At 42.9% G+C, this 56,698-nt stretch carries 62 protein-coding genes, 2 tRNA genes and 2 pseudogenes (2 of these 66 running past the window's edge); 45 read left to right on the top strand and 21 right to left on the bottom strand.

Annotated elements, in window-relative coordinates; genetic code table 11:
- The 3 genes in view from pgaC to pgaA are tightly spaced (at most 10 nt apart) and all read right to left on the bottom strand, a layout consistent with a single transcriptional unit that may run on beyond the window.
- A protein-coding gene (gene pgaC, locus BDE27_RS10215; protein WP_099133624.1) for a poly-beta-1,6-N-acetyl-D-glucosamine synthase crosses the window boundary here: on the bottom strand, window positions 1-1,107 show its 5' portion. It extends 225 nt beyond the left edge of the window; the window shows 1,107 of its 1,332 coding nt (coding positions 1-1,107); the start codon lies at window positions 1,105-1,107; the stop codon falls past the left edge of the window.
- Window positions 1,100-3,136, bottom strand: a complete 2,037-nt coding sequence (gene pgaB / locus BDE27_RS10210; RefSeq protein ID WP_099133626.1) for a poly-beta-1,6-N-acetyl-D-glucosamine N-deacetylase PgaB — start codon at window positions 3,134-3,136, stop codon at window positions 1,100-1,102. The genes pgaC and pgaB overlap by 8 nt, the downstream gene beginning before the upstream one ends.
- Before the next feature lie 10 nt (window positions 3,137-3,146).
- Window positions 3,147-5,660, bottom strand: coding sequence for a poly-beta-1,6 N-acetyl-D-glucosamine export porin PgaA (gene pgaA, locus BDE27_RS10205; RefSeq protein ID WP_208638581.1), 2,514 nt, complete (start codon window positions 5,658-5,660; stop codon window positions 3,147-3,149).
- 877 nt (window positions 5,661-6,537) lie between these two features.
- On the opposite strand from pgaA, the gene menD reads away from it, so the two are divergent.
- The 6 genes from menD to BDE27_RS10175 all read left to right on the top strand — a co-directional run bounded on the left by menD (window position 6,538) and on the right by BDE27_RS10175 (window position 12,921).
- Complete coding sequence (gene menD, locus BDE27_RS10200) at window positions 6,538-8,211, top strand: 2-succinyl-5-enolpyruvyl-6-hydroxy-3-cyclohexene-1-carboxylic-acid synthase (protein WP_099133630.1); 1,674 nt, start codon at window positions 6,538-6,540, stop codon at window positions 8,209-8,211.
- On the top strand, window positions 8,172-8,978 hold the full coding sequence (gene menH / locus BDE27_RS10195; RefSeq protein ID WP_099133632.1) for a 2-succinyl-6-hydroxy-2,4-cyclohexadiene-1-carboxylate synthase: 807 nt from the start codon (window positions 8,172-8,174) through the stop codon (window positions 8,976-8,978). Before menD ends, menH begins: the two co-directional genes overlap by 40 nt.
- Before the next feature lie 12 nt (window positions 8,979-8,990).
- A complete protein-coding gene (menB, locus tag BDE27_RS10190) occupies window positions 8,991-9,848 on the top strand; it encodes a 1,4-dihydroxy-2-naphthoyl-CoA synthase (protein ID WP_099133634.1) in 858 nt (285 codons plus the stop codon).
- A gap of 13 nt (window positions 9,849-9,861) precedes the next feature.
- On the top strand, window positions 9,862-10,842 hold the full coding sequence (menC, locus tag BDE27_RS10185) for an o-succinylbenzoate synthase (RefSeq protein ID WP_099133692.1): 981 nt from the start codon (window positions 9,862-9,864) through the stop codon (window positions 10,840-10,842).
- Window positions 10,833-12,254: an o-succinylbenzoate--CoA ligase gene (gene menE, locus BDE27_RS10180; protein WP_099133636.1), complete on the top strand. Its 1,422-nt coding sequence runs from the start codon at window positions 10,833-10,835 to the stop codon at window positions 12,252-12,254. Before menC ends, menE begins: the two co-directional genes overlap by 10 nt.
- Before the next feature lie 124 nt (window positions 12,255-12,378).
- Window positions 12,379-12,921 carry a YfaZ family outer membrane protein gene (locus tag BDE27_RS10175; RefSeq protein ID WP_099133638.1) on the top strand — a complete coding sequence of 181 codons (543 nt, stop codon included), beginning with the start codon at window positions 12,379-12,381 and terminating at the stop codon, window positions 12,919-12,921.
- 66 nt (window positions 12,922-12,987) lie between these two features.
- On the opposite strand, the gene tyrP is transcribed toward BDE27_RS10175, so the two are convergent.
- The 3 genes from tyrP to BDE27_RS10160 all read right to left on the bottom strand — a co-directional run bounded on the left by tyrP (window position 12,988) and on the right by BDE27_RS10160 (window position 14,761).
- Complete coding sequence (gene tyrP / locus BDE27_RS10170; RefSeq protein WP_099133640.1) at window positions 12,988-14,193, bottom strand: tyrosine transporter TyrP; 1,206 nt, start codon at window positions 14,191-14,193, stop codon at window positions 12,988-12,990.
- A 398-nt stretch (window positions 14,194-14,591) separates the two neighbouring features.
- Window positions 14,592-14,667: transfer RNA gene (locus tag BDE27_RS10165), tRNA-Thr, on the bottom strand.
- A 6-nt stretch (window positions 14,668-14,673) separates the two neighbouring features.
- Window positions 14,674-14,761: transfer RNA gene (locus BDE27_RS10160), tRNA-Ser, on the bottom strand.
- 211 nt (window positions 14,762-14,972) lie between these two features.
- On the opposite strand from BDE27_RS10160, the gene rcsD reads away from it, so the two are divergent.
- Window positions 14,973-17,714: a phosphotransferase RcsD gene (gene rcsD / locus BDE27_RS10155; RefSeq protein WP_099133642.1), complete on the top strand. Its 2,742-nt coding sequence runs from the start codon at window positions 14,973-14,975 to the stop codon at window positions 17,712-17,714.
- A 1-nt stretch (window position 17,715) separates the two neighbouring features.
- Entirely contained in the window at window positions 17,716-18,366 is a 651-nt protein-coding gene (gene rcsB, locus BDE27_RS10150) for a response regulator transcription factor RcsB (protein WP_099133644.1), read from the top strand.
- A gap of 81 nt (window positions 18,367-18,447) precedes the next feature.
- Here the strand turns inward: rcsB and rcsC are convergent, their stop codons facing one another.
- Complete coding sequence (rcsC, locus tag BDE27_RS10145; RefSeq protein WP_099133646.1) at window positions 18,448-21,285, bottom strand: two-component system sensor histidine kinase RcsC; 2,838 nt, start codon at window positions 21,283-21,285, stop codon at window positions 18,448-18,450.
- Window positions 21,286-21,464: 179 nt separating this feature from the next.
- Window positions 21,465-24,089, bottom strand: coding sequence for a DNA topoisomerase (ATP-hydrolyzing) subunit A (gene gyrA, locus BDE27_RS10140; RefSeq protein WP_099133648.1), 2,625 nt, complete (start codon window positions 24,087-24,089; stop codon window positions 21,465-21,467).
- 209 nt (window positions 24,090-24,298) lie between these two features.
- Here gyrA and ubiG point away from each other — a divergent pair, with 209 nt between their 5' ends.
- The 5 genes from ubiG (at window position 24,299) to BDE27_RS10115 (ending at window position 30,193) form a co-directional block, all read left to right on the top strand.
- Window positions 24,299-25,033: a bifunctional 2-polyprenyl-6-hydroxyphenol methylase/3-demethylubiquinol 3-O-methyltransferase UbiG gene (gene ubiG, locus BDE27_RS10135; protein ID WP_099133650.1), complete on the top strand. Its 735-nt coding sequence runs from the start codon at window positions 24,299-24,301 to the stop codon at window positions 25,031-25,033.
- 429 nt (window positions 25,034-25,462) lie between these two features.
- A complete protein-coding gene (gene nrdA, locus BDE27_RS10130; protein WP_099133651.1) occupies window positions 25,463-27,754 on the top strand; it encodes a class 1a ribonucleoside-diphosphate reductase subunit alpha in 2,292 nt (763 codons plus the stop codon).
- A gap of 12 nt (window positions 27,755-27,766) precedes the next feature.
- Window positions 27,767-28,897, top strand: a complete 1,131-nt coding sequence (gene nrdB / locus BDE27_RS10125; RefSeq protein ID WP_099133653.1) for a class Ia ribonucleoside-diphosphate reductase subunit beta — start codon at window positions 27,767-27,769, stop codon at window positions 28,895-28,897.
- Window position 28,898: 1 nt separating this feature from the next.
- Window positions 28,899-29,165: a class I ribonucleotide reductase maintenance protein YfaE gene (gene yfaE, locus BDE27_RS10120; protein WP_099133655.1), complete on the top strand. Its 267-nt coding sequence runs from the start codon at window positions 28,899-28,901 to the stop codon at window positions 29,163-29,165.
- A 254-nt stretch (window positions 29,166-29,419) separates the two neighbouring features.
- Window positions 29,420-30,193, top strand: coding sequence for an N-acetylmuramoyl-L-alanine amidase (locus BDE27_RS10115; RefSeq protein WP_099133657.1), 774 nt, complete (start codon window positions 29,420-29,422; stop codon window positions 30,191-30,193).
- Between the two features lie 192 nt (window positions 30,194-30,385).
- On the opposite strand, the gene BDE27_RS20430 is transcribed toward BDE27_RS10115, so the two are convergent.
- Complete coding sequence (locus BDE27_RS20430) at window positions 30,386-30,727, bottom strand: DUF6693 family protein (RefSeq protein ID WP_099133693.1); 342 nt, start codon at window positions 30,725-30,727, stop codon at window positions 30,386-30,388.
- A 673-nt stretch (window positions 30,728-31,400) separates the two neighbouring features.
- Here BDE27_RS20430 and BDE27_RS10105 point away from each other — a divergent pair.
- A complete protein-coding gene (locus BDE27_RS10105) occupies window positions 31,401-31,835 on the top strand; it encodes a lysozyme (protein WP_099133658.1) in 435 nt (144 codons plus the stop codon).
- 152 nt (window positions 31,836-31,987) lie between these two features.
- On the opposite strand, the gene BDE27_RS10100 is transcribed toward BDE27_RS10105, so the two are convergent.
- Together BDE27_RS10100 and BDE27_RS10095 are read right to left on the bottom strand one after the other, a co-directional pair.
- Window positions 31,988-32,383 (bottom strand): VOC family protein, encoded by a 396-nt coding sequence (locus BDE27_RS10100; protein ID WP_099133660.1) that lies wholly within the window; start codon window positions 32,381-32,383, stop codon window positions 31,988-31,990.
- A gap of 145 nt (window positions 32,384-32,528) precedes the next feature.
- Window positions 32,529-33,122: a lytic polysaccharide monooxygenase gene (locus tag BDE27_RS10095; protein WP_099133662.1), complete on the bottom strand. Its 594-nt coding sequence runs from the start codon at window positions 33,120-33,122 to the stop codon at window positions 32,529-32,531.
- A 437-nt stretch (window positions 33,123-33,559) separates the two neighbouring features.
- On the opposite strand from BDE27_RS10095, the gene aac(3) reads away from it, so the two are divergent.
- A complete protein-coding gene (gene aac(3) / locus BDE27_RS10090) occupies window positions 33,560-34,381 on the top strand; it encodes an aminoglycoside 3-N-acetyltransferase (protein ID WP_099133664.1) in 822 nt (273 codons plus the stop codon).
- A 749-nt stretch (window positions 34,382-35,130) separates the two neighbouring features.
- Here the strand turns inward: aac(3) and BDE27_RS10085 are convergent.
- The 10 genes from BDE27_RS10085 to BDE27_RS10035 all read right to left on the bottom strand — a co-directional run bounded on the left by BDE27_RS10085 (window position 35,131) and on the right by BDE27_RS10035 (window position 41,947).
- On the bottom strand, window positions 35,131-36,309 hold the full coding sequence (locus BDE27_RS10085; protein WP_099133666.1) for a tyrosine-type recombinase/integrase: 1,179 nt from the start codon (window positions 36,307-36,309) through the stop codon (window positions 35,131-35,133).
- Window position 36,310: 1 nt separating this feature from the next.
- Entirely contained in the window at window positions 36,311-36,547 is a 237-nt protein-coding gene (locus tag BDE27_RS10080; RefSeq protein WP_099121334.1) for a hypothetical protein, read from the bottom strand.
- Between the two features lie 132 nt (window positions 36,548-36,679).
- Complete coding sequence (locus BDE27_RS10070) at window positions 36,680-37,336, bottom strand: HNH endonuclease signature motif containing protein (protein ID WP_099133670.1); 657 nt, start codon at window positions 37,334-37,336, stop codon at window positions 36,680-36,682.
- On the bottom strand, window positions 37,336-37,563 hold the full coding sequence (locus BDE27_RS10065; protein WP_074018636.1) for a hypothetical protein: 228 nt from the start codon (window positions 37,561-37,563) through the stop codon (window positions 37,336-37,338). The genes BDE27_RS10070 and BDE27_RS10065 overlap by 1 nt, the downstream gene beginning before the upstream one ends.
- 13 nt (window positions 37,564-37,576) lie before the next feature.
- Entirely contained in the window at window positions 37,577-37,756 is a 180-nt protein-coding gene (locus tag BDE27_RS10060) for a hypothetical protein (protein WP_143707537.1), read from the bottom strand.
- Between the two features lie 43 nt (window positions 37,757-37,799).
- A complete protein-coding gene (locus BDE27_RS10055; RefSeq protein WP_099133673.1) occupies window positions 37,800-38,294 on the bottom strand; it encodes a siphovirus Gp157 family protein in 495 nt (164 codons plus the stop codon).
- Window positions 38,291-40,099: a hypothetical protein gene (locus BDE27_RS10050; RefSeq protein WP_099133674.1), complete on the bottom strand. Its 1,809-nt coding sequence runs from the start codon at window positions 40,097-40,099 to the stop codon at window positions 38,291-38,293. The genes BDE27_RS10055 and BDE27_RS10050 overlap by 4 nt, the downstream gene beginning before the upstream one ends.
- Before the next feature lie 15 nt (window positions 40,100-40,114).
- The gene (locus BDE27_RS10045; RefSeq protein ID WP_099133676.1) at window positions 40,115-40,363 is read right to left on the bottom strand and encodes a hypothetical protein; all 249 of its coding nucleotides are present in this window, start codon (window positions 40,361-40,363) and stop codon (window positions 40,115-40,117) included.
- A gap of 13 nt (window positions 40,364-40,376) precedes the next feature.
- Window positions 40,377-40,709 carry a hypothetical protein gene (locus BDE27_RS10040; protein WP_099133678.1) on the bottom strand — a complete coding sequence of 111 codons (333 nt, stop codon included), beginning with the start codon at window positions 40,707-40,709 and terminating at the stop codon, window positions 40,377-40,379.
- Window positions 40,710-41,575: 866 nt separating this feature from the next.
- Window positions 41,576-41,947, bottom strand: a complete 372-nt coding sequence (locus BDE27_RS10035) for a hypothetical protein (RefSeq protein ID WP_099133680.1) — start codon at window positions 41,945-41,947, stop codon at window positions 41,576-41,578.
- 144 nt (window positions 41,948-42,091) lie between these two features.
- Here BDE27_RS10035 and BDE27_RS10030 point away from each other — a divergent pair, with 144 nt between their 5' ends.
- The 30 genes and pseudogenes from BDE27_RS10030 to BDE27_RS09890 all read left to right on the top strand — a co-directional run.
- Window positions 42,092-42,337, top strand: coding sequence for a transcriptional regulator (locus BDE27_RS10030; RefSeq protein WP_099133682.1), 246 nt, complete (start codon window positions 42,092-42,094; stop codon window positions 42,335-42,337).
- Between the two features lie 42 nt (window positions 42,338-42,379).
- Entirely contained in the window at window positions 42,380-42,841 is a 462-nt protein-coding gene (locus BDE27_RS10025) for a toxin YdaT family protein (RefSeq protein WP_420882900.1), read from the top strand.
- Window positions 42,842-42,856: 15 nt separating this feature from the next.
- Entirely contained in the window at window positions 42,857-43,027 is a 171-nt protein-coding gene (locus BDE27_RS19445; RefSeq protein ID WP_167450573.1) for a hypothetical protein, read from the top strand.
- A gap of 9 nt (window positions 43,028-43,036) precedes the next feature.
- Complete coding sequence (locus BDE27_RS10020; protein WP_099133684.1) at window positions 43,037-44,107, top strand: conserved phage C-terminal domain-containing protein; 1,071 nt, start codon at window positions 43,037-43,039, stop codon at window positions 44,105-44,107.
- A 51-nt stretch (window positions 44,108-44,158) separates the two neighbouring features.
- Entirely contained in the window at window positions 44,159-44,590 is a 432-nt protein-coding gene (locus BDE27_RS10015; RefSeq protein WP_099133686.1) for a hypothetical protein, read from the top strand.
- 2 nt (window positions 44,591-44,592) lie between these two features.
- Entirely contained in the window at window positions 44,593-44,841 is a 249-nt protein-coding gene (locus BDE27_RS10010; RefSeq protein WP_099133687.1) for a hypothetical protein, read from the top strand.
- A 2-nt stretch (window positions 44,842-44,843) separates the two neighbouring features.
- A complete protein-coding gene (locus BDE27_RS10005; RefSeq protein WP_099133688.1) occupies window positions 44,844-45,611 on the top strand; it encodes a phage antirepressor KilAC domain-containing protein in 768 nt (255 codons plus the stop codon).
- A 14-nt stretch (window positions 45,612-45,625) separates the two neighbouring features.
- Window positions 45,626-45,805: a hypothetical protein gene (locus tag BDE27_RS10000; protein WP_099133689.1), complete on the top strand. Its 180-nt coding sequence runs from the start codon at window positions 45,626-45,628 to the stop codon at window positions 45,803-45,805.
- A gap of 2 nt (window positions 45,806-45,807) precedes the next feature.
- A complete protein-coding gene (locus BDE27_RS09995; protein ID WP_099133690.1) occupies window positions 45,808-46,050 on the top strand; it encodes a hypothetical protein in 243 nt (80 codons plus the stop codon).
- On the top strand, window positions 46,043-46,381 hold the full coding sequence (locus BDE27_RS09990; RefSeq protein ID WP_120211343.1) for a hypothetical protein: 339 nt from the start codon (window positions 46,043-46,045) through the stop codon (window positions 46,379-46,381). The genes BDE27_RS09995 and BDE27_RS09990 overlap by 8 nt, the downstream gene beginning before the upstream one ends.
- Before the next feature lie 70 nt (window positions 46,382-46,451).
- Window positions 46,452-46,730 carry a type II toxin-antitoxin system RelE/ParE family toxin gene (locus BDE27_RS09985; RefSeq protein ID WP_099134133.1) on the top strand — a complete coding sequence of 93 codons (279 nt, stop codon included), beginning with the start codon at window positions 46,452-46,454 and terminating at the stop codon, window positions 46,728-46,730.
- Entirely contained in the window at window positions 46,730-47,017 is a 288-nt protein-coding gene (locus BDE27_RS09980; protein ID WP_099134134.1) for a HigA family addiction module antitoxin, read from the top strand. The genes BDE27_RS09985 and BDE27_RS09980 overlap by 1 nt, the downstream gene beginning before the upstream one ends.
- A gap of 89 nt (window positions 47,018-47,106) precedes the next feature.
- On the top strand, window positions 47,107-47,700 hold the full coding sequence (locus tag BDE27_RS09975) for a DUF1367 family protein (protein WP_099134135.1): 594 nt from the start codon (window positions 47,107-47,109) through the stop codon (window positions 47,698-47,700).
- Between the two features lie 16 nt (window positions 47,701-47,716).
- Window positions 47,717-48,016: a Ref family recombination enhancement nuclease gene (locus BDE27_RS09970; protein ID WP_099134100.1), complete on the top strand. Its 300-nt coding sequence runs from the start codon at window positions 47,717-47,719 to the stop codon at window positions 48,014-48,016.
- 34 nt (window positions 48,017-48,050) lie between these two features.
- The gene (locus BDE27_RS09965; protein WP_099134099.1) at window positions 48,051-48,611 is read left to right on the top strand and encodes a DUF1133 family protein; all 561 of its coding nucleotides are present in this window, start codon (window positions 48,051-48,053) and stop codon (window positions 48,609-48,611) included.
- Between the two features lie 197 nt (window positions 48,612-48,808).
- Window positions 48,809-49,009, top strand: coding sequence for a hypothetical protein (locus tag BDE27_RS09960; protein ID WP_099134098.1), 201 nt, complete (start codon window positions 48,809-48,811; stop codon window positions 49,007-49,009).
- Between the two features lie 107 nt (window positions 49,010-49,116).
- Window positions 49,117-49,665 (top strand): annotated as a pseudogene (locus BDE27_RS09955) (DNA-methyltransferase); the annotation flags it as partial.
- A gap of 294 nt (window positions 49,666-49,959) precedes the next feature.
- A complete protein-coding gene (locus tag BDE27_RS09950) occupies window positions 49,960-50,463 on the top strand; it encodes a DUF7823 domain-containing protein (protein ID WP_099134097.1) in 504 nt (167 codons plus the stop codon).
- 377 nt (window positions 50,464-50,840) lie between these two features.
- On the top strand, window positions 50,841-51,164 hold the full coding sequence (locus BDE27_RS09945; protein WP_244208746.1) for a phage holin, lambda family: 324 nt from the start codon (window positions 50,841-50,843) through the stop codon (window positions 51,162-51,164).
- The gene (locus BDE27_RS09940) at window positions 51,161-51,562 is read left to right on the top strand and encodes a structural protein (protein WP_099134122.1); all 402 of its coding nucleotides are present in this window, start codon (window positions 51,161-51,163) and stop codon (window positions 51,560-51,562) included. The genes BDE27_RS09945 and BDE27_RS09940 overlap by 4 nt, the downstream gene beginning before the upstream one ends.
- Window positions 51,559-51,951: a hypothetical protein gene (locus tag BDE27_RS09935; protein WP_099134121.1), complete on the top strand. Its 393-nt coding sequence runs from the start codon at window positions 51,559-51,561 to the stop codon at window positions 51,949-51,951. Before BDE27_RS09940 ends, BDE27_RS09935 begins: the two co-directional genes overlap by 4 nt.
- Window positions 51,839-52,102: an Rz1-like lysis system protein LysC gene (gene lysC / locus BDE27_RS20425; RefSeq protein WP_099134120.1), complete on the top strand. Its 264-nt coding sequence runs from the start codon at window positions 51,839-51,841 to the stop codon at window positions 52,100-52,102. The genes BDE27_RS09935 and lysC overlap by 113 nt, the downstream gene beginning before the upstream one ends.
- 63 nt (window positions 52,103-52,165) lie before the next feature.
- Window positions 52,166-52,870: an Rz1 family lipoprotein gene (locus tag BDE27_RS09925; RefSeq protein ID WP_099134119.1), complete on the top strand. Its 705-nt coding sequence runs from the start codon at window positions 52,166-52,168 to the stop codon at window positions 52,868-52,870.
- Between the two features lie 83 nt (window positions 52,871-52,953).
- Window positions 52,954-53,040 (top strand): hypothetical protein, encoded by an 87-nt coding sequence (locus BDE27_RS20420; RefSeq protein WP_099131464.1) that lies wholly within the window; start codon window positions 52,954-52,956, stop codon window positions 53,038-53,040.
- Window positions 53,041-53,085: 45 nt separating this feature from the next.
- Complete coding sequence (locus BDE27_RS20415) at window positions 53,086-53,274, top strand: Lar family restriction alleviation protein (protein WP_099131463.1); 189 nt, start codon at window positions 53,086-53,088, stop codon at window positions 53,272-53,274.
- A 154-nt stretch (window positions 53,275-53,428) separates the two neighbouring features.
- Complete coding sequence (locus BDE27_RS09910; RefSeq protein WP_244208745.1) at window positions 53,429-53,695, top strand: DUF4752 family protein; 267 nt, start codon at window positions 53,429-53,431, stop codon at window positions 53,693-53,695.
- Window positions 53,696-53,846: 151 nt separating this feature from the next.
- A complete protein-coding gene (locus tag BDE27_RS09905) occupies window positions 53,847-54,071 on the top strand; it encodes a DUF2560 family protein (RefSeq protein WP_099131462.1) in 225 nt (74 codons plus the stop codon).
- 58 nt (window positions 54,072-54,129) lie between these two features.
- Window positions 54,130-54,555, top strand: a complete 426-nt coding sequence (locus BDE27_RS09900) for a terminase small subunit-like protein (RefSeq protein ID WP_099131461.1) — start codon at window positions 54,130-54,132, stop codon at window positions 54,553-54,555.
- A gap of 4 nt (window positions 54,556-54,559) precedes the next feature.
- A complete protein-coding gene (locus tag BDE27_RS09895; protein ID WP_099131460.1) occupies window positions 54,560-55,975 on the top strand; it encodes a PBSX family phage terminase large subunit in 1,416 nt (471 codons plus the stop codon).
- Between the two features lies 1 nt (window position 55,976).
- Window positions 55,977-56,698 (top strand): annotated as a pseudogene (locus BDE27_RS09890) (portal protein) (its annotated part continues 1,378 nt past the right edge of the window); the annotation flags it as partial.

Genomic DNA, 56,698 nt, shown 5'->3' with positions numbered 1-56,698 from the left:
CAGAACTAATCCCGTATACCCAGGTGGAAATAGTGTATAGACGCGAATGTTTTCCGGTAATGTGATGAACATGCCGAGTAAAAATAAAATGATGGAAAGGGCAAATGTAAATGACCAGATAACGGAACAGCAGAATTCAGCAAATAACCCCCACATGCGGCGATATTGCCATGACCACAATTGACGCAGGTTTTTCAGGAAAACTTCGGCTCCACCCTGTGCCCAGCGTAACCGCTGCTTCCATAATCCTCGTAGGGTTTCAGGCATTAAGATCCAGCAGATAGCACGGGGTTCGAAAAAGATGGACCAATGGCGTAACTGGAGTTTCCAACTCACATCAATATCTTCTGTGATCATGTCATTACTCCAATACCCCACGTCGGCCAGTGCCCTGCGATTAAAGGCTGCAACAACACCTGAAACGGTAAAGACTTGACCATAAACCCGTTGGGTACGTTTGATTAGACCAATGATGGAAGAAAATTCCCCAACCTGAATGCGCCCAACTAAGGTGGATCGTGTGCGAACGCGGGGATTGCCTGTAACAGCACCAACACGGGGATGATCAATCATGGGCTTGACCAGCCAAACAGCTGCATCGCGATCTAATAGGGCATCGCCATCAATACAGACCAGATAATCACTTTTCGCGGCAGCAGCACCTGCTTGAAGTGCAGTGGCTTTGCCTTGATTCTGTTTCAGGTGTATCACTCTCAAGGCTTGATGTTGTTTCGCCATCGCATTGAGTTCATCCGCGGTGCTGTCGGTTGAACCATCATTGATAGCGATCACTTCAATATTGGGATAGCGCTGGTTTAAGGCCGCCAGCAGTGTCTCGCGAACATTTGGCCCCTCGTTGTAGCAAGGGATCAAAATTGAAATTAGAGGTTTTCCTTCAAGATGCGGGACTTCTTCATCAACGATTTTCCAATGCCTTTCCCGATAGATCCAGAAATAGATCCCTCCTGAGATCCAGATAGCCGACATGAACAAAGGCCAGAAAAAGACAAAGTTCAGCATGACTTCCCCGGTAAAGGTGATAGCGATACCGAGAGGGATGCTTAATACCAGGCAGAGCACTGCAAAAGCAATAATACGATCAATCATTAAGTGGATACCATTCAGGAGAAAGAACAGGGCGAATCTCATTCATTTCTGGTTGATTATTGAGAAAGTCATCAGGATAGTAACCGAAGCTCTGCGCACCATTGAGCTGCAATTGACGCATCCACTCTGCTAATTGGTGCCCTGGGATCGCTCTTTTATCCAGTGGCTTGCGCCAATCTACGGATTGCAATTCAAAAACAGTTTTGTCCAGTGCTTGTGGGCGTTGTGCAATGATTTTCACCAATCGGGATAACCACTGGTTGCTTTTTGCTAGAGGCACATTTTCCATCAATGGCATAGCCATTGGAGCAATCCAATCGTAGTGAGCGAGGAAATCATCCAGATTTTGGGCAAACCACTCTTCGCTATCCGGTTCCAGAATGGGCAGGGCAAAAATATTGCGAGCAGTTTTGATCTGATAACTCCGTATTGACTTAAGTTCTTTGGTTAACTCATGAGTAAAATCAATCAGGTATTGGCTTTTAAAGCGTGTCCAACGGGTGAATTGTTCTGGATCTTGCCGAATTTCTGCAATGGAAGCAGATAAACCTGCGGCCTGATAAGCTTTGATGGCATCTGCACTAGCATCTTCAAAATCGGACATGACTGCGTCATCGTGATACAGGATGCCCTGAAAAATAGCGTGAGAGGCCAAATCTTGATAAATCTCTTTGATCCTTCGGCGGTTTTCTGGGTTATAAGGCGATAAACGACGATATTGTGTCGGATTTACAAATAGCTTGTTATGACTGGCGTCATAGCTCATCACCCGCGGGAGTGAAGACTCCAGTTCAAAGGCCAGAATGGGCATCCACGCATAAACTTCAATGTTCAGGCGGCTGTGCAATTGCCAGGCAACACGGTTAAAGAGATCAGCCCGCATTGGGAGCCAGCGATTAGGAAAGTAGAGCTCACGTACATTGCCATCACCTTTGGGATCAGCAAAGGCTTGCAGGAAAACGGTGTTGACGCGTAGATCGGCAATGCGTTGAACCAGCTTGTCGAGATTATGGGCTTGTTGAACGGGATCAGGATCATAAACATAATCCAGATCAATATGGGCAATTCGTAAGATTGGTTTATTCTGTACCTGAATTACCTGCTCGGCGAATTCTTTCAGGGAAGGGTTATGTGTGAGCAAGATACGTGGAACATTATCAAGATTGTTGACGTTTGCCAGCCCGTTGTCCAGAGTCAATGCCATTTTGTAGCCGTAACGTTTAGCTATTTCCAGTGTAACACCGCTATCGATGCCATAAGGCCAAATCCAGACCCGTGGCTGCTTGCCTGTGGCAGCGATAATTCTTTGGGTAATAGTAGCAATATCCTTTTCCATCCGCAGGCGAAACGCTTGCTCACTTTCATAGTTACCTGTTTTCGGATCGTAAATGCGAATGGCCGCGGCCGGCTCGGTATTGCCTTGTGGGTTAGCGATGGCGCCATAATGATGCTGATAAGTATGGGAACCTATTTCCACTAAACCAGAACGAGACATTTCAGCCACCTGTTCCCAGGTAGTGAAGCGCTCCCGCGCTACCATCAATCCACCAAAATCAACGGGTTTTTTGGCTGGTGCATCAACCCAGATGCCAACGGGGGCCAGAATAGCAGGCCAGTTATAAGCTTTCAGCAGCGGAAATACGCGATGGTAGAAACTGCTATAGCCATCATCGAAAGTCAGCAATACGGCCTTGGGAGGCAGTGGCGTACCTCCCTGATTGGCGATAAGAATTTGATCGACAGTAACAGGCTGGTAGCCATTTTCCCGCAGCCAGGCAAACTGATCGTTCAATGCGCTGGTACGGACTGACATAAAACGCTGATCTGCACCATCATCTTCAACATCATGGTAAGCGAGAACCACAAAACCATTTTTAGGCCAAGGGCGTTCATTCAGGGGAAGCGGCCGTTGTGCTGGTGGAACGAAATCAGGTTTTTCTGCATATGCCAGCATGCCAAACTGGGGGACCAACAGGCTAACCAGTAGTGCCGATATCATCAACCAATGACGAAAAACATTGTGTGTCATAGAAAATCCTTTAGAACCGATAGATTAAATCAAAAGCAGCTTGCAGATTACTTTCTCGTTTACCGTCATAAGGACGTTTATCCAGCGTGAGTCTTACCCCTACGTCAATAACATCATTCCATTTAATACGTTGGCCATATCCCACCATTGTGATTAGGCCACTGCCGTACCCTTGCTGCCAATATTGCCCAATCCCAGCCACAACTTGCTGGCTCCAGACGGTTTGATAGTGCCGATACATGATGTGATCCGCTTCCAGTTCAGGCAGGAAGGTAAAGTCGCTTTTGGGATTGAAATAGGGTGTATTTTGCCGGGTATTGTGAGTTGTACTCAGTTCCAACTGCGCATCGAGCTTCAGGTAAGAGGCGGTATATAGGCGTTGAAGGCCGTCAATGCCATATTCAAAACGATGGTTGCCATCTGAAAAGAATGCCGGGGCAAAGCGAGCACTCCACTGGCTGCGTTCGCTGTATCTCCAGCGAGTGTAAATTTGCCCACCATGAGCATGGATATTATTGCTTAACGCACGCAGGGGGGTATTACGGGCGAAGCGTTCTGCGGAGCCACCCAGTCGCCATTGATCATTGAAGTCATACCAGGTTGCGATTCGCAATCCCACCTTGCTGCCATGACGATAATTACGTGCAGAAGCTTCACTTTCCAGCCAAAAATCCCGCGAACGCCACTCTACACCGCCACGTAAATCACGGTTCAAGCCTCGGCCTTCTGAAAATTGGCCGCGATTGTAAGCACCACCAGCAAATAAGCGCCAGTTATCCTCAAAAGGAGGGCTATAAAGTACAGTGTCAATATCTGAACTGTGTCTGCCACTTTCTGGGTTATCTGAATTAATGCCTTGATTAACCTTAAGTTGCAGTTCTGACATATGATGCACATTGCGCAGACGGTTAAAGCGTTTAGCAAGCATATCTTCTGGTGCGCGGGTAATCACATCATCGGCCAGCAAATCCATCTGATGCCATTCTTGCAGAGTCAGGGCGGTATAACCTTGCTGGATTTCCAATGCCAGATTACGGTGATCGAGTCCTTCAATTTGCTTTAATTCACTCTCAGCACGACGTGGCCAACCACGATCCAGCCAGATAGCCGCCAGGTCAATCCGTAATTTCTGATTGCCGGGAGCGGTGCGGGCTAAATGGGTAAAGCGTTTTTCTGCTTCGGCAAGATCTTCGCGTAATTGTGCAGATTCCGCTAAAAATTGCTGCCCTTGTAGCCAGTCATCATTCGGAACACGAATGGGAGAGCCAAAGACATTAAGCATATAAGGATTGCGTTGCTTGATATCGGTGGCAAGTTGTTGAGCTGCATCCAGATACTCACTTTCCACATTCGCATAAAAAAGGACGATATCATCTTCAAGGGGAATATTGGGCGATGATATTTTCCCTGACGACGAGATATTTTCATCAGGATGATTCAAAAAAGAATAGTTCAAGGAGTGCAGAATATTTCGTGCTTTTTCTGGCTGGCGCAGATTCAGGTAGGCTGCCGCTGCCCATTTCTGCGCATATCCTGGGATATGTATGCTTTGTTTCTGCTCAGCTTGTTTTTGCAAAGCCAGATATTCATCAATAACTTCTTGCAGCCGATGGCGGGAAAGAAGGGCACCAAGCCGATCAATGCGCGCCCGTTGGTAATCTTGTTGTGCATCGGGTAGGTTGTGCCATTGGTTAAGCATATGTTCGTAGCGTGCAAGTGCCCTGTCAGCAATGTCAAAGCGCTCTTTTTCACTACGATTAGGGATCATTGACAAACGAACCAGTTCTGCTACAGCGTCAGCTTCCAGCCTGCGCAGTTGCGCCGTGGTTAATTGTGTAGCGTGCTGTTGTCCCAGGCGCCATGCCGGATCACTGACTCGATTGTTTTTTAGGCTGAACAGATAGTCTTGAGTAACGTCTTGATTGTCGGGAAACCGTTTATGCGCGATAGAAAGCACTTGCATGGCATTCCATATCCGGCCAGCTGACTGGTCAACGTAGGCCAGCAAACGGTAATTAGCAGCGTCGGGTTGATGAGCCAATAAATCTTTTGCCAAACGTCGGGCTTCTGCGTCTTGTTTGGCATCGGCGAGTGTCATGATAAGGCCAGCTTTGATGTCTCTGTTCTGCTTGTCCAGGGCCAGGGCTGTGCGCCATAGCTGTATTGCTTGTGACCATTGACGTTGGTTGCGATAAGCGCGGGCAACGGCCGCTATCCCTCTGGCGGGTATAGCCATTGAGCGATAGCGCTGCCAGAGAGAAATGACTTCATCATCATGTCCAGCCCAGCTTGCAATTTGCAACCAATCGGCAACTTGCGAGGAAGAAAGACGATGTCGTTTCTCCTCCTGACGAATATATTCGAGCATGGGATTGGTATTGCCATTTCTGGCTTGTTGAATTAACGCATCGTAATCTGCCTGAGCGGATTCCGTTGTTATTAAACAACTTAGTGATATAAATAACGATAACAGCTTATACCGATATCTATGAAAGCCCATCGGACGGAAATAAAGATATGACACGCTATCCCCTTTTTATACTGCTTGTTGGTTTTACAAATAGCAGGACCAGACGGAGTTTAATTTAATTTAGATTAAGATGAATTTTTACATTCTTCATTTTTGAAGAGGCAGAATAATACGTACTGCGTGAATTTATATCAATGGAAAAATTTTGTGAAATAATTACGATCATTTGATTTTTTATTGGTATCATATCTATATGAAATAATATATAAGAATGACACTTATGTTTTTAATTAAATTTTATTTGTTTTAAATCAATTGGTTGTGACTTTGTTTCTCTGTCGTAAAAATTTTTTGAAAAATAAGGATTAATATTGGGGTTGATTTCAATGAAAAAAACTTAGACTGAGTGTAAATATTTTTTATTACCGAAGAGTGAATATTATTGGTTGTTGAGGTTTTCATTTGAAATAACTTGGTTAAAGTGAGATTGATTTATTTTTCAGTATAAAAATGTGGTTTATTGATCGTATAATGACTATATTTCAAAATTAAATACTATTTTTAATCCACATACCGAAAATGTTAGCGAAATTGATATTCGGTTATTCTCTTTTGTGTGTGAATTCCAAACAATATTGTATTGGTGATTTACATTAGTAATTATATGGGTATTGTTATCACTTGCAGATAACGTTAGATGATCGTATTCAGATTTATCTGAGAAGGTATTAGCTCAATCACTAATTAATTTTCAGTTTTGTTATCAATGGATTTTATATTTCTCATTTATAGCTGAAATATCGCCAATTAAATGACAATTCCTTGAACTAAGATAAGGAAATCGTTTTTATCCGCATTAAGATCAAGAACGTCTTATATAATTATCTCTTATTCTTTGGCATCATTTTTGAAAGAATTTTTTGGGCATTATATGTCAAACAGCGCACTCAACCGCCGCTGGGCGGAACTTTTATTGGAAGCATTAACCCGCCACGGATTGCGTCATGTCTGCATTGCTCCCGGCTCTCGTTCAACATCATTGACATTGGCTGCCGCAGAAAACCATAAGTTGATCTGTCATACTCATTTTGATGAGCGTGGGTTGGGCTATTTGGCCTTAGGATTGGCAAAAGCGGGCAAAGAGCCGATTGCGGTTATTGTGACGTCTGGAACGGCAGTTGCCAATTTGTACCCTTCTTTAATTGAAGCGGGCTTGACGGGAGAACGATTGGTATTTCTCACCGCGGATAGGCCGTCTGAATTAATCGATTGTGGTGCCAATCAAGCTATTCGTCAGGTAGGCATTTTTGCTTCTCATCCCGCGCAAACTTTAGCACTGCCACGACCAACCACAGAGATTCCTGCCAGTTGGTTGGTTTCTTCCATCGATAATGCAATGTCAAATCTGAAACAAGGTGCTCTACATATTAATTGCCCGTTTGCGGAGCCTTTGTATGGTAATGAGATGACAGCGCATCAAGATTGGTTGCAAACATTGGGGGATTGGTGGCAAGGGAATGAACCGTGGTTGACTCAGCCAGAAATGCATACCACCATCAAGGCCGTTGATTGGGATATTTGGCAGAAAAAACAGGGGATTGTACTGGCAGGGAGAATGAGTGCAGAAGAGGGGAAATATGTTGCCCAGTGGGCAAAAGAGATGGGATGGCCGCTTATTGGTGATGTGTTGTCCCAAACGGGGCAGCCTTTGCCATATGCAGATTTATGGCTCACTCACTCCCGCACTCAGGAGATTCTGGCGCAAGGGCAATTGGTGATCCAATTTGGCGCCAGCCTGACTGGCAAGCGACTGTTGCAGTGGCGGGCTAAATGCCAACCTGAGCAGTATTGGATTGTCGATCCCATTGTCGGCAGGCTTGATCCTGCAAACCATAGAGGGCGCAAATTCACTTGCAGTGTGACTGATTGGTTACGGGAACATCCCGCATATTCACAAGCACCTTGGGCACATGAATTGCATTCATGGTCAAAAAGCGCGTTTAAATGTGTTGAAACAAAGTTGACGGGAGAATTCAGCGAGGCAGCGGTTGCGCATCAATTGCATCAATTGTTGCCAGAGCAGGGCCAATTGTTTGTCGGCAATAGCTTGATTGTGCGTTTGGTTGATGCTTTAGGGCAGCTTCCCGTGGGTTATCCGGTTTACAGTAACCGAGGTGCCAGTGGTATAGATGGCTTGATCGCGACCGCAGCAGGTGTACAACGGACAACCAATAAACCGACACTCACGATTATAGGTGATATCTCTGCCCTCTATGATCTGAATAGCCTGGCTTTATTACGCAATCTTTCTGCTCCTATGTTATTGATCATAATGAATAATAATGGCGGGCAGATTTTTTCTCTATTACCAACACCGCAGGAAGAACGCCAGCGTTTTTACTGTATGCCGCAAGATGTCAATTTTGATCATGTTGCTGCTATGTTCGGCCTGAATTATGCGGCACCACAAAATTGGTCGGAATTAAAACGGTGTGCCCAACAAGTATGGGATCGTAAAGAGACAACATTGGTTGAGTTAAAGGTTCCAGGCAATGCAGGAGCGGTATGCCTGCAAGAACTGCTAAAACAGGTGGCGGCTTTGTGAAACTAAACTGTCGGACATTTCATACACATAATCAAGGGACATGGTTAGTTTGGTTGCATGGATTATTGGGAAGCGGCGACGATTGGTCTCCTGTCGTGAGTGCTTGTGATCGATATCCTTCATTGGTTGTTGATTTACCGGGGCACGGTAATTCCGTCGATGCGAATTTGACCGGCGGTTTTGCCGAGATGAGTGAATTGCTGATAGCCACTCTGGCCGAGTATCCAATCAATGATTACTGTTTGATTGGCTATTCACTGGGAGGACGAATTGCCATGTACCATGCGCTCTATGGCAAACAAAATGGCTTGCGCGGGTTGCTGGTGGAAGGAGGAAATCCGGGGCTGTTTTCCCGGCAGGAGCGTGATATGCGGTTACGCAATGATCAGCATTGGGCACAGCGTTTTCGTCAAGAGCCAATGATGTCAGTTTTGCCTGATTGGTATCAACAACCGATATTTGCTGATTTAACGACGGCACAACGTGAGCAACTTATTCATCTGCGCAGTCAAAACAGGGGAGATCGTATCGCAGATATGCTGGAAAATACCTCTTTAGGATACCAACCTTGGCTAGTTCCTGCTTTACAACACATATCGATTCCTTTCTCTTACTCATGTGGGGAAAATGATCGTAAATTCCAGAGCATAGCGCAGCAATATACACTGCCATTAACAACGATTCCTCAAGTTGGACATAATGCTCATTATGGCAATCCTGTGGCTTTTGCCAGCGCAGTGAACTGTTTTTTATCACTTTTTGGTTAAGGAAACACAATAATGCGTTACCCAAGCGAAGAAAAATTGTATGCCCCTATTGAATGGCAAGATTGTTCCCAAGGGTTTGAAGATATTCTCTACCATAAATCCACAGACGGCATTGCCAGGATTACGATTAATCGCCCACAGGTACGTAATGCGTTCCGTCCCCTGACCGTCAAAGAGATGATTCAGGCGTTGGCAGATGCTCGTTATGACGAGGAGATTGGTGCGATTATTCTGACGGGAATGGGGGAAAAAGCGTTTTGTGCTGGAGGCGACCAAAAGATCCGTGGCGATTATGGTGGTTATCAAGATGACAACGGAGTACACCATCTGAATGTATTAGATTTTCAGCGGCAGATCCGTACTTGCCCAAAACCTGTCGTTGCTATGGTTGCGGGTTATGCCATTGGCGGTGGGCACGTGCTGCATTTGATGTGTGATTTGACTATCGCGGCGGATAACGCCATTTTCGGTCAAACAGGCCCTAAAGTCGGTTCCTTCGATGGCGGCTGGGGAGCATCGTATATGGCGCGGATCGTAGGACAGAAAAAGGCGCGCGAAATCTGGTTCCTGTGCCGCCAATACAATGCTAAGGAAGCATTGGATATGGGATTGGTAAACACTGTTGTACCTTATGCCGAATTGGAAAAAGAGACTGTGCGCTGGTGTCGTGAAATGTTGGAAAACAGCCCAATGGCGTTGCGTTGCCTGAAAGCGGCATTGAACGCAGATTGTGATGGTCAGGCTGGTTTACAGGAATTGGCGGGCAATGCCACCATGCTGTTCTACATGACCGAAGAAGGGCAGGAAGGGCGCAATGCGTTCAACGAAAAACGCCATCCTGATTTCAGTAAGTTCAAGCGTAATCCGTAAGTTGTCATCCATTATGCGTAAAGCGACTTTATACCAATTCAGCCTGCCCATGGAGGCAGGCATTATTTTGCGTTATCAGCGCCTGAAAACCCGTGACGGTTTTTTGGTGCACTTACAGGAAAATGGACGAGATGGTTGGGGAGAAATTTCCCCATTACCTGAATTTAGCCATGAAACGCTTGAACAAGCTAAAACATTGGCGGTGAAATGGCTGCAACAATGGTGTTTGGACACGCAACCGGAAGAAAGCGATCGTCCTTCCGTTGCGTTTGGCGTGAGCTGTGCACTGGCTGAATTACAGGGAGAGTTGCCTGAAACAGCCAATTATTGCAAGGCGCCTTTATGTACGGGCGATCCCGATGATGTGATCCTGCGTTTGGGAAGTATGACAGGCCATAAGATTGCTAAAGTGAAAGTTGGGCTGTATGAAGCCGTACGGGATGGCATGGTAGTGAATGTGATGCTTGAGGCAGTGCCTGATCTCCGGTTGCGATTAGATGCTAACCGCAGTTGGACACGCACAAAAGCAGAGGGCTTCGCTAAATATGTCAATCCAGATTATCGGCACCGAATTGCTTTTATTGAAGAACCCTGCAAAACCCGGGAAGAATCTCTGGCGTTTGCTCGTGAAACGGGTATCGCCATTGCATGGGATGAAAGTGTCCGTGAAGCCGGTTTTACCGTAGAAGCTCAGGAGGGCGTCTCTGCCATTATCATCAAACCAACATTGGTGGGCAGTATTGGCCGTTGCCGTCAATTAATTATCGAAGCTCATCAGTTAGGGTTAGAGGCAGTGATTAGCTCCAGCATTGAAAGTAGCTTTGGTTTGACACAATTGGCTCGTCTTACTCAATGGCTCACACCTAATTCACTTCCGGGCTTGGATACTTTGGATCTTATCCAGTCACAACTTATCCGTTGTTGGCCTGATAGTAATATTCCGTGTGTCATGCTGGATAAACTGGCTATGGTGTGGAGTAGTGAATGTCAGTAATAGAGTGGATTCAATGGCCGTGGCAGCATTGGGCTACGGCCTTGCCTGAAAAACAGGCTATTCAGTTATATGATGAGCAACTAACCTGGCATCAATTAACGCAAAGCATCAATGCTATTGCTGTCCATTTCCACCAACAGGGTGTTGTGGAAGGTAGAGGTGTGATCCTGAGAGGCAAGAACAGCGCGGAACTTCTGTTGTGTTACCTGGCTGTCCTGCGATGTGGCGCCAGAGCGTTACCTCTTAATCCTCAGTTACCTGATCGGTTGTTGGTGGAGCTATTGCCTCATCTCAATATGGATTATGGAGTGGATTTCACGGACTCACCTTCGCCTGTTATGCCAGTTAAGATACTTGACTGGCAACAAAAGTTTCCGGCGAAACATGATCGGCGGGCAAAAAACAACCTATTGGTGTTGTGGGAAAGTCAACGTCCTGCCAGCATGATCCTGACCTCCGGCTCTTCTGGATTGCCTAAAGCTGCGGTACATTCCATTGGCGCTCATCTTGCCAGCGCACAAGGCATTCTTTCCCGCATGGATTTTCAGCCAGATGATAGTTGGTTACTGTCATTGCCTCTGTTTCATGTTTCAGGCCAAGGGATCCTTTGGCGTTGGTTACAAACAGGAGCAACATTAGTGCTGCGGGATTTACATCCGTTGGATCGTGCGCTGTCAGGTTGTACCCATGCATCACTTGTACCTACCCAACTGTGGCGTTTGCTGGAACAACCCCATAACTATTCATTGACATTAAAAGAAGTGTTATTGGGAGGTGCTATGATACCGACGTCGCTGACCCAGCGGGCTGAAGAATTAGGTATTCGTTGCTGGTGTGGCTATGGGCTGACAGAAATAGCATCAACTGTTTGCGCAAAACGGGCTGATGAGCTGCCCGGGGTAGGTAATCCACTCCCTGGAAAGTCCATTCGCTTAGTCGATGAAGAAATTCAGATCCGTGCTGATAGTATTGCGAGTGGTTATTGGTTTAATGGGGAATTGCAGCCATTGGCAGATAACGAAGGATGGTTTTCGACCCGGGATCGAGGCGTATTTGAACAGGGGGAGTTACGGATTGTAGGGCGCCTCGATAACCAATTTTTCAGTGGTGGGGAGGGTATCCAGCCAGAAGATATTGAGCGGATCATTAACCAACATCCTCAAATTGAACAGAGTTTTGTTGTTCCCATTCCTGATATTGAATTCGGTCATCGGCCAGTAGCGGTAATTGAAACTCAATATCCTGCGCTAACAGAAACACTTATTGATTGGCTTACGGATAAAACCGCAGCTTTTCAGCGGCCTATTGCCTGCTATGTGTTACCTGCACAACTGAAAAATGGAGGAATAAAGGTTTCGCGCCAACAAGTTAAGCAATGGGTAACAGAGATAAATAGTAAACATAATAAATGATAACGTTAATTACATATCTTTATGAATCTAAACATTTCCTTGCTTTTTATCATCTATAACGTCACGTCGGTTTAAGTACAATATCTTAGCTCATATAGGCATTGAATAATTAAAGGACAAGATTATGAAAGGTTTTTTTGCTATTGGTGCCGCTAGTTTGTTTTTTATAGCTGGCTCAGCAAATGCTCTCTCTATAGATGCTCAGGTGGGAAAACACAGCACAAGCACCTCAGTGGGGATTGGTGATAAATATGCTGGCCTGTCTCTGACGGGTAACTGGACTCGCAGTGATCACAATGGCCAGCTTGGTAGTTTAGGTTTAGGCTTCGGTCTGCCATTTGGTCCATTAGCTGCAAACGTCGGCGCAAAAGGACTTTATTTGTCCCCCAAAGATGGGAAAGATGGCGCTGCATTGGCTGTAGGTGCTGGCCTTAGTTGGGCCGTGACTTCTTCTTTATCCCTGTATGGTGAGGCTTACGGTTCGCCATCAGGCTTAACGTCAGGAATGGATTCTTATACTGAGGCTACAGGAGGAGCACGTTATACATTTTTCAAACCCCTGAGTGTAGATGTTGGCTACCGTGTCATTGACATACGGGGTAGTCATGGTAATCGTAATAACAAGGTTTCCGATGGTTTTTATGTTGGCGTTGGTTTGAGTTTTTAATTAGACGAAAATGCTGCAAGGTTATCTGCATTAACACTTATGCGGATAACCTTAGACAAGATAAACTTACCCTATGTTTGGCAGTATACCTGTAACAATACCAATTTGAATGGTAATAACTGCAAGCCCACACAGGAACACAAAGACTAATGCTGGTTTACCTCCTTTGACACGATAACCTTCTTTGTTTTCATCACGGCTACGCCAAACCAGCAGGCAAGGTAATAACAATGCGAGAATGGAGAGGGCAACAGCCGCAAATGTCAGTGCCATAACAAAATTAGGGTAATACAATGCACAGAGCAATGGTGGAGCAAAAGTCATTAACCCTGTTTGTAAACGCCCTTTGGCGTGATTGCGGCGCTTAAAAAGGTCAGCAAGGTAATCAAATAACCCTAAGGCAACACCGAGAAATGAGGTGGCTAGCGCAAGATCGGCAAACAGATGAACGGCAAACTCCACTTTGGGTGAAGCGACAATTTCTCTCACCGCTTTCAATAACCCATTTAGGCCAGATTCTTGTGCAAGAATACCTACAAATGTATTTGAAGAAATAGCGCCGAGTGTTACCAATTGCCACAGAATATAGGCTAACAGTGGTATGGCACTACCGATGATAAAGATTTTCCGTAGCTTGTTGGTATCTCCTCCCATATAGGCAACGATACTTGGCACACTACCGTGAAATCCGAATGAAGTAAAAATAACCGGGATGGCAGAGAGTGCTAATCCTTGCTCAATAGGCATGGAAATGAGGTTGATTTTATCAACATGAGGCATCATTACGCCGAGTACGATCACCAGAAAAACAATTTTAGCGGTAAACAACAGGCGGTTAATAAAATCGACAGATTGGGTACCAATACAGACTATCCCACCACCAATAATGGTAAAAATGCTGATCCCGGCAGAGACAGAAATAGGTTTATCCAACCAAGAAGAGAGGGAAGTCGCCAGTAATTCACCCGCACCACTAATATAAGCCGTTGTCAGGGCATACATAAGGAAAAGCATACTGAAGCCAGTCAACACCTGCCCACCTAACCCAAGGTAGCGTTTCGCGATAGTCCCTAATCCAGTGTTAAATTTATTATGTTGATACACTTCTACGAGCAAGAGTGCTGTATAACTCATTAAAGCCCACAGAACGACTAACATAGCAAATGTAGTTCCAAACCCCACACCCGCCGTTGCCAATGGCATTGCTAACATCCCTGCGCCAATCGTCGTTCCAGCAACGATAAAAATACTGCCAATAGTGCGATTTTTCACGCGATCCTCATTTCTGAATATGTTGAGAAATAGTTATAAGACCCGCAGGTTAAATGATTGATTTATGTCTGTCAAATCTATAGTACACAAGGTGTAAACAAATAATTACACATTGGGTGGTGCTTATAATCCGTTATCGATATGTATAATTTATGTAAAAAGGAGAAAACAGAAGCATATTAAGTTAAAAAGCAATCAGAAACTTCTTTGTTGAGTAACATAATTTATTAGTATGTCAAAGGACTTTGTCGTTTGGATATGAGAGGTCAGATAACCAGGCCAATAAAGTAGTAAATTGAGAAGATAGACAGGGAATATATGCGGGAGATTTTGTTGGGTGTATAAAGTAAAAACCCGCTATTTCACCGATTGGTTACGGGAAATAACGGGTTCTTGTATGGTGCCGGCTACCGGAGTCGAACTGGTGACCTACTGATTACAAGTCAGTTGCTCTACCAACTGAGCTAAGCCGGCGAAATTTGGCGGAAGGATAGAGATTCGAACTCTAGGATGGTTTCCCATCGGCGGTTTTCAAGACCGCTGCCTTCGACCGCTCGGCCATCCTTCCATGGCGCGAGATTATGCCTATATCATTTTGATGTGTCTAGCCCCTAAAGAAAAAAAATTATGTTTTTTCACTGTTTGCTCAATCTTCGATCTGTAATGGCCTTTTTATTCGCTAACCTGCTAATATTAAGCACAGTACACCGGCTTATTTATCGACGGGTTGATATCGAATTGACCAAAATATATTCATACTAAAGGCAACTATCCAAAGAATGTATAAACAACCACCTATCAAGCCATCCGCTATTCCTCGTTTTTACGCGTTATTTGTTACTTTGCTTTTTACGTCTCTATTTTTATTCGGGTATAACTATTTTGATATTTGGTTGATGGAGAAAAAATATGCTATCAGTAGTGTAACCGCTAAGATGAGATTGCAGATTAAAGATTATCGTTACCATGCAAGTCATATTTTTGAGCAGTCAAATACTCTGCCAATCTCCTCTCAGGAGAATACGCCATTGTTTAAATTGCGTCCCGATGTCTATTGGCTAGAAAATCGTTATCAGTCTGTTGATGCCATTATTTTTGGTCAATATAACGACTCGAGTGTCCAGCTTGCTCAGTACTTATCTAGCTATTTGGATATTCTCTGGGGGCCTCATAATGAATACTTGTCTATGTACTACCTCAATGGGCAAGATAATAATTTGTTATTGATAACCACCTATCCGATTTTAAAACCAGAAATCAGATTCAAAGAGAGCTATCTGACTCTGAACCCTGAAACCAAACGCACCGAGATGTTGGATCAGTCTTCCACTTTGGAGGAAAAAGAGAGCATTTCCTCCATTAATGTATTGCGTAGTGAAAATATTTATTTCTACACCTATAAAGCTGCATTTAATGCAACAGGGCAATTAACCACTATTATTGCTTTTGATTTACCCATTAATAACCTTTTGCCGGTTGATATGTCGCCAGCAAATTTCCGTTTGAATACGCTCAACTTACATGAACCTGAGACTTCCGATAAAGTTGAGGTTTCATTGAGCGGTTTTTGGCTAGAATTTTCTCAGCCTCTTGATGTCGTGCCATATAAATTGATTTACCAAGTCCCACTGAAGGCGCTGATTGTAGATTTGTTGCTCAGGAATGTCTGGCTTTTGCTTTCTATATTGCTTTTCTTTCTGTTTTCTTTGAGTGGGTTATTTTATATCCGTAGGCGATATATTGCACCGAATGCTTCCATGGATCATGAACTGAAAATTAAAGATGCCCTAAATAGGGATATTATCTCTAATATTCCTATTGGAGTCGTTGTTTATGATTTTGAATCAAATCAGATAATGATAATTAATAAAGTTGCAGAGCAGTTGATGCCTCATCTGGATTTGAATAAAGTTATGGCAATGGCACAACAACATCATGGTGTAATTCAGGCATCCATTGATGAAGCAGTTTATGAAGTAAAAATATATAACAATGGCTTATTACCAGAAACTTACTTATTTTTACTACAAGACAAAGATCAGGAATTCATGGCAAGTAAGCGATTGCAATTTGCCCATCGGGAATATGATAAAAGTATTCAGAGCAGGCGTTCTATGCTTTCAAATATTAATAATGAAATAAAAAATCCCATTAATAATATTAATGATATTGCCAACCAATTGCAGCTATTATCACAAGATGAAAATGAGCAAAAGTTATTGGACAAGTTATTAGATAAATCAAAATATATCACTGAATGGCTTGAAAACATTTCGTTACTCAATGAATTAGAACTGGGGGATTGGCAGCCAGATAATGAAATATTTTCCCTATCTTCACGGTTGGAAGATATTTTGAAAGTCTCTTTGCCGATATTAAATGCCAAAGGTTTGAGGGTTTATTATCACTTTAATATTTCTCGTGAATCTTTATTCATAGGAGATGAGGTTGCATTAAGTAAAATTGTTACATTGTTGTTTAATTATGCAATAACGACGACCAGTTATGGTAAAATATCATTGGTTGTTAATAGCTCAGGTAAATATGACAACCATATTCAGATTGAGTTGATGGATAGTGGCACTGGTTTAAGTGAAAGAGATCTAACCAGCTTAAATTATCCTTTTCTGAACCAATCAGTGGAAGATAAGTACTCTACCCATTCTGACATGACTTTTTATTTATGTAATCAGTTGAGTAAAAGAATGGGAGGAAGCCTTGATATTAAAAGCAAGTTGGGGCTGGGAACGCATTATGTTATCAATTTGCTCTTATCGCAACATGATGAAAATAGCGAGACTCCCCAACTTTTGGAAGGGATCACGGTTTTAATTGATATCCATAACCCTGAGATCAGCAAAATCGTCCATACTTATCTCAATAATTATGGTGCAGTATATTTTGATAAAAGAAAAGAGGGCATTACGGAAGAGTACGATATTATCCTTACGGATAGGCAGTACAAAGAAGAAAAGCAGTACAAACAGGAAAAACCAACTATATTATTAGTGGGGAGCTTAGCAGGATTTAAGCAGTTGAAGCCAGGAATGGTTCAGTGCAATTACAATCTTGCTGATGATGTTATCAATGCAATATCGTTTCTGATTGAAGAAAATTTCAGTTTAGATGGATCCAGAGAAATTTATGACATCTCTAAACCAGCAGGTGATTTAATTAAATATATTGATTTAATTGATAATGTTGATAGCAGTATTGGCAATATCCTCAGAAGTTATCAAACTCAGTTGGCAAACAGCGACTACAGGAAATTGTTTATAGAGACAGTACCTATGGACATTACCAGACTGTATATTGATATAGAACGACATGATTTGATATCACTTTCGCAAACGGTACACCGCCTTAAGGGTGCGTTTGCTATGTTGGATTTGAAATTTCTTAGGTCATCATGTGAGGCGTTGGAAAAACACATAGCAGACAATAATGAAGTAGAAATCAAAAATAGCATCAGCCTCATTGATTCCTTTATCACAAAGCTGTTGCAGCAAGGTAACCAATAATATGAATAACCTTAATGTCATTATTGCCGATGACCATCCCATCGTTTTGTTTGGCATCCGCAAGTCACTTGAACAAATTGAGTGGATTAATGTAGTCGGTGAATTTGAAAATTCAACGACGCTCATTAATAGCTTGCCACATATAGAAGCAAATGTTCTCATAACAGACTTGTCAATGCCTGGGGATAAATATGGTGATGGTATCACCCTGATAAAATATATTAAACGTCATTACCCAACATTGGCAATCATTGTTCTTACAATGAACAATAATCCGGCTATTTTAAGTGCTATACTTGAGCTTGATATTGAGGGAATCGTGTTAAAGCAAGGAGCACCAACAGATTTGCCTAAAGCACTTTCTGCTTTGCAAAAGGGGAAGCAGTTTACGCCTGAAAGTGTTTCCAAGTTACTTGAAAAGGTTAATGCCAATGGATATGGAGATAAGCGTTTATCTCCTAAAGAGAGCGAAGTCCTACGTTTATTTGCTGAAGGTTTTCTTGTTACTGATATTGCCAAAAAACTTAATCGTAGTATTAAGACAATTAGTAGTCAGAAGAAATCAGCCATGATAAAACTGGGGGTCGATAACGATATCGCATTGCTTAACTATTTATCTTCTGTCACTATCGATAAAGATATTGATAACTAACCAATGTATTATCTTTTCTAATGGATAATCGGTAGCAGTAGTTACCGATTATCCATCATTCATAGCTCAATATGTATGAGTTTAAATATCACTATATTTAATTAATGTTTCTTTTAATATAGCCAATGATACCGGTTTTGACAGGCAATCATTCATGCCCATATTAGCACAACGCTGTTTTTCTTCTGCCAGTGCATTGGCAGTAATACCGATAATGGGTTTGGTATAACCTTTGTCCCTTAAGTATTGGGTAAGTTCATAGCCATCCATATTTGGCATGTTAACATCTGTTAGAATAATATCGGGTGAATTGTTTTTAAGATATTCAATAGCTTCAATACCATCATTAGCCGTTGATGCACTAAACCCTATTGAGTTTAATTGGTTGACCAGTAAATTCTGATTAATAGGGTGGTCATCAACGACCAATACTTTAACTGTATTTAAACAAATATCAGTTTGGACGGTTTTATCTGTAACAGGGATTGTTGATATAGAAATATCTGGCAAGAAAGTTTGTTCTGCCAGGAGATTATCCAGCATATTATCCAGTTCATTCAGTTCATAAGTGTTATATAACCAATAATTTTCTCTAATTTGTTCTGGTGAACCGATATGTTTCTCTGAAATTTCTATAAAGTAACATACAGAAATATTCGTTTTATGAGCTCGATCACTAATGAGTATTTCTGTGCCATCTAGTTGGCTTTCGTCATAGAGGACTACTTGGAAATGATTTTGTGTAAGAAAATTTTGCAAATATTTTTCCAAAAAATCATTGTAAATATTTAACAGAATCCTCTTTTGAGTCCGCTGGTTGGATAATTGTTTGGCATGGTATTTCACACCATATAAAGGGAGACGGATAGAAAAGATACTGCCAACATATTTTTGTGAGACAAATTCAATATCACCATCCATCAAATTAATAAGTTTTTCACAAATAGCCAGCCCCAACCCTGTACCTTGTGAGGAACTTTTTTTATTAGCACTGATTTGAAAGAAGGGCTCGAATAATTGAAATTGTAATTTATCCTCGATCCCAAGCCCGGTATCTTTAATGCTGATATATAGATAGCCATGCCTTGAGCTGATTTCAATGACAACATAGCCAGATGCCGTGAATTTGATCGCATTGTTCAGTAAATTGGAGATAATTTGTTGTAACCTTACAGGATCATTGCGGATGATATCGGGGACATCTGGTTCAATATAGCAGTACAAACCTAAGCCTTTTTTGGCAATCAGGGGAAGGTAGTTTGAAATCACATGTGATAGGATCTCTTTGCAACTGAAATCTTTGGGTTCAATTTTCAATTGCTTGGATTCTATCTTTGAGAAGTCGAGAATATCACTGATAATTTTCAGCAATAGTGATGATGAATTATTCATTGTTGCCAGCAATCGGGCAGATTCTGGAGGTAATGTATGAGACTGCATCAACTCCAGATTACCAATAATGCCATAAAGTGGTGTCCTTAATTCATGGCTGACTGTGGCAAGAAACATTGATTTTGCCTGGTTAGCTTGTTCTGCTGCTGAGGCCATCTCCTGCAAAGATTTTTCCATTTTTACGCGGGTGCTGACATCTATCAGTACACAGATTGCGACCTCTTCATTACGATAACGTGAGTGTACGAAACTAATTTGCAAATGATTATTGTTGCTGGTGACGACATCAATATAGCTACTGGTTTTATCGCAAATGATATCAACAATGCGTTTTTGATCTTCATACGTCAACATCCGAGTATAATTATGTGCTAACTCATTACTCAGGATGTTAACACCATCATTGATCCTTAAAATACTTATCCCCACAGGGGCAGAGGCGACAATTTTATGGTTAAACTGCTCATGTTCTTCAAGGCGAATAGCATTCTCTTCGGCTGGAGAAAACATTTTACGCTCAAACAGCCAAACGAAAAAGATAATCGCAATCGCAGAAATAATATTCAAGATGATACTATTAATTGCACTGACTTTCAGTTCATCGTAAATATGTTTTAGCGGCAATGAATAGGTAATACGTAATGAAGAGGGGGATAAATTCCGCATTAATACCAGGCTGGTAAAATTTTCATCGTAACCAAAATACATCGGCTGTGAGTTGGGATTTACAACGAGTGGTTTATTATTAGTTTTTATCGGAAATTGCAATTCGGGCTGATTTGATTCGTTTAGCATCATGACTGTAACAGGCCGCTCCCTTTTTTGTAAAAAAGATTCTAGCCTGATAGATTTTTCGATACCTATGATCCCTGTCATATGTCCATTAATATAAATAGGCGTAAAAACATAAAGATTACCACCATCCGCTTTGGGGTTAGGTTGGATCCAAAAGAGCGCTCTTTCATTGTTTTGTTCTCTCATGTTGATCAACCTGCGGGTATTCTCGTAGATCATTTTTTTTAGTGCATCAGGTTCTGTGATATTGTTATGAGGGAAAAAGTTCACCATGCATTGGCTTTTTACTCCAATGAAAAAAGTCTGATTTATACTGCGTATAGCGGCAGCATTTTCTCTCCAAAATGCAATCAACTGGTCTAATGAATATAAACTATTATGTGAGGTTCTGCGTAATAGTTCACAATCGGAACTCTCATTCAAAGGAATGTACGAGAGAATATCGTTATTATGCGGGACGATTGTTTGATTTTTATCATTATCTTGTGATAAACGCTTTTCCGCCATAAATTGAATATCTCGCAAGATATTAGCGATATGTCGTATATGTGAAAAGGCTATATCGTAGTTGGCATTATATTCTTGACGAATATCAGATTTGAGTGCATTAAAAAGACTTGTCAAATAAAAGCTGGTTAATAAGGCTCCAAGCGCCCATAGCATAAATCCAAGCACCCGAAAAAGATAACGTGATATCTTTAATGACGTCCGAAAAGAAGATAAATATCTCAAGAGATCGCCTGATGAAATATATGATTAATAATAACTGCTTACAGCATATACTAGTGTAGCAGGGAATACAAAGTAGCATTTTGCATCTTGCTAATTCTTCGTCAAAAAATTGAACAAAAAAAGCAGGCACTTAAATGCCTGCTCTATTGTGATTTACTCTCTTTTAACGCGCTACTTTTTTATTCACTATTCCCTTCATCAGAAGGCGTTGCTACATTGTCATTTTCGTCATCATCATCTGGTTCAGCTACGCGCTGTAAGCCAACGACTTCTTCGTTTTCGGCTGTGCGGATCAGGGTGACACCTTGGGTATTGCGGCCAACAACACTGACCTCAGAAACACGGGTTCGTACTAATGTTCCTCCATTAGTAATCATCATGATCTGATCAGTGGGTTCTACTTGAATTGCGCCGATCACATTGCCGTTACGTTCGCTGACTTTGATGGAAATGACACCTTGGGTAGCCCTGGATTTCGTCGGATATTCGCTTTCGGCGGTACGCTTGCCGTAACCATTTTCAGTGACGGTCAGGATTTCTCCTTGCCCACGAGGAATGATCAGGGAAACAACTTTATCGCCTTCACTGAGTTTGATACCACGAACCCCAGTTGCAGTACGTCCCATTGCCCGTACACCTTTTATGCGAACAGTACCATCTTCTAGCGTTTCTTCCTCTTCTTCAAGGAAACGAACGACTTTACCCTGTGCAGAGAACAGCATGACCTCATTGCTGCCATCTGTCAGGTCAACGCCGATTAACTCATCCCCTTCATTCAGATTCACGGCAATGATACCAGCACTGCGTGGGCGGCTAAATTCGCTGAGCTTGGTTTTCTTAACAACACCACTAGCTGTTGCCATGAAAATATTCAGCCCATCTTCATATTCACGCACTGGTAAAATAGCTGTAATACGTTCGTTTTGATCCAATGGCAGAAGGTTGACAATTGGACGACCACGAGCACCACGGCTCGCTTCCGGCAATTGATATACCTTCATCCAGTACATCTTGCCCTTATTTGAGAAGCAGAGGATAGTGTCGTGAGTATTGGCTACCAACAAACGCTCAATGAAATCTTCTTCTTTGGTACGTGCGGCTGATTTGCCTTTGCCGCCACGACGCTGAGCTTCATAATCGGACAGAGGCTGATATTTAACATATCCTTGATGGGACAGCGTAACAACAACATCTTCCTGATTAATCAGGTCTTCAATATTGATGTCTGCTGAATTCTCAGTCAGCTCAGTCCGGCGGGCATCGTTATATTGTCCTTTGATAACCAACAATTCTTCACGAATGACTTCCATCAAACGTTGTGGGCTTTCCAAAATGAACAGCAATTCCGCGATAGCTTTCAGCAAGTCACGATACTCATCAAGCAGTTTTTCATGCTCAAGGCCGGTCAGTTTTTGCAGACGCAGATCCAAAATAGCCTGTGCTTGTGGTTCGGTCAGGTAATATTTACCGCCACGAATACCATACTGTGGTTCCAGCCATTCAGGACGGGCAGCATCATTACCCGCTTGTGCCAGCATAGAGGCAACATTGCCCAATTCCCACGCCTGGGAAATCAAGCTGGCTTTCGCTTCAGCAGGCGTGGAAGCTCTGCGGATCAATTCGATCACAGGATCGATGTTCGCCAAGGCAATAGCCAATGCTTCAAGAATATGGGCACGTTCACGAGCTTTACGTAGTTCAAAAATAGTCCGGCGGGTGACGACTTCACGGCGGTGGCAAACAAAAGCAGAAAGAATATCTTTCAGGTTAAGTAATTTAGGCTGTCCCTGATGCAGAGCAACCATGTTGATACCAAATGAAACCTGTAGTTGGGTCAGTGAATACAGGTTATTTAAGACAACTTCACCAACGGCATCACGTTTTACTTCGATAACAATGCGCATGCCATCTTTATCGGATTCATCACGCAGTGCACTGATCCCTTCAATACGTTTCTCTTTGACCAGTTCAGCTATCTTTTCGATCAAGCGGGCTTTATTAACCTGATAAGGAATTTCATTGACAATAATGGTTTCGCGGCCATTTTTCTCATCAGTTTCAATTTCTGCGCGGGCGCGGATATAAATTTTACCGCGACCTGTACGGTAGGCTTCCTGAATGCCACGGCGCCCGTTGATAATAGCCGCTGTCGGGAAGTCAGGACCTGGGATATGTTCCATCAAGCCTTCGATGCTGATGTTTTCATCATCGATATAAGCCAGACAACCGTCGATCACCTCAGATAAATTATGAGGTGGAATGTTGGTTGCCATACCGACCGCAATCCCTGATGAACCATTCACCAGTAAATTGGGTATACGGGTTGGCATTACCTCGGGAATTTGCTCTGTGCCATCATAGTTGGGCACAAAGTTGACAGTTTCTTTTTCCAAGTCTGCCAGCAATTCATGGGCAATTTTTGCCATGCGTACTTCGGTATAACGCATCGCTGCCGCAGAATCGCCATCTACTGATCCAAAGTTCCCCTGACCGTCAACCAGCATATAGCGCATGGAGAATGGTTGTGCCAGACGAACAATCGTGTCATAAACAGCGACGTCACCATGTGGATGATATTTACCGATAACATCCCCAACAACGCGGGCAGATTTTTTATAAGGTTTATTCCAATCATTTCCCAATACATTCATCGCGAAAAGTACGCGGCGGTGTACTGGCTTCAGTCCGTCTCGAACATCTGGCAGTGCGCGTCCAACAATAACGGACATCGCGTAATCCAGATACGAGCTTTTCAGCTCTTCTTCGATATTGACCGGTGTGATTTCTCTGGCAATGTCGCTCATGGAGCCACTGTCCCTCATACTCCGAATTCAAAGGCTTAGAATTATACCACAAAATGGCAGTTTTATAAAAATCTGACACGGGTATTTCAAGATTAAGGTATGTATAATAGTTTTCTATCACACATCCCCATAATACTGTTACATTTTCTGTGAACCAGTTTGCTGTGAACCAGTTTGCTGTGAAGCAGTTCCTAGGAGCGATATTGCTGATGAACGTCAAAACTCCCGATTCACACATTCAACCCCATGCCAATGTGGATCAGCAGGAAATCGAAAAATTTGAAGCCGTTGCTTCCCGTTGGTGGGATCTTGAAGGTGGATTCAAGCCATTGCACCGTATCAATCCACTGCGCTTGAACTACATTTTGCAACGTGCTGATGGCCTTTTTGGCAAAAAAGTGCTGGATGTTGGATGTGGTGGCGGTATCTTGTCGGAAAGCATGGCGCGTGAGGGGGCGGAAGTGACAGGGTTGGATATGGGTTTTGAACCCCTGCAAATTGCCCGTTTGCATGCGTTGGAATCCGGTGTTTCCGCTTCTTATATTCAGGAAACGGTAGAAAGTCACGCAGAACAGCACCAACATGCTTATGATGTGGTGACTTGCCTGGAAATGCTTGAACATGTGCCAGATCCAGAGTCTGTAGTTCATGCCTGTGCCAAATTAGTCAAACCTGGTGGTCATGTTTTCTTTTCAACGATTAACCGCAACCGAAAAGCCTGGTTGATGGCAGTTGTCGGCGCTGAATATATATTGAACATGGTGCCAAAAGGAACACATGATGCGAAAAAATTTATTCGACCTTCTGAATTGATCAGTTGGATTGATAAGACTGCTCTGAAAGAGAAACATATTATTGGTTTACATTACAATCCGTTAACAGACAAATTTCGACTTGGATATAATGTAGACGTGAATTATATGCTGCACACACGATCTGTCTGACAAAGACAGCTAAGGGATTAATAAAACGGCAACTAGATATTATTTTTAAGATTTTATTTTCCCTGTTTCGCCGATAGCCTTATGAAAGTAACATCAAGTAACTACGCAGGTTATCGGCTTTTTGCCAGAATTAATCCTCAAGTTATCCACAAAACTTCTCGATCTTGTACACTTGATAAAACCCGAAAATAACATTATCTTGTTATTACCGTTTTAATTACCCCCTATATATTGTGTTTCTTGTCATCTTGTAGTAGCAACTTGTGATGTAGTAAGTATGTAGTAGCAAGTCGCAATAAGCAGTAGCAAAGCAATAATGAATTGTAGCTAAGCCCCAACTGGCACTCAGCCATCTTGGGGGCATCGTGCTGTCAAGAGGTCAAGGAACAATATAGGCGGGATACGAAAAGAGAGAAGGTGTATTTCCCCATGAACCAGAGTCTGCTAGTTACCAAACGTGATGGACATAAAGAACAAATTGATCTTGATAAAATTCACCGGGTTGTTACCTGGGCTGCTGAAGGTCTGAAAAATGTCTCAGTGTCACAAGTAGAACTGCGTTCCCAGATTCAATTTTACGATGGCATCAAAACATCGGATATCCATGAAACCATGATCAAAGCTGCGGCTGACCTGATCTCCGGTGATGCTCCTGATTATCAGTATCTGGCGGCACGCCTGGCGATTTTCCACCTGCGTAAAAAAGCCTATGGTCAGTTTGAGCCACCTGCACTGTATGACCATGTCGTAAAAATGGTCAACCTGGGTAAATACGACAAACATTTGCTGGAAGACTATTCCAAAGAAGAATTCGAGCAAATGGATAGTTTTATTGATCATTTGCGTGATATGGATTTCTCTTATGCAGCGGTCAAGCAGCTGGAAGGGAAGTATTTAGTACAAAACCGTGTGACTGGCGAAATTTATGAGAGTGCTCAGTTTCTCTACATGCTGGTTGCTGCGTGCCTGTTTTCGACTTATCCAAAAGAAACGCGTTTGGACTATATCCGTCGTTTCTATGATGCAGTGTCTACCTTTAAAATTTCGCTGCCAACGCCGATCATGGCGGGGGTTCGCACACCCACTCGCCAATTTAGTTCCTGTGTCCTGATTGAGTGTGGTGACAGCCTGGATTCTATCAATGCGACATCCAGCGCGATTGTTAAATATGTTTCCCAGCGTGCCGGCATTGGCATAAATGCGGGTCGCATCCGTGCGTTGGGTAGCCCAATCCGTGGTGGTGAAGCTTTCCACACAGGTTGTATCCCATTCTACAAACATTTCCAGACTGCGGTGAAATCTTGTTCTCAAGGTGGTGTTCGTGGCGGTGCAGCAACGCTGTTCTATCCGCTGTGGCACCTGGAAGTTGAAAGCCTGCTGGTACTGAAGAACAACCGTGGTGTCGAAGGTAACCGTGTTCGTCACATGGACTACGGTGTACAAGTTAACAAACTGATGTATGAGCGTCTGATTAAAGGCGGAGACATTTCTCTGTTCAGCCCGTCTGATGTGCCGGGATTGTACGATGCATTCTTTGAAGATCAGGAAGAATTTGAGCGCCTGTACACTCAGTATGAAAATGACCACAGTATCCGTAAAGAGAGCATTAAAGCAGTTGAATTGTTCTCTTTGATGATGCAAGAGCGTGCTTCAACAGGTCGTATTTACATTCAGAACGTTGACCACTGCAATACTCACAGTCCGTTTAATCCGGCTATTGCACCTGTGCGTCAATCTAACCTGTGCTTAGAAATTGCATTACCAACTAAGCCGTTGGGCAATATTAACGATGAAAACGGCGAAATTGCGCTGTGTACGCTGTCTGCTTTCAACTTGGGCGCCATCGAAAATCTGAATGAATTGGAAGAATTATCAGAGTTGGCTGTTCGTGCGCTGGATTCCTTGCTGGATTATCAAGATTATCCAATTGTCGCCGCAAAACAAGGCTCAATGGGGCGTCGAACTCTGGGTATTGGCGTAATTAACTTCGCTTATTATTTGGCGAAACACGGTGTATGTTACTCTGATGGCAGTGCTAACAATCTGACCCACAAAACATTTGAAGCTATTCAGTATTACCTGCTAAGAGCCTCAAACGAACTGGCAAAAGAGAAAGGGGCTTGTCCGTGGTTTGGTGAAACCACTTATTCACAAGGTGTTTTGCCGATTGATACTTACAAAAAGACACTGGATACCCTGACCAGCGAGCCTTTGCACATGGATTGGGAAGCTCTGCGTCGTGACATTCAACAATACGGCTTGCGTAACTCAACATTGTCTGCATTGATGCCATCAGAGACTTCTTCGCAGATCTCTAATGCAACCAATGGCATTGAACCACCGCGTGGTTATATCAGTGTGAAAGCATCTAAAGACGGTATCTTGCGTCAGGTTGTACCAGATTACGAGCTTCTGAAAGGTGCTTACGAGCTGCTATGGCAAATGCCGAGCAACGATGGCTACCTACAGTTGGTAGGGATCATGCAGAAATTCATCGATCAGTCGATTTCTGCCAATACTAACTATGATCCGGCGCGTTTCCCTAATGGCAAGGTTCCGATGAACCAATTGCTGAAAGATTTGCTGCTCGCTTACAAATATGGCGTGAAGACATTGTATTACCACAACACCCGTGATGGGGCAGAAGACGTTCAAGGTGATCTGGAAGAAGTTGTTGAGTCAGCAGATTCCGATTGTGAAGGCGGCGCGTGTAAGATTTAATTTGAGGAAACTATGTCCTATACCACTTTTTCACAAGTAAAAAATGATCAGCTACAAGAACCGATGTTTTTCGGTCAGTCTGTTAATGTGGCGCGTTTTGATCAGCAAAAATATCCTATTTTTGAGAAGTTGATTGAAAAACAACTCTCCTTCTTCTGGCGTCCAGAAGAAGTGGATGTTGCCCGTGATCGCATTGACTATAACGCTTTGCCGGATCATGAAAAGCATATTTTCATTAGCAACCTAAAATACCAGACGTTATTGGATTCCATTCAGGGCCGTAGCCCGAATGTGGCTTTTCTGCCATTGATTTCCATTCCTGAATTGGAAACATGGGTTGAAACGTGGTCGTTTTCAGAAACGATCCACTCGCGTTCTTACACGCATATTATCCGTAATATCGTGAACGATCCTTCTATCGTATTTGATGATATTGTGGAGAACGAACAGATTTTAAAACGCGCCAAAGATATTTCCGCGTATTACGATGATCTGATCGAGATGACCAACTATTATCATTTGTTCGGTGAAGGAACGCATGATGTTGCAGGTAAAGCAATTACTGTTAATCTGCGTGAATTGAAAAAGCAACTTTACTTATGTTTGATGAGCGTTAACGCCCTGGAGGCTATCCGCTTCTATGTCAGTTTCGCTTGCTCATTTGCTTTTGCTGAACGTGAATTGATGGAAGGTAACGCCAAAATTATCAAACTGATTGCTCGTGATGAAGCACTGCATTTAACGGGAACGCAGCACATGTTGAACCTGTTGCGCTCTGGTCAGGATGATCCTGAAATGGCGGAAATTGCCAAAGAGTGTGAACAAGGATGCTACGATCTGTTTGTACAGGCAGCAGAGCAGGAAAAAGAGTGGGCTGATTATTTGTTTAAAGATGGCTCTATGATCGGCTTGAACAAAGATATTCTGTGCCAGTATGTTGAATATATCACCAATATTCGTATGCAGGCAGTTGGCTTGAAGTTACCATTTGAAACCCGTTCTAATCCGATCCCTTGGATCAATTCATGGCTGGTTTCTGATAATGTTCAAGTGGCTCCACAGGAAGTTGAAGTCAGCTCTTACCTGGTTGGTCAGATTGATTCGGAAGTCAATACTGAGGATCTCAGCGGTTTCGAACTCTGATATGGCTGATTACAAAGTCACCCTGCCGTCACGGCAGGGGTTATATATCCATTATTCTTCAGGTTTGCACGACAATTTGTTGGAAGCACTGGAACACGGCAAAGTTCAGCTTGAATACCAATGTCGGCAAGGGTATTGCGGTTCTTGTCGTGTTCGCCTGGTGAAAGGCAAGGTTGGATATCCTTGTAAGCCACTGGCATTTGTTAATGAAGGGGAAATTTTACCCTGTAGCTGTTATCCACTGACGGATCTTGAAATTGAGCTTTAACTTCCCTTAAATTAGTCAATCTTATTACTGCTGCAACAAACCTCGTATTATTCTTGATTGTGGACATATCGATCATCACGACGGTATGTCCATGTTCCCACCATTTCTCCACTTACCTCTTCACGATGTTCTAAAAATAAATAAATAAAACCTTTATTGCTATGTTTGTTCCTTTTATGCTGTTGGCAACAGTGGAATAGAGGTGATTTGAAACTTACAGTTTTACCCAGCAAAACAAGTGAAGGAGAACAATGATGTATAAAATTGATTATAATTCATATCGTTCGACCAAAAGTTTTAACAGACGTTCCCGCTTTTTAGTTATGCACTATACTGCCTTGAACTTTGAGAAATCTATTCAGGCACTGACCGGGGAACTTGTCAGTGCTCACTACCTGGTCCCAAATCCAGATGATCCAACTTATCACGCTGCTGGATTTGATAAAATTCACATCTTCAATTTGGTCGATGAACTTGAAAGAGCCTGGCATGCAGGAATAAGTTATTGGGACGGGCGAGAAGGGTTGAATGATACATCCATAGGTATTGAGATTGTGAATGAGGCCAGTGATGATCGTGGCGTTTTCACTTTCCCTCCTTATCACCCTGATCAAATTGCTGCTCTTAAAGAGTTAGCCATCAATATATTACAACGTTACCCAGATATTAAACCGACTCATGTAGTAGGACATTCAGATATTTCATGGCAAAGAAAAACTGATCCAGGTCCATCTTTTCCGTGGAAAGAATTATATGATGCAGGAGTGGGTGCATGGTATGACGAAGAAACTAAGCAGAAATATGTTGAACAATTCGGGCATTGCCTACCTGATACCACCGAGATTTTAGAAAAGTTTAAGCGTTATGGTTATGACATCACAGGTACAGAAAAAGAAGAAAATTTTCAATCCTTAGTTAAAGTATTTCAAATGCACTTCCGTCAATCATACTATGACGGTGTACCAGATATAGAAACCATCGCCATTTTATATGCCTTGGTTGAAAAATACTTTGATAATAAATCTTAATTTCTAATGAAATATATTTTATAGATGCCAAATTGCAGCTTATTAATTTAGCTGCAATTTGAAAGATGAAAAAATATAGTATAGAAATAGTTTTAATTTAACGGGAAGATCTGCTCTTAGAGAGTATGTCATGGTTTCTTATGATGACAGGCATAAGAGGATTATGCCTGTGATTATGTATTCTGCTAGTTTTTATGCAGAGATCACACGTGTATGATTAATGCAATGCGCTATAATTTTGTAAAGATATACAAAATATAAAAGACCAAATGTAATAAAAGAGAGGATAGCCCAAATTACAACATATCCAATTATTTGGACTAAATTGATCTCACAATTTAATTTACCGATAATTTGTCCGCTATCTCGATCGATAACATGTGTTTTACTAATGATAAATCGAGTCATATAGTAGGGAAACACGAAGGCACCTAACCCTAATGTAAATAAAATAATCAGGAACCAGGTGACGAGATGTAAAATAATCTCAAGTATCCCTAATTCTGATTTTAACTTCAGACTACGAAAGTCCATCGAATTCATCGTGTTCTCCTGATGTTTAAATAAACACTGCAAACCAATCAGCATAGAAATTCTATGAACTCTATACCTTCATTTTAGTTTTTGCAGGTTGCTGCTTTGTTGCCTTGCCGCAGTATTGCGACTTGAAATTTATTAGGTATATAAGACAAATTTTTCGGAACAGAAGTTCAATGAATAGTGTGTAAATAATGAAACAGGCAAGAAAGCATTTACCTTAGGTCTGTAGCGACGATAAAAAAGCCAGTTTTCGACTGGCTTATTTTTATATTGTAGCAGCTCTTACATAAAACGAGTTGCTGATAACCGGATAACAACGCAGTGTACATTTGAGAGGAAAGATTTTACAGATTTCATGATGATTTCCTTTGAGGGTTATAAATTGTGATTTACTTCACGAAAATCTAAATTCTGAGGAGGATTTTATGCTCAAAAGCAAAAGAGTCAAGGTATTTATTAAAATATTTTTTTAAAAATTAAAAAAAATTTGCATAAAATAATAATTTATTGATATTTAACGTATTATTTTTTATTTGGTTTTTTGTAGAGACTTTATCACCCAGTATAACTGTAGCTTTTCTGATTGTTTTTTCATCTACACTTGATCTCTGGATTGTTTTTTAGACCAAAAATAATCTTGGGCCCAATCTGGTAGCGGGGAAAATGAATGAAAATCAGTGAAAGCGGTGTTAATAAACTTAAAAGTTATGAGGGCTTGAAATTGAAAGCATATCCAGATCCTGCCACTGGAGCAGCACCGTGGACAATTGGATATGGTCATACAAAAGGAGTTGAGTCTGGACAAGTGATAACTGTGCAACAGGCTGAGGAATTTTTACATCAAGATCTTATCCCTATTTATGCAGCGATTCAGCGATTAGTTAAGGTACCTCTAACACAAGGGCAATTTGATGCCTTATGCTCGTTTATTTTCAATTTAGGGATCGGCAATTTTGCTCATTCAACATTATTGATAAAATTGAATACAGGTGATTACCAAGGTGCAGCAAAGGAGTTTGTGAAATGGGATCGTGCCGATGGGGAAAAGTTAGCGGCTCTGCGTATGCGAAGGGAATCAGAGCAGAAAACATTCTTATCATGACATGATAAAATAAATATTATGGTAGTTTTTTAGGCTATCAGAAATAAAAAGTAGAAGTCTAATCTGATTATCACTAATAGCCTAATTGAATAAACGATCAATATGATAAGGAAATAATCCTTTGAATAAGTAATTTACCGTGAAATAAATAACTAAATCTCTGATGTACTATGTTGTAATACAATACGATAACCATCGATATCTTCAAAAGTTTTTCCGTTCTTATCCCAATAAGGATTATAAGAAGGAACGAGAATAAACCCAGCATTTTGCATCGATTGTACTTGCTCTTGCCATTCAAGCTCATCTTCAATATAAAATGCTAATAAATTATCTTTAGTTGGAGCCTTACCAACATGTGTATTGTGGTGATGAGTAAATTCAAGATGCCAAGAATGGTTGGGATGCCCTAGCATGATACCATCAAAACTATCGTGATCTTTGAATTCACCTAGTATGATGAAATTTAAGCCATGACAATACATTTCTGCAATTTTAGTAAGATTATCTGTTGGTCTGGCAATTCTAAGAATAGTTGATTTTTTCATATTTTTCTATGTGTTAAGGGGTCTTGGGTGAATAGATCTTATCTGAAAAGCATTTTAATTTTTTAGAAAAAAATGCTGGTCATGTACCAGCACTTTTTGTACTCATATAATATTCATAAATAAAATGTCAGTTTAATTAAGAATATTATTTAATATCAACATCAATAACTTGATAGAAAGCATTGGTGGTATCAGCAATTGTCCACACGCCGAGAATAACATGATAGCCTGAGCGATCGGGAATATCACAGTTCAGTGAGACAGTTTGGCCTGGCCTTTTTCCATTATCAAGGCGCTCACAGAAGGGTTTTAGATCTAATTGGGCGCGTGTTAGAGGTTTATTTGGATCCCAGCCAGGTTTGGTAATATAGAATTGCCATGAAGTGGTGCTATGCCGGGCTGTTATTGTCCAATTAAATTTGTTGATTCCTTTATTGATAGCGACATGATGCCAGCGGTCTGTACTTTGTTCATTGAGCTGTTTGAACTGACCAACACCACCACTGGCGATTTGCCCGTCTGGTGGTCCCCCTTGTGGGAAGCCTTTGGGGCCTTCAACCGATTGTGGTTCGTACGTGACAGGTCCGCAGTTTTTATTGATGCTTTTTTGGCATAAAAGTGCCCTGCTTGGTGGTGTGTCGATATATCCATGATTTGAATCTGGTTCAGCAATACTAGAGAATGGGATAGAACCAAAAGCCGTCAATCCCGCCAAAAGTAGAGACTTTTTAATATTCATGATGAATTTCCTATTTTTTTCCTTACTTGACTGTAAAATAAGTGAATTTACTTTCTTATTATTATATTAATCATTAATGAAATTTAAATTTCTTATCATGGAAGTGCATAGAAATATTTATAACAAAATTAGGTAATTATAAATACTTAATTTATGATAGAGGTATGCCAGAAAGATATTATTGAGAGATATAATTGTCATTGATTCTGAGACAATGACATATGGTAGGAAAAATCTGTTTTAGAAAATCTTTTTAACAACAAAAATCCCTCCCTGAATTCAGGGAGGGGAAGAGCGAAATAAGAAGCAAATGAGGGTGTACTAAACAAGTAGGATTTTGAGTACACCTAAATAAGGTAGCCCCAAATTGAATAATATGCAATAAACTAAACTTAAACAAAGAGTGAGGGTAATAAAATCAACATAGGGTTAGATATATGATCCAAGTGGGTGAAGATAAATATTGGACAAAATCGATGCTTGTTCAGCAGCTACAAAAGATAGGCATAAAACAAGGTGATGTTGTTATGGCTCATGTTGCTATGCGATCTGTTGGCGATTGTTTGAATGGTGCCGATGATCTTATCCAGGCTATTTTAACTGTTTTGGGAGTTGGAGGAGTATTATTGTGTTATACAAATTGGGAACAAAATTATGAAGATAGTTTGGATGTAAGAGGTCATGTTCCATCAGAATTAAAATCTGAAATCATGCCATATGATCGATCATTTTCACGAGCAAGCAGAGATCATGGTGTATTCACTGAGTGTGTCAGGACAACCAAAGGAGCTATTCGAAGTCAAAATCCTGGCGCTTCTGTAGTCGCTATTGGAAATAGTGCTGAGTATTTTGTAGAGAATCATTCATTAGATTATGGCTATGGTAATGATTCACCATTTGCAAAATTGGTAGAGCGTCAGGGAAAAGTTCTTATGATTGGCGCTCCATATGAAACCATGAGCCTTTTGCATCATGCTGAGTATTTGGCAAATATTCCCAACAAGCGTATTAGAAAAATGGAGATCCCACTATTGCAAAATAACCAAGTAGAATGGGTGATGCTAGAGGAATTTGATACTGTAGATCCTGTTTGTGAACAATTTAATCAAGGTTATTTTAAAGATATCGTTGAACATTTTTGCCATGCGCACTCAGAGGTGATTATTGAAGGCATCATTGGATCTGCTAATACACTGCTTGTGCCTGCTAAAGAGATATTGGATTATGCAGTATATTGGATGGAGAATTATCGATCGTGACATCAATTCAAAAAAATATATCAACTCCTATAAATTCACCTGACAACATGGAGAAATATCAGAATGCTAAGAACAACGATGGCTCGCAATTCATTAATGTCATATCGAAAATCTATTTTATTCATTAATATAATAATACTGAATAGTTATTAAACGACCATAATATTACAGGGTTAAATATTCCTGCCAGCGTTCCCACACATGTTCAAGAGCAATGTATGGGTAACCTCTTCCTCTCCCTGAACTTTATCTATATTCCGTAAGGAACAGTTATGCATGTGCTGTTGCCACGGATGTCTTCTACTTCTTTTCTGAGCAAAGGAGTGTCTTTTTGTTCTGAAAATGTATAGGAGTGAATAAATAAACAATTATTCTAATAAATTTTAATTTGAAATCATCGAAAAAAACAGCAAGAAAAAAGAAGTTTCACACGCCTTTAAACAGCAATAAAATTCATTCAAAAGTTAGTGGATCTTTGCCACTTTCCGACTGTCATTTTACCAGAATTTTACCAAGAGCAAATTCCAGCCATAAAAAAACCAACCTTAACAGGTTGGTTTTTCTAGGGAAATTTGGTCGGCATGATAGGATTTGAACCTACGACCCCCGACACCCCATGAAGGCGATTATTTCACTCTCAAAGCCTTATGTAGCAAGGGCTTAAGGCGTTTTGACTGGTTTTGCAAACAGTGCATAATCTGCAAAATTCGTGCTTTATACATCAATGAGTTAGACTCTATTTTACCATGCTAAATGGCTATCTCTCCGTGAGGAACTTCTACCCATTTAACATGGTTCTGAGTATAGACTTTTGTCGATTTTGCATCACTGTGTGCCATACGTGCTTGAGGGTCTAACCCATTAGTTTTAAACATGTGTGCAGCCAATGCCCGGATTTCGTGAAATGTCGGTCTTTCTGCAATCGGCAAATGTGCAGCAACGCCCACTTGATCTCTCAATGCTGAAAATGCCCGACTCAGATAGTCTGGTGCAACTTGCGTAGGATGGTGGACTTCTGAGCTAATCTTGTTCGGTCGCTTGATTGGCAAGCGATGAACAACATACGGGCTAGCAATAGAATCCCGGCTATCATCAATAATCTGTTTTAACTTCTCTCCGATAGGAATAGCAACGTGAGACGCTTCTTTATTCTGAATTTTTTGCCTGTGAATATAAAGCATCCCATAAATGCCATTTTGTGGTTCTGGATACCACATACAACCACAAACACCTTCTTGGGGGGATTTGATGTTGTATCTGATACGCGAAACCTCTAATCTGGCCTGAGTGGTTTGCAGTGCTAGATCCATTGCTGTTCGTAACCACGGTTCTGCAGCGATACGTATCTTTTTAAAGTCTTCCAGTGATAATCGGCGGCGCATTTTTTTATCTGTCCGTTTACGTTTCTTGCGTTCTGCTGGATTATCAAACATTAGAGATTCATCAACGGCATAGCTAAAGAGTTTCTTTAAAAAAGATACCTTTCTGTTTTGGACATTAGCAGATGCCTCTGTATGGTATTTATTGAGATATTCGTTAACATGCTCAAGAGATATTTCCATACACGGAATATCAGCAAAAAACTCTTTAACTCTTTCAATATTGTTATTCCAGTCAGCAAGGGTATTTGCTGCGGGTTTTTCATCCAAAATAATTCTGTCGAAGAGTTTATCAACATGATCAGAGAAAGGTAATGATTCACCAAATTTACCGCCTGATTCCTTAAGTAAGGAAGAAATACAGACGGATTGTTCAGGTCTCATCACATTGTTGTATTCTCTGGCAATAGCGATAGCGACTGCTTTGTCGCCACCAATAAACTTACGTTTTCCATTAACAAGAGTTAACCGATATTCATTTTTGGATTTATCAAAATAAAGATAATCAGGTAAGTGCCTGAATTCTTTTTTTCTTGGACGTCCAGCCATTTTATGAATCTTTTATTAACTTGTTTACTTGTGATGAAATAAGAGAATCAACTCCCCATCTTTCTGATGAGTAAACCCATGCGGAACCATCGACAATTTTCCCTCTTAATTGGCCTATTTCTATCCATCGTTTAATGGTTCGGTTATCAGGTATTGATCCTATTTCAAATTCTCTGTTACCCCATGCGCTGGCTTTCATTAATTTATCATGTGAAATAGTTCCGCGATTTATTTTCATGGTCTTGGTCTTGCCTCATCATCGATAGAATGATCCGATCAGCAGTGTCACAGGCGCGAATAATATCCGCCTGATCACAGGGCGTGTTTTTGACGCTGGCGGCTAATCGTCCCAGTTTGATATCGAAAGCTGTTAATAGTTGTTGTCCCGGTTGCCAAAGTTGCATGATGGTGCTCCGTTCGGTGGGTGTACCATCATGCTAGTGATTACGTGGCTAAATTTCTGATTATGCTTAATCAGGTTTACGGGGGAGGGATGAACAGTGGTCGGCTTATATTCAGCGGGGGCATTCGCATAATATCGGTTAATGACAGCGTTTTCTTGTTGCGATATCAGCATCAGGTTTTCAATGACACAGTTTCGTTTATTGTCATCAATAAATTTAATCACGCCGCCTTTGGGGATCTGCCCATAATGTTGTTCCCAAACTACCCGATGTTTCAGTTTCCATTTATTGGGTTCAGCCACTTTTATTTTGATATAACCGTCCTTGGTCACGGCTTCACTGCCGATAGCCAGATAGTTATGGGGACGGTTATTTTTCTTAAATGATCTTGAATTTGAACCGGTTAACCCTTTTGTGCCTTTATTGGCCGGAGAGTGGCCTTTCACAAAACAGCCGCTGCGGCCTGTTTTCAACTTTAAGCGTTTCCGTAACGCATTAATGGCCTCAGAGGAACGGGTCACATTAAATTGCTGGTTAAAGGCGAAGGTGAGTTTATCCAGCCGCAATAAATAATGTTGCCGCATCCAACCTTCCATTTCAGGAGTATAGACAAAATGCGCCATTATTTAACCTCCAGGTATTTGGGGGCGGATTGAATTTCGTTATCACCCAACATTTTTTGCACCGTGAGTGCCAGCTTGCCGTTTTCCACGATTTGGTTGGCGACATCCGAAACGGCCTTCGCACGGGCAATTTCAGATTTGAGTTCTTCACCTTTCAGCTCTTCATCAGAGAGGCGTTCTAACTGTGCAAACAGATGATTGTGTAGATCTTCCAGATTGTTTTTCATCGTACTGGCCCTCTTAATGTAATTGACCGTGATGAGTACCGGAATTTAGTTGGTTCATCAGGGTAGTTGCTAGTTGTTCCAATATCGATTTTTCCATTGGCGCGAGATCATCGGAACCATCGGCTGACCAAGTGACTTCACACTGCTTGATTTCTTCGTTATAAAAGATACTGGCTTCAAGTCTTGCTGCCATTGTATGCTCCTCAATGCCCGAATCATCGGGCATAAACTGATGGTTAACGAACCTGCAAACTTCTTTCCCCGATTTCGATATGCGCACCCGGTACGGCTTCACCACGTTCAATCGCTTCTTTAATGGCTTTTTTGTCCGGTGCGGTAATGGTTTGAACATCCACTAATTCATCGGGCAGTAACATCTCATTATCGATAATGATCCTGGCGACGCCCTGACGCGCACTAAAGGTATTTTTCGTGGTCTTAAGGCTGTTCAGTTCTGCTTTCAGTAAGCAATCCAGAATGTACTTCTTAAGGTGTTTGACCTGACCTTCAAAGGATTTTTTACGTTCAGTCAGTCGCTTGGCCTCATCGTCCAGCGTTCTGGCCTGTCCTTCAAGGTTACGGACATGGATCATCACCGCATCCAGTTTGTCACCCAAAGCACCTTCAATACCTTCAAGTGTGTCGGCGATGGCTTCCGGTGAAAATTCACCGGTGGTTATCAGTTTTTGCAATTGATCATAATCAGCAGCTAATGCAATAGCGGTGGTCATTGGTTTGCCTCTTCCAGTTTGGTTAAACAATCTTTCTCAATTTCAGTCAAACGACGTAAGCGGCCCGACAGATAACGTTCATACTCTTTGTCACCGAGCGACTTCGCGTTCTTGAGATGTACGTCGATTTCACGGGTGAGCGTGGATGCAATACCCCTCAGCTCATTTTTAGTGATCGCCGTTTTCATGGTTTCAGTGTTGCGTGCAAACTTGTCGTCCAGTTCCTTACGCAGACGGGTGAGATCTTCGGCTTTGTCACTCGCGGCCTTGATACCAAATTCAATCTTGTTTTCAGCCAGATATTCTGGGTTATCGTACATACCCATAAAGACATCGGCACTGAATCCCAGCATGGATAAGGCTTTTTTAATGGCATCTGTCAGACTCTTTTTAATCACTTCGCCATCTGTTTTTATGCCATTTTTAGTCTTATAGCGGTAAGGTGTTGCACCGTAACTTTCGATCTCACCACGAGTGCCGTCCCCAAGCGGATACCACAATAAGATCTTGATAGAGTGGTTTTGTTCACATATTAAAGTGCCATCGCCATCACGCAGTAAACGAAAACCCGTTTGCTTGTTATTGGCGTCATAAACAGGTTCAGTCATTGGAGCACCGTCCAGCATCTTGTCTTCCAGAACCTGATATCCCCAACTACCACCTGCTGGGCCAAATTGCTCAGTTGCTCGCATCAGCATATAGTTACTATTGATACTGGTGCCGGTATAGCCTACGCCTTCCAATGGTTTGGTAAAGCGTGGATCGGTACGTTGAACCGCTTTCCAGATGCGAAGGTTGGCCTGTTGTTCATTACCCTGCGCCTTAATGGTTTCTTCCAACAGATCAGCACGGTGCTGGAAATTATCATTACTGGCGTTTTGTCCACTGACTGACGGTAATGGGGTGATTTCATCATTTGCCGCCGTTTTTGGTGCGGTATTCTTGGTTTTCGGTACGATTTTCTCTATTTCTGGTTCGTTTTCATTAGCTTCTGGCGCTATTTCTTCAGTTTCCGGTACGGTTTCCTTTTTGGCTGGTTTGGTCTTTCTGGTTTTACGGGGTTTAGTTTCGCTTTTTTCCGCTTTCACTTCGGGTACTGTCTGGGTTTCAACTTCATCGGCCGTGATGTTTTCTGCTGAGGTTTCTGGTATTGATGCAGGCTCGTTAGGCTTATCCTGTAATTCAGCGATGCTAGTGTCACCTAAGGTATGGTTTAAAAATGCTTTCATCGCGTTAGCATCGGCCAGAAATTCAGGATGCTGTTTACCTTCGCGCACGACCTTGAAAATCGTTTCGCGTGGGATAGACAAAGCGTCGGTTCTGATACGAAATGCCGTAGACCAACGACGCCATACCTCATCGTTATCGGCCATCAGCTTTTTCGCGGCACTCATTTCCCTTGAGCGGATCTCCCAGCAATAAAAATCCCCATCCACTAATGCCAGCGCAATTTCTAAATCCAGAGTGGTATAAGTGTGGGTAAACCCACGCTCATGAATTTCAGGGGCTTGGGCAGATTTGGGGCTTCTGGCCTGCCATGTTGTGCCATTGAATTCATATTCAGCAGCAAACTTCTCATCAAATTTACCCACGGGTGGGCGAGGAGAACCGACCCGGTCTTCACAAATAATCGGGGTATCGGTGTTAAATTTATCCATATTCTCCGGGTACTCATCACCCAGATGAACGATGGCTAATGCTTTAGCCATTTTGATGGAGTTGGCTTCAAGGGCGATGGCTAAAGATACCGCACCGTCCTGTTGAGCCTCCTGGATCGGCTCAAATACACAAACATAAGTTGTCATGGGTCTTGCCTCTTGTTAATTGCCTGTTTTAGCCAGTCTGATGGCTCTTCGAATGCCGGCTTTGGGCAGTCGGAAAGTGGAATAAAGATCCTTGACGGGATTGGCGTAAACCATCCCCGTAGTCGGGTAATATTCCACCCGTCGCTTTCCGCCAAGAAGGGATATATGAGTTATCCCTCCCACGAAATCACTGTTGTTTTCATGTTCAACAGCGGTTAAGCCAGCATCCAGAATCATTTCAATAACATCATTGATGTTTTGCATCATTCCTCCGGGGCTAATAAGGAAGCTCCATATCGGCAGCGGAAACAGGTTGACCTTCGATGCACCACAGTGACTGGATACGATCTTCAATTAGGTTCACTTCTACCTGCGCCTTAGCCAGAACCTTTTCTTTTTCAGCCTCAAGCACTTTGATCTGTGCCTGGACGAGATCAGACTTGTTGACTGACGGGAGTGTGATTTCCACGTCATGCTGAGAAACTAATGCCCCCCAAAAGGAAGTGTTAACCGGTTTATTGGTGAACGTGGTGAACTCAACTTGCCTGTCAAAACCTTCTTTGGCATACACATAGAGGGTGATTTTGAGTGTTTTGGATTGTGCTTTCATAGCAACTCCTATATATTGTCGTGGATCGATGAGTCATCATTGGTCTTGCCTCTTCGACGGATTGGTCTCCGTCGTAAGAAATCCCGATAGCTTTGGTCGGCGACTCGGGGTGAAAGAACCCACTTTGGTGGGTTTTTTTACGTCTGTTATAAAATGCCCGTTTTTCTGGGCTGTCAGGTTTATTGTTGCTTCCTACGTACCATCAATTTGATGGTGGTCTCCGTACTAAAAAGTGCTGGTTACGCTATCCAGCGTCGCTTTACCCTGGTCAAGGCTGACGACCGGTTTAGTTGCCTCTTACGCTTCACTCTATGGTGATTGGTCTCTTCAACTGGCTCCCTGGTGTTGGGATAAAATCAGTCGCATCGAGTGGTAATCATGGCAGGTCGCAATGAGCGCTGCGGTTCTCCTCCTCTATGACAACTGAAACGGTAAATTCGGTTTTGAACACTTAACCTAAACGGCTGCTGTGCCGTATTGTCTGAGCAAATCATCTACCTCTTCATATGCCGGTAGCGGCTCTACTTCGTGGGCGTCCTGCCTGTTTGCTGATGGGATTAAGTTTAGTAATTGATAAACTAAAAGTAAAGTAAAAATTAAACAAAGGAGGGAGATTGGTTGGTGTTTTAAGACTAATTAATTGATTTTATTGATTATATTTTTATTATTGGAATATAGGGTAGAGTTTGGTTTAGCCTTGTTAAGGAAAATATTGGGTAGGTTTAGTTGTAGATAGTGCACGTATGCCTGATACGACTATCTATTCATCTAATTAATTATGAGTAGAGATGTTTGGGTGATGATATTATCTGGAATAATAAGTACTAAATTGATAAATAAGGAAAAAGTCAGTTAATGACTCTTTCCTATGCTTTCTTTTGCTTCTTTTTATGTAATAATTCTTCTAGTAAATTATCATAGTGCTGTTTTTTCTCTTCAAGATTTTTTATCAGAGCAGTAGCTTCACTATCTGGCAATTCCTCAAATAATTCCAACAAAACTTTTTGTCTAGGTGTTAATGTAACTTGTAGCGGATTGATTAACTCTGTGTCGTTCGAATCAACATCCAGATAGCCTTCTGGCATGTGATAGTCCCTTTCTAGTCGTCTCGCCGCCTTTTCACCAAAAGATGCCTTACCATTCATGAGCTGTGATAAATAACTCTTCTCTTTTTCAGGAAGAGTTTTGTCGGAAAACCAAGTTTTTAGACGTTCTTGTCTGATATTTTTAATACTCATTTTCTTTCTAAAGCTCCATATATATATAGGGATTGAACTGCTTTTGTAGCATCTAGATTGTGATTAGTAATTACTAAACAAGCAAATACTTGACAAATGTTTAGTGTTTATTAAACTCTTGTCATTTCCAACGAAGAGGTATCTATGAAACTCAATGATTACATTTCTACTTTGAAACGTGGTGAAGCTAAACGCCTTGCCGAGAAACTTGGTGTATCCAGTTCCTATTTGTCTCAAATGGCGCACGGACACGCACCGGTTCCTCCTGCTAGATGTTTTGATATTGAAAAAGCCACTGATGGAAAAGTAACAAGGCAAGATCTCCGTCCCCATGATTGGCAAAAAATATGGCCTGAAATGAATATAACTGAGGTATCAGCCGAAATCTGATTTTTAATAATCAACATTAAATTGCATCAGGAGACAAAAATCGTGGAGCAAAGCATGAGTACGCTCAAAGCTGAAGTTGAGGCTTGGGCAATGGAGAGAGGTCAGGAGCATGTAGCCATTGAAGTCAGTCGTATGTATTTCCTGCTGTATCGCGGTGGTTCTCAATTCCGGTTACACCAGATTGAAGATGAATTGGGAAATGCTGACTGGAAAGCGATAAATAATAACCGTCAACAGATTTTCCGGTGGTTACGCAGCGATTCGAATGCGGCACAACGTAAGATCACGGAACTGTTGCCAGCGATTGAAGCAGCGTTACCGGCAGAACGGAGGGCAAGGTTAACGAGTGAAGATAGGTTGAATTATCTCGCCTCGGTTGCGATTAGAGAATTTGCCGCCGCCATGAGTGAAACCCTGTTAGGAGGGCGTGACATGTCACACCGAATAGCTATAGCCATATCCGCGTTAAATGCCATTGAACCGCGTCTGACCAACGTGCATTAACGAGAGGCAAGACCAATGATAAAACCCATCGATAAGATCACTTATCGCAATGGCTTTCGCCGGAACGATAAGCCTGCCACTTTTGAGGAAGTGTCAGAAATTTATGAAAGCCGTAAGGAAGCGGCTCTGATTGGCTGGGAGCAGCACAAAAAGCAGAAATCCCGGTCGCAGAGCCAGAATGAGTAAGGGCGTGGTATGAATTTGTTATTGTTAAAAAGTCGCCCTTTGGTGGTTATTCCTGAGCTGGCTATGCGCTTGGGATTGAACGAGGCCATTATCTTGCAGCAGATCCAATATTGGCTGACGGAGACATCGTCCGGTGTTGAGGCCAATGGCTGCCGCTGGATTTATAACTCAGTTGAGAAATGGCAGGAGCAGTTTCCCTTTTTATCTGTATCCACCATTAAACGGGCGCTGGGGAATTTGAAGAAGCTAGGCGTGTTGCGGATTGAACAGATTAATAAATCCAGCCACGACCGGACCAATTATTACGCAATCAATTATGAACATCCATTGTTAGCCGATAAGGTCAAAATGACACCATCGAACGGTGCAAAAGAAGACAATCGAACGGGTCAGAATGATCTTATCGACGAACTCAATTTGAAACACTCCAACGGGTCAGAATGCGCCGTTCTGAATGGGTCAAATTGGTCTGATCTTACAGAGACTACAACAGAGATTACTACAGAGAGTACAACAGAGACTAACTCTTCTTGTCAGGTTCCCGTGGAACCCGACCACGAACCCGCCCGACAGGTATTAATTTATTTCAATCAGGTGACGGATTCTAACTACCGTGATGGCAAAACCACGATGGGGTATATCCGTGCGCGGTTGGGTGATGGTTATTCGGTGGAAGATTTAATGTTGATCACTGACTATCTGACCACCAAATGGCGGGATGATGGCAAGATGCGGGATTACTTACGCCCGAAGACCCTGTTTGGCCCGGAGAATTGCACGGAGTATTTCGATAAAGCGTGCAAGTGGGACAAAGCGGGACGTCCTGCCTGTGTCAATGGTCGCTGGCTGAAAGCCGGAGAAACGGGCATCACCATTGATACCGTGGAGCGTGATGCTACGTTCCGATTATTGTTTTCAACCGGCTGGACCCCGACAAACCGTATTCAGGAACTGGCACAACAACTGGCACGTAAAGCCGGGATAGGGCGGATGAGCGAAGTCCCGGCATTAGCGGCTTGGCGGGGGATCTGGAAACAGGCCGCAGAACAAGCGGCGAAAGAGCAGCACTCTGGCCAATAGCAAAAATGCTTTCTGACCAAAAGCGGAAAACCAAAAACGAGGCAAGACCACATGGACAACGAAAACGATGTCAACAAGCTGATCCTGGATAACCGTCATCATGTCGATGATGGCTGTGATCATACTGACCGTATTCTTTATGATTTAAATCAAGCAGCACGGGCACGTAGTCGCCAGCCTTACCAACCTAAGCCAAAACTTATTCCGATAGCAAAACCTGCAACTATCGCTGAACCCTGCATCAACATTGGGAAGCGATTTAACTATGGACGGAATATTGTCCGGGGGATGTATGAACTCACCCAGCTTGGCAGAACGGCAGAGTACATCGCCATGTTGCTCCGTATGCCGTTGGGCGATGTCCAGCGGGTGTTATTACGTAATACGCCAGTTCAAAAGGCAGTCTACAAACAGGTGATGGCAGCGCCTAAGCCGATTGAAAAAGAAGTTATCAAACGACTTTCAGCGGAATCGAAGGAATAGCCATGCGCCAGCAATCGAACTATTTACCTGCTGGACTGCCACACAATCGCGGATTGTGGACACAAGAACAACGTGAACTGGAAAATCTGGATCTCAAGGCCAGCCGGTTAATCAAACAGCTCAAACGGCGGAAGATCGACAGGGTAGTTATTTTCAGAGAAATCGAACAGGCCGCTGAGAAATATCAAGAATTTTTTAAAACACGCCTGAATTACTGGCGTGGCGTAATGAGACTCCAAACAAAGGAATAACGATGTTAAATGCCATAAACCAAAAGAATCTGCCTGTTATCGCAGGCATTGAAATTACCACCGATGCGGAAGGGCGCTTCAATCTGAATGCGTTGCATAAGGCAAGTGGCGCTGGCGCCAATAAAGCACCTGCACAATGGCTGAGAACCCGTTCGGCTAAAGAACTGGCACAGGGATTAATCGATATGCAGAAATGCACATCGCCTGTTAATGCGATAAAGGGCGGAGAGATGCAAGGTACTTTCGCCCATGAACTGCTGGCTGTTTCCTATGCCGGTTGGATAAGCCCGACATTTCAATTGCAGGTTAACCAGACCTTTATCGACTACCGTTCTGGCAGACTGGCGATACCGCAATCCGCTTTACCCAATACCAAACAACTGGCGTTGATGGTCATTCAGGCCGAAGAAGAAAAAGAGCGCCTTTCACTGGCTGTGAATCAGTTAGAGCACCAGATTTTTGAGGATGCGCCGAAGGTCGAGTTTCATGACCAAGTATCAGCTTTACACGGTGCGCTCAGTATGGCGCAGACTGCTAAGATTTTGGGTACGGGCAGAACCCGGCTGTTCGCGTTTCTGAGACAAATCGGCTGGATCACCCGCCGCAATGAACCGTATCAGGAGAAAATACAGTCGGGACTGATGGATGTGAAATTAGGCAGCTGGGAACATCCAGAACGCGGCATTCAGGAATGTGTGACGTCACTGATTACGGGCAAGGGATTAACCCAATTACAACGACTGTGGGCACTGAGAAATCAGGCTAACTGAGAGAGGCAAGACCAATGAAACAATCAAACCGCTTTTTACACTACCTGAAACAAGAAGTGATTGGTTACTGGCAGATTTTCACCGATGAAGAGTTCCGGCTCCATATGCTTGCTTTGTTTCTGCTGCTGACATTTCCAATTTCATTGCCTGTATTGGCACTGGTTCGGTTTGTTCATGATCGGTTGGGGAAATAAGCATGAAAACGCAAAATATGGAAAATAAAGCATACACGGCTGAATTGGAACTAACCGGGTTTATTCTCTATGGCAACTGTGATTTTCGGGCAAGTGGGCGTATTTACCATGATGTCCATCAGCGCTGGTTTGATGGTGCTGAAATCATTACATCACCGGTCGAAAATATTCATACCTTCAATGCCGATGGTTTTATCCGCACCCGCAACTCGGTGTATAAACTCAGGACGCCTAACAATGGCTAAATCTCCCGCAGAACGGAAAGCCGCCCAACGTCAGCGCCAGCAGAGTGCTGGCGTCACTAAGATCGAATTGTTGCTGGATAATCAGGAGCTGGCAATGCTGAAGCAAAATTGCGCCATCCGGCGACCGGGCAGAGACCCTTACGATGTGAACGAATATCTGACGATGTTAATCCGAATGGATGACCGTTCATTAAAAAAGCAGCTTGCCAAACTACAGCATCAATGTTGTGAAAAGTGCGGTGAATCGCTACCCGTGACGGAATGCTGTTTTTCAGGTGAAGCGGCCTGCTGGAATACATGGGGCTGGCATGAACTGAAATTAACGTTATAAAGCAGTGTTGCGTATTACGCGGCATATTATATAATGCGTAGTGCGCAACACCCTAAAGGCATAAGATGACATGATAAAAAGTTTTAAGCATAAAGGGTTAAAGAAATTCTTTGAGACTGGCTCTACGGCAGGTATTGATGCTAAACAGGTAAAGAAGATCAGTTTGCGTTTAAGTGTTCTCGACTTAGCAAAAGAAGTAAAAGATATCGATGTCCCCGGTTTCTTTTTACATCCATTGACCGGGGATAAAAAAGGGCTGTGGTCAATCACGGTAACCGGGAACTGGCGCATCACCTTTGAATTCATTGAGGGTGATGTGTATGTCGTCAACTATGAGGATTATCACTGATGAGCACAATGTACAATCCGCCCCATCCGGGCGAGCTGATAAAGGAAACGATGGAAACCTTGAATCTCAGCGCCAGAGCGTTGGCGAAAGCACTGGATGTTGCGCCGTCTACGGTACAACGGCTAATTAGCTGTCAGTCCGATGTTTCTCCTGAAATGGCAGTACGCCTTTCAATGGTGATCGGCAGTGCGCCGCATGTGTGGCTGGGCATGCAGAATGCCTATGATATCTGGCATATCAAGCAAAGTCTGGATACTTCCCGCTTACAGAAATTGTCGGTAGCATAACGGATTATAACCCGCTAAAATCATCTCCATCGGTCTGAACATCCGAACCTAAACATATGCTGCTGTGCCATTACCTTAAGGGATCAAGAATGGCGCAGCATAGTTTTATCAAAATTTCCGACGACACTCTGAGACCGGCTACTCCGGCCGCCAGAGAATACCTGCATTCGAAAATCAAATGCGGCGATGTGCTGCAGGCTGATTTTAAGAAAGCCCGTAATCCCCGTTTCCACCGCAAATACTTTGCCCTGCTGAATCTCGGTTTTGAATACTGGGAACCCACCGGCGGCACGATTTCCCCCGAAGAAAAAGCCATTGTACGCGGTTACGTACAATTTCTGGCTCACTTCGCTGGCAGTGAAGGTGCCTTACAATCTGCGGCTGATGAATACCTTGCTGGCTTATCCAAAAATCGTGCTCACAATATTACGGCCACTAAATCCTTTGATGCTTTCAGGCGCTGGGTGACGGTGGAATCCGGTCACTATGACACCTATGAAATGCCAGATGGCAGCGCGTATCGAGAACCCCGCTCAGTTAGCTTCGCCAAAATGGACGAGCTGGAATTTCAGGCACTCTATCAATCCACACTGAACGTGCTGTGGAACTTCATCTTGTATCGCAATTTCCCTACCAGAGGCGCTGCTGAAAATGCGGCGGCTCAGTTGTTTGATTTTGCGTAAGGGAGAGGCAAGACCAATGACCAACAGTGAAAAACAGTGGCTGTCAGATGTCGCCTCACTCGGCTGTATTGTCTGCCGAAATCTGGGACTGGGTGCATCACCTGCGGAAATTCATCATGTACGAACCGGGCAGGGAATGGCACAACGTGCCGATCATTTCTCCGTTATGCCGTTATGTCCTCGCCATCATCGGGCGTGTTACCCAACCGGATTTCATGCTGCACCGAAAACATGGCAGGCGTTCCACGGGACAGAAATTGAGTTATTAGAACAGGTTAAAACGGAAGTGAAAGAGGTACAGTTATGTCGGGTGTAAAGGTTTCAGTTAATATCAAAATAAGGGGCGCAAAATGATTTATCCGGCAACATGTGGAAAAGGTGAAGAACATTTGAGGCTGCGTACCCTTGAAAGTGTATGGATACGAGGGCAGTTAAGTGTATGGGGAAACTGGTCTGCTATTCGTAAAGTACCGCAGACAGCAGGTATTTTTTCCCGCTTACTGTCAGAGCCGGTGATAAGTAAAAAAGCCTTACATATGGCTATGAAGAGAATGAAGCAGGCGGGTCTGACAAAAGAAGAGTTATTGCAGATTTTTGGTCAGATAAAAGATAAAAAAGCAATTAGTAGATTATGGTTCTGTACCGATGCGGAAGGGTTAAAAATGGATACTGTGATTGGCCGTGTAATGGAACATGATCCCGGTTTGTTGAATATTTTGAAAGAGCATTATATATACAAGAAATCTTATTATGGCATTGCCTCTGAAATGTACGAGCGCCATCCTGATACGTCACTGTCAACCTGTCGCCGCCGTGTTGAAAACTGGTTAAGAGTAGCGGAATTTATGTTATATCGGCCTATGTGTGATGAATTAGAAAGACAAGAGGTTATGTCGATTAAAAAAGTTTGACTTTTTGAGCAATCGAGTTAATATCTTCATATAAGCTTCGCGATGTTTTATCCGCAAGAAGCGAAAGGCCAAATTAAAGAAGAACCTGCCCAGAGCAGGTTTTTTTACGCCTAAATAAACATAAGACTTGCTGTTGTGCTTGGTCAGAGTTACATGTGTGTTCACGCCGACTAACTGACCAAAAGGTTAAAATTATCATGCTAAAACATGAAGATATGACAACAACAGCCGCTTGTGTTCTGGAAACAGTACCTCTGTATGATTGGGCGTCTGTTGCCGATATTTCCACCCTGACGGGGCTATCCGTGCCGCGTTGCCAATTACTGTTAACTCAATTTTGCCTGGCTGGTTTGATGGAAAGCCGGGACAACGACACGTTTTTTAAACGTTACCCTTGATGGGATAGTTTCTTAAGAGGTAAGCAGCTGGGGGATTTGAGAACGCCAGCCGCTTACCTTGTGGTTATTCCAGAGAATAAGCCAGCGTCGATTTATGGAAAAATATTGTGAATTTAAGTGGTATCACATTAATTAACGACGACTCTCTGAAATTTATCAAAACCTTGCCGGATAACTGTATCGACCTTATCGCGACTGACCCGCCTTATTTTCGGGTTAAAGACTGCAGCTGGGATAATCAGTGGAACGATGTGACGGCTTACCTTGCGTGGCTGGATGAACTACTGGCTGAATTCTGGCGGGTACTGAAACCCAACGGTAGCCTGTATATGTTCTGTGGTTCGCGTCTGGCCTCTGATACAGAACTGCTGGTACGGGAACGGTTTAATGTGTTGAACCATATTATCTGGGCGAAACCGTCTGGCCCGTGGCGCAGGCAGAACAAAGAAAGCCTGCGGATGTATTTTCCGGCCACTGAACGCATCATTTTTGCCGAACATTATCAAGGGCCTTATCATCCGAAAGGTGATGGCTATTTCAAGCAATGCCGCGAACTGAAACAGTCGGTATTTAAACCACTAATCGATTATTTCCGTGAGGCCCGGAAAACGTTAGGTGTCACGGCAAAAGACATTCACAAGGCCACTGGAAAGCAGCGTTGAAACTCAATCGCCGGGTTTTGGGCGTTGAGCTGGAAGAAGAGCGGTTTAAGCAGACTGAGCGGGAAATAAACGAAATACTTTCTGCCAGTAGTAAAGTTTGAGTTTATACCTCACTGAATCACGTACTCGACTAACTGATAAACTTTATAATACGCCACCCTTATTTTAAGGCGTATTGATTCTGTTATAGGCTATTCAATTGAGATAAAAACCTGACTTAATTAATATTAACTGGCTAGTTAGCAGTAGGATGAAATGACCTTTAACGAATAATAAAGTGAGGTGTTTATGTCTGACGTTAATAAGCTAAAGAATTGCATGCTGTTATTTGATCTTAATATAGGAGCTACACCTCCATATATAGGTCCTGAAATGCCGGCTAAAATCCATTTGTTTGGATATCTTGCTGATAGGGAATTGTTACCGGATGCATGGCCTTTTGGTACACTAACTAACTTCCAGAATGAAACAGATATTACTCAATTTTCTTATTTTTCATGGGATGGTGATAGGATGTCAATTAGTATTAGAGTCTCTTCCGATAACAATCAAGCAGGTTATCAGAAGATGGTAGAATTATTTAACAAAGATCTTATTATAACTGTTAATGATACAAATTATAATCTTGGTCGTAGTGCGGATGATATTTATTTCCAAGGCAAACAACAATACGAATTCGTCGGTTCGTATAATGGCTGGTGGACATCTGATAATGACGACATAAGAAATTTAGGCTTTCTGTTGAAAGAAAATATAAATAATACACTGCATTTCTGCTTCAACTGGAAATAAATCTACATATTTAATTCAAGGCTGCTTAATGCGGCCTTTTTTGTTTTGGTCGCCAACTACCGAGAAAGTGTTGGGTGCGTAGCGGAGTTACATGTTCCAGCCGACCGCAAACGCTCATATTGGCAGGACCACAATTTAGCATCTGAAATCATGCAGGCACAGCCTGTTATCAGTACGCGCTGCGTATCTACCGCCCTCGATTCTGAGGGCACACTCTTAACGAGGTCGCAAATGCGGCCTTTTTCGTATCTGCAATCCTAACTATTTGATATTCATTCGATCGATATGGGAATTCCCATAACGACCTCCTATTAACCTACTCACAGGGGTAACCATCGTTCACCCCACGGACGCCCATTGTTCAGATGGGGTGGAATATGAAGATGAAAGAAAATCCTGACTTATGGGCCGACCTATTAAACGGCCTAAAAAACTCGTGGCCGCAAATATCCGGCTCTGTTTTGGCTGCCTTGATTTGCTACGGTCGCCTGATTTATGACGGCGTGGAACGAAAGAACCGCTGGGTTGAAGCTCTGCTGTGTGGTGCGCTGTCATGGAGTGTGTCCAGTGGTCTGGAAATGTTCGGCATCCCTGCCAGTTTTGCACCGGCTATCGGGGGTGCCATTGGGTTTATTGGTGTTGAGAAGCTACGCGAGTTTGCTGTTCGTGCCATTAATAAACGTTTGGGGGATAAACAGTGACCAGAGGCATTCGCAATAACAATCCGGGCAACATTGATCATAACTTAGCTAATCAATGGCAAGGTCAGTTGAAGCATGACCCGAACATTGAAAAACGGTTCTGCCGGTTTGAATCACCCGAGTATGGTATTCGGGCACTGATGAAACTGTTGTGTAATTATCATAAGGGCGGGTACAACAGCGTATCTAAGATTATCAATCGCTGGGCCCCAACCAATGAAAACAACACGTCGGCTTATATCAACGGGGTAGCTAAGGCGCTGAGTGTGGATCCGCATCAAGTTCTCGACATGAATAAACCCACGCTGATTGCGCTGGCTAAGTCCATTATCCGGCACGAGAACGGCCAACAACCGTATTCAGAGGCGACGTTTGAAAATGCGTTTGAGCGTCTATGACGTTCAGGCTGCGCATGTTCATTATCGGTACGCTGATAACCGTGTTTTGTCTGCTCGGTGGCCTGCTGTGGTTCTACTACAGCAAGTATCACCAAAAGGACAAGGATTATAACGAGCTGGACACGAAGTATCAGCATCAACAAGTCATGACCGCCAATACCTTTCAGACTGTCAGGATATTCAATGATATCTCACGCATTAATAGCGAAAGCCGGAACCGGTCAGCCGTGGATTCTGAGCAGACTAAAGCGGCCATCAAAGATGCGGTGGTCAATCATGATTGTGCCAATCGCACTGTGCCTGATGGGGCTGTTATCCGGTTGCAGCAACACACGAACCGAATACGTTCCGGTGCCACCGGTACCCATTCCAGCACATTTGCTCGCTGACTGTTTGCCTCCGGTGATACCGGACACAATGACATGGAGTGACAGTCTCATACTGAATGAGCAGCTACTGACGGTGATTGAGCAGTGCAATCTGGATAAGCAGGCGATACGGGAAATAGAAGAGAATGGCAGGTCATCCCTGAATATGTGAGAATATTGATAAGGCTCCTAATAAAATTAGTGTATAAAAATCTTATCTTATAGAGGTGGGTGTATGCTTTCAAATAAAGCTTTAGAAAATAATGATATAAAGATAATAAATAAGAAAATTAAAGATGTAATTTCTCTGTTAGCCTCGATGTGTGTTTTGGTCACTGGCTCATATCTTATGGGTGAGATGCTCATTGGAGCAAAAAAAGTAAGTGTTTTATGGATGGTATTATACTCTTTGAGTATTGTTTCTTTAATGGGGCTTTTGGTTATTGCATTTCATATAATAAAGTCTGATTTTTTAGAGGTGCGTAGAGAAGTATCATCAACGAAATATTCTAATATATTTTTTGTAATATTATGGTTTCCTGCAATAGGATTTTTAGGTGCATTGTCTGTTTCTGGTAATCAATTATCTGAGGTAATTACAGAATATAAATCAAATGAAAAACAAGTAAAGGCTCTTTTCCCTCCTCCAGCAGCATGGGCACTGCAACCTCCTTCAAACTCACTGGAAAAGTTAGATCAAGTATTTTCGATATCTGCGCTTGAATTGCCAAACTTGAATTCTGAAGAAAAAGTAGAGAAACACATCTCTCCTTATTCTTATTGTGTAAATGGGGAAACTGATATTGCTCTTACTAAAGTGGCTGCCTTAACTCTTCTTGATGCTCGTGAGGGTATTATGACCGATAGAGTAAAAATAAAATATTTACAAGAATATATTGAAATGCAAAGTAAAAGCAGGAATAAGCTTGAAGCAGATTAACAAAATGTCGCTGAATAATATAGTGGTCGCTTAGGCGGCCTTTATTATTTTTACTGAAACCGTTACCTCCGGCGGCGTGGGCGATGCAACCACCGTCGAACTCTCTGGAGAAACTGGATCTACTGTTCTCGATATCCGAGAAGGCATCATTAACGACCGGGCAAAACTGAGATATTTGCAGGAATATGTAAATACTGAATGTGGGAGAAAAAACAATGACTGAAATAGACGAACTTAATTCCTGTCCGTTTTGTAACAGTAGAAGGATAGAAATGAGCTCATATTCAGATGACACGTGGTTTTATGTGCAATGTACCGGCTGTGGAGCAAGTGGGCCAGAGGAAAATACCGCAGAGAACGCCGAAATTGCGTGGAATAACTCGAAGCCCAACTCCTCGGACTGAGGGATCATGTGCTGGGTTCGTGCCGTGGCTAAACCAACCACATTCTGACTGATTACCACCCCAGGGCAGATATAGCCTAAACGACCTACACGCCACCTCAGGGCAAATGATAATGGGTGGCAGGATTATGTAAATACTGAATGCAGAGGAAATAATGGGTGAGATGATTATTGGCTATATGACAGGCGGTCTCATGGCAATGGGTTACCTGTATATTTTGGTTAAGGCGATGAACTGGTTGGGCGGCCTACTGGTCAGTGCCTATTACAATCGCCGCAAGGAAGAGCGAAGGCAAAAAGCTGTTAACGAGCTGTACGACGCATTTAAACTCGACCAGCTACAGGATAATCAAACTGTACGTGTCGCTACAAAAGGTAGTTTAGTTATTATGATGTATCGGCAACAATCAGATGGCAAATAATAACCAGCCACCCCAGAGCAAATGATACTGGGGTGGCAGGAATATGTCAGGACGCAGTGTCTCGCACCGTAATTTTTAATCTGGTGTAATTCCACCAAATAACCCAAGCCATCACATCCGTGGTGGCTTTTTCTTTTTAAGGATCCCATAAATGACAGAACTCACCTTATCCCAGCAAATGCGGCTGGATGTCTTACGTCTCGTCATGAACGATACCGCAGCCGCCCAGAAAGCCATTGAGTTCATTGGTGATAACACGTTGAAGTTTGAGCTATTTAAGGAGCAATACAAATTGGTACAAACCGAATCTGGCGTTGTGGCCAGAGCAGATAAAGCCGTTCGTAATGCACAAGAAGCATTGAGCCTGTTCAATTAGTTCATCACACAGCCTATTCATAGAGTGGGCTGGATAATGAGTTAAGGAGGATATAAGCATGGAAACCAAAAACAAAGGCGGTCGTCCCTCTGATTACATGCCAGAAACTGCCGCGGATATCTGTGCAAAGCTGGCAGAAGGCGAGAGTCTTCGCAAGGTATGTGAGCGACCCAGCATGCCTAATAAGTCCACGGTATTTCGCTGGTTGGCTGAAAATCAAGTGTTTCGCGACCAATACGCGAAGGCAGCAGAGCAAAGGGCTGACGCTTTATTCGAGGAAATGCTGGAGATTGCCGATGATGTCATGCCAGATGCAGCAGAGGTGGCAAAAGCAAAGCTGCGTATTGATACCAGAAAATGGTCATTGGCTCGCATGTCTCCTAAGAAATACGGTGATAAGGTCACTCAGGAAATTACAGGCGCTAATGGTGGGCCAGTGAAAATTGAAACCTCTCCTATGAGTACACTATTCGGCAAGCAATGAAAGCATGACACAAATAAACCCTATCTTTATGCCGTTCATTGAGGCGCACCGCTATAAAGTCGCCAAAGGCGGCAGGGGTAGCGGTAAGTCATGGGCGATAGCCCGATTGCTCATTGAGGCGGCAAGGCGGCAACCGGTGCGCATCCTATGTGCCCGTGAGCTACAGAACAGTATCAGTGATTCAGTGATCCGCTTGCTTGAAGATACCATCGAACGAGAGGAGTATTCATCAGAGTTCGAAATTCAGCGCTCCATGATTAAGCACCTTGGCACTAACGCTGAGTTCATGTTCTACGGCATTAAAAATAACCCCACAAAGATTAAATCCCTTGAAGGTATTGATATCTGCTGGGTGGAAGAAGCTGAGGCGGTAACGAAAGAGTCATGGGATATTTTGATCCCCACTATCCGAAAGCCTAACTCTGAAATCTGGGTGAGCTTCAACCCGAAGAACATCCTGGATGATACCTATCAGCGATTTGTGGTGAATCCACCTGATGATATCTGCTTGTTGACTGCCAACTACAGTGATAACCCGCACTTTCCCGAAGTCCTCCGATTGGAAATGGAAGAGTGCAAACGGCGTAATCCCACGCTTTACCGTCATATTTGGTTGGGCGAACCCGTCAGCGCAAGCGATATGGCTATCATTAAACGCGAATGGCTTGAAGCCGCTACCGATGCACATAAAGTGCTTGGCTGGAAAGCGAAAGGGGCGGTTATTGCTTCTCATGATCCGTCTGATACTGGACCTGATGCGAAAGGTTATGCCATGCGACATGGCTCAGTCGTGAAACGCATCGCCGAAGGGTTACTAATGGATGTTAATGATGGTGCTGACTGGGCTACTGGACAGGCCATTCATGATGGCGCTGATCACTTCCTGTTTGATGGTGATGGATTAGGTGCTGCTTTGCGTCGCCAGGTCACTGATGCTTTTACCGGAAAGAAGGTTGCTGTAACCCTGTTTAAAGGGAGTGAATCCCCCTTTAACGAAGATGATCCTTATCAGGCTGGCGCATGGTTCGATGAAGTTGTTGATGGTGACAATATACGCACCATCGGAGATGTATTTCGCAATAAACGGGCGCAATTCTATTATATGCTGGCTGACCGCCTCTATCTGACCTATCGCGCCATTGTTCATGGTGAATATGCGGCTTCTGATGACATGTTGAGCTTTGATAAAGCGGCAATCGGAGAACAGATGCTTGAAAAGCTGTTTGCAGAACTGACGCAGATTCAGCGCAAGTTTAATGGCAATGGTAAGCTGGAGCTAATGACGAAAGTTGAAATGAAACAGAAACTCGGTATCCCATCACCCAACTTAGCTGATTCTCTGATGATGTGTATGCATTGTCCGCCAGTAGCAGCAACGCCTGACTATTCCCATTACAAAGTCCCTTGTGGTGTAGGTTGATATGGAAGACGAAAATAAAACAACAAATAAATTAGCAGACTGGCATCAGAAGGTCTTGCGTAATTTTGATAAAGCGTATACCGGAAGCCAGAGTATGCGCGAGCAGGTGGTTGAGGCTCAGCGTTTTGTGCGTGTGGCGGGTGCTCAATGGGAAGGCAGTACCAATGCGGGCTACTCGTTTGAGGAAGGCCGCTTTGAGCGTTATCCCCGCTTCGAGTTAAATAAAATTGCCCGTGAATGTGATCGTATCATTGGTGAATACCGACAGAACCGTATCAGCGTGAAATTCAGGCCGAAAGACAATCAGGCCTCTGAATCGTTAGCCGAAAAGATGAATGGTAAGTTCCGTGCCGATTATCAGGAAACGTCAGGCGGTGAGGCGTGTGATAACGCGTTCGATGATGCTGTCGTCGGCGGCTTTGGTTGTTTTCGTCTGTGTGCTGACTATGAAGACGAAATGGACCCCAGCAATGAGCAGCGCCGGATCAGTTTAGTGCCCATTTACGATCCGGCCACCTGTGTTTTCTTCGACCAAGATAGCAAGCAGTATGACCGAAGTGATGCCATGTGGGCTTTGGAAATGTTTTCTATGACGCCAGAGGCATTTAAAGCTGAATATCCTACATCAAATATGGCTAGTCTTAACCGGGGTGACACCGGCACACGGTATGACTGGTCAACGCCAGATGCCATCTATGTAGCCCGTTATTATGAGGTTCGCAT

Origin of the sequence: Xenorhabdus ehlersii (assembly GCF_003610465.1) — a bacterium.
Lineage (GTDB): Bacteria > Pseudomonadota > Gammaproteobacteria > Enterobacterales > Enterobacteriaceae > Xenorhabdus > Xenorhabdus ehlersii.
The sequence above is the reverse complement of the archived record's forward strand: the minus strand, read 5'-3'. Positions and strand labels throughout refer to the sequence as shown.

Coding starts and splice junctions, on each gene's coding strand:
- BDE27_RS09995 (WP_099133690.1), top strand. CDS start 45,808: ATGAAAACGCAAAATATGGAAAATAAAGCATACACGGCTGAATTGGAA.
- BDE27_RS10000 (WP_099133689.1), top strand. CDS start 45,626: ATGAAACAATCAAACCGCTTTTTACACTACCTGAAACAAGAAGTGATT.
- rcsB (WP_099133644.1), top strand. CDS start 17,716: ATGAATAACCTTAATGTCATTATTGCCGATGACCATCCCATCGTTTTG.
- BDE27_RS09905 (WP_099131462.1), top strand. CDS start 53,847: ATGACAGAACTCACCTTATCCCAGCAAATGCGGCTGGATGTCTTACGT.
- BDE27_RS10020 (WP_099133684.1), top strand. CDS start 43,037: ATGAATTTGTTATTGTTAAAAAGTCGCCCTTTGGTGGTTATTCCTGAG.
- BDE27_RS09990 (WP_120211343.1), top strand. CDS start 46,043: ATGGCTAAATCTCCCGCAGAACGGAAAGCCGCCCAACGTCAGCGCCAG.
- BDE27_RS10065 (WP_074018636.1), bottom strand. CDS start 37,563: ATGAAAAACAATCTGGAAGATCTACACAATCATCTGTTTGCACAGTTA.
- menD (WP_099133630.1), top strand. CDS start 6,538: ATGTCAAACAGCGCACTCAACCGCCGCTGGGCGGAACTTTTATTGGAA.
- BDE27_RS10080 (WP_099121334.1), bottom strand. CDS start 36,547: ATGAAAATAAATCGCGGAACTATTTCACATGATAAATTAATGAAAGCC.
- BDE27_RS09965 (WP_099134099.1), top strand. CDS start 48,051: ATGATTTATCCGGCAACATGTGGAAAAGGTGAAGAACATTTGAGGCTG.
- BDE27_RS10070 (WP_099133670.1), bottom strand. CDS start 37,336: ATGGCGCATTTTGTCTATACTCCTGAAATGGAAGGTTGGATGCGGCAA.
- BDE27_RS09900 (WP_099131461.1), top strand. CDS start 54,130: ATGGAAACCAAAAACAAAGGCGGTCGTCCCTCTGATTACATGCCAGAA.
- BDE27_RS09950 (WP_099134097.1), top strand. CDS start 49,960: ATGTCTGACGTTAATAAGCTAAAGAATTGCATGCTGTTATTTGATCTT.
- BDE27_RS09895 (WP_099131460.1), top strand. CDS start 54,560: ATGACACAAATAAACCCTATCTTTATGCCGTTCATTGAGGCGCACCGC.
- nrdA (WP_099133651.1), top strand. CDS start 25,463: ATGAACCAGAGTCTGCTAGTTACCAAACGTGATGGACATAAAGAACAA.
- BDE27_RS20415 (WP_099131463.1), top strand. CDS start 53,086: ATGACTGAAATAGACGAACTTAATTCCTGTCCGTTTTGTAACAGTAGA.
- BDE27_RS10060 (WP_143707537.1), bottom strand. CDS start 37,756: ATGGCAGCAAGACTTGAAGCCAGTATCTTTTATAACGAAGAAATCAAG.
- BDE27_RS20420 (WP_099131464.1), top strand. CDS start 52,954: ATGCAACCACCGTCGAACTCTCTGGAGAAACTGGATCTACTGTTCTCG.
- gyrA (WP_099133648.1), bottom strand. CDS start 24,089: ATGAGCGACATTGCCAGAGAAATCACACCGGTCAATATCGAAGAAGAG.
- BDE27_RS10085 (WP_099133666.1), bottom strand. CDS start 36,309: ATGGCTGGACGTCCAAGAAAAAAAGAATTCAGGCACTTACCTGATTAT.
- BDE27_RS20430 (WP_099133693.1), bottom strand. CDS start 30,727: ATGGACTTTCGTAGTCTGAAGTTAAAATCAGAATTAGGGATACTTGAG.
- nrdB (WP_099133653.1), top strand. CDS start 27,767: ATGTCCTATACCACTTTTTCACAAGTAAAAAATGATCAGCTACAAGAA.
- pgaB (WP_099133626.1), bottom strand. CDS start 3,136: ATGACACACAATGTTTTTCGTCATTGGTTGATGATATCGGCACTACTG.
- BDE27_RS10115 (WP_099133657.1), top strand. CDS start 29,420: ATGTATAAAATTGATTATAATTCATATCGTTCGACCAAAAGTTTTAAC.
- yfaE (WP_099133655.1), top strand. CDS start 28,899: ATGGCTGATTACAAAGTCACCCTGCCGTCACGGCAGGGGTTATATATC.
- BDE27_RS09910 (WP_244208745.1), top strand. CDS start 53,429: ATGGGTGAGATGATTATTGGCTATATGACAGGCGGTCTCATGGCAATG.
- BDE27_RS10105 (WP_099133658.1), top strand. CDS start 31,401: ATGAAAATCAGTGAAAGCGGTGTTAATAAACTTAAAAGTTATGAGGGC.
- rcsD (WP_099133642.1), top strand. CDS start 14,973: ATGTATAAACAACCACCTATCAAGCCATCCGCTATTCCTCGTTTTTAC.
- BDE27_RS09960 (WP_099134098.1), top strand. CDS start 48,809: ATGCTAAAACATGAAGATATGACAACAACAGCCGCTTGTGTTCTGGAA.
- BDE27_RS09980 (WP_099134134.1), top strand. CDS start 46,730: ATGAGCACAATGTACAATCCGCCCCATCCGGGCGAGCTGATAAAGGAA.
- BDE27_RS09985 (WP_099134133.1), top strand. CDS start 46,452: ATGATAAAAAGTTTTAAGCATAAAGGGTTAAAGAAATTCTTTGAGACT.
- BDE27_RS10015 (WP_099133686.1), top strand. CDS start 44,159: ATGGACAACGAAAACGATGTCAACAAGCTGATCCTGGATAACCGTCAT.
- BDE27_RS09925 (WP_099134119.1), top strand. CDS start 52,166: ATGCTTTCAAATAAAGCTTTAGAAAATAATGATATAAAGATAATAAAT.
- ubiG (WP_099133650.1), top strand. CDS start 24,299: ATGAACGTCAAAACTCCCGATTCACACATTCAACCCCATGCCAATGTG.
- BDE27_RS09975 (WP_099134135.1), top strand. CDS start 47,107: ATGGCGCAGCATAGTTTTATCAAAATTTCCGACGACACTCTGAGACCG.
- menC (WP_099133692.1), top strand. CDS start 9,862: ATGCGTAAAGCGACTTTATACCAATTCAGCCTGCCCATGGAGGCAGGC.
- menE (WP_099133636.1), top strand. CDS start 10,833: ATGTCAGTAATAGAGTGGATTCAATGGCCGTGGCAGCATTGGGCTACG.
- lysC (WP_099134120.1), top strand. CDS start 51,839: ATGATTGTGCCAATCGCACTGTGCCTGATGGGGCTGTTATCCGGTTGC.
- BDE27_RS10030 (WP_099133682.1), top strand. CDS start 42,092: ATGAAACTCAATGATTACATTTCTACTTTGAAACGTGGTGAAGCTAAA.
- menB (WP_099133634.1), top strand. CDS start 8,991: ATGCGTTACCCAAGCGAAGAAAAATTGTATGCCCCTATTGAATGGCAA.
- BDE27_RS10095 (WP_099133662.1), bottom strand. CDS start 33,122: ATGAATATTAAAAAGTCTCTACTTTTGGCGGGATTGACGGCTTTTGGT.
- BDE27_RS10100 (WP_099133660.1), bottom strand. CDS start 32,383: ATGAAAAAATCAACTATTCTTAGAATTGCCAGACCAACAGATAATCTT.
- BDE27_RS09970 (WP_099134100.1), top strand. CDS start 47,717: ATGACCAACAGTGAAAAACAGTGGCTGTCAGATGTCGCCTCACTCGGC.
- BDE27_RS19445 (WP_167450573.1), top strand. CDS start 42,857: ATGATAAAACCCATCGATAAGATCACTTATCGCAATGGCTTTCGCCGG.
- BDE27_RS10050 (WP_099133674.1), bottom strand. CDS start 40,099: ATGACAACTTATGTTTGTGTATTTGAGCCGATCCAGGAGGCTCAACAG.
- BDE27_RS10005 (WP_099133688.1), top strand. CDS start 44,844: ATGTTAAATGCCATAAACCAAAAGAATCTGCCTGTTATCGCAGGCATT.
- BDE27_RS09945 (WP_244208746.1), top strand. CDS start 50,841: ATGAAGATGAAAGAAAATCCTGACTTATGGGCCGACCTATTAAACGGC.
- BDE27_RS09935 (WP_099134121.1), top strand. CDS start 51,559: ATGACGTTCAGGCTGCGCATGTTCATTATCGGTACGCTGATAACCGTG.
- BDE27_RS10055 (WP_099133673.1), bottom strand. CDS start 38,294: ATGACCACCGCTATTGCATTAGCTGCTGATTATGATCAATTGCAAAAA.
- BDE27_RS10045 (WP_099133676.1), bottom strand. CDS start 40,363: ATGCAAAACATCAATGATGTTATTGAAATGATTCTGGATGCTGGCTTA.
- BDE27_RS10035 (WP_099133680.1), bottom strand. CDS start 41,947: ATGAGTATTAAAAATATCAGACAAGAACGTCTAAAAACTTGGTTTTCC.
- BDE27_RS10040 (WP_099133678.1), bottom strand. CDS start 40,709: ATGAAAGCACAATCCAAAACACTCAAAATCACCCTCTATGTGTATGCC.
- BDE27_RS10010 (WP_099133687.1), top strand. CDS start 44,593: ATGCGCCAGCAATCGAACTATTTACCTGCTGGACTGCCACACAATCGC.
- BDE27_RS10175 (WP_099133638.1), top strand. CDS start 12,379: ATGAAAGGTTTTTTTGCTATTGGTGCCGCTAGTTTGTTTTTTATAGCT.
- menH (WP_099133632.1), top strand. CDS start 8,172: ATGCCTGCAAGAACTGCTAAAACAGGTGGCGGCTTTGTGAAACTAAAC.